This is a genomic window from Kaistia granuli DSM 23481 (assembly GCF_000380505.1).
GTDB lineage: Bacteria > Pseudomonadota > Alphaproteobacteria > Rhizobiales > Kaistiaceae > Kaistia > Kaistia granuli.
Genome location: NZ_AQYH01000006.1, coordinates 393,075 through 449,302, shown reverse-complemented (window position 1 = coordinate 449,302; position 56,228 = coordinate 393,075). Strand labels below are relative to the sequence as shown.

The 56,228-nt window shown below is 65.6% G+C and carries 56 protein-coding genes (2 of these 56 cut by a window edge); 25 read left to right on the top strand and 31 right to left on the bottom strand.

Annotated elements, in window-relative coordinates; all coding sequences use genetic code 11:
• Positions 1-672: the end of an aspartate aminotransferase family protein gene (locus G342_RS0109740; RefSeq protein WP_018182948.1), read on the top strand. It extends 720 nt beyond the left edge of the window; only the last 672 of its 1,392 coding nucleotides appear in the window; the start codon falls outside the window, past its left edge; its stop codon occupies positions 670-672.
• 84 nt (positions 673-756) lie between these two features.
• Here the strand turns inward: G342_RS0109740 and G342_RS0109735 are convergent, their stop codons facing one another.
• The 14 genes from G342_RS0109735 to G342_RS0109670 form a co-directional block, all read right to left on the bottom strand.
• A complete protein-coding gene (locus G342_RS0109735; protein ID WP_018182947.1) occupies positions 757-1,143 on the bottom strand; it encodes a DUF983 domain-containing protein in 387 nt (128 codons plus the stop codon).
• Positions 1,144-1,351: 208 nt separating this feature from the next.
• A complete protein-coding gene (locus G342_RS23750; RefSeq protein WP_018182946.1) occupies positions 1,352-3,217 on the bottom strand; it encodes an FUSC family protein in 1,866 nt (621 codons plus the stop codon).
• Between the two features lie 193 nt (positions 3,218-3,410).
• Positions 3,411-3,623: a hypothetical protein gene (locus G342_RS0109725; RefSeq protein ID WP_018182945.1), complete on the bottom strand. Its 213-nt coding sequence runs from the start codon at positions 3,621-3,623 to the stop codon at positions 3,411-3,413.
• An 88-nt stretch (positions 3,624-3,711) separates the two neighbouring features.
• Positions 3,712-3,984 (bottom strand): helix-turn-helix domain-containing protein, encoded by a 273-nt coding sequence (locus tag G342_RS23745; protein WP_018182944.1) that lies wholly within the window; start codon positions 3,982-3,984, stop codon positions 3,712-3,714.
• Between the two features lie 113 nt (positions 3,985-4,097).
• Positions 4,098-4,853, bottom strand: coding sequence for an SDR family NAD(P)-dependent oxidoreductase (locus G342_RS0109715; RefSeq protein ID WP_018182943.1), 756 nt, complete (start codon positions 4,851-4,853; stop codon positions 4,098-4,100).
• An 11-nt stretch (positions 4,854-4,864) separates the two neighbouring features.
• Positions 4,865-5,179 (bottom strand): L-rhamnose mutarotase, encoded by a 315-nt coding sequence (locus G342_RS0109710; protein WP_018182942.1) that lies wholly within the window; start codon positions 5,177-5,179, stop codon positions 4,865-4,867.
• Between the two features lie 10 nt (positions 5,180-5,189).
• Positions 5,190-5,969 carry an acetoacetate decarboxylase family protein gene (locus G342_RS0109705; RefSeq protein ID WP_018182941.1) on the bottom strand — a complete coding sequence of 260 codons (780 nt, stop codon included), beginning with the start codon at positions 5,967-5,969 and terminating at the stop codon, positions 5,190-5,192.
• The gene (locus tag G342_RS23740) at positions 5,966-6,772 is read right to left on the bottom strand and encodes an SDR family NAD(P)-dependent oxidoreductase (protein WP_018182940.1); all 807 of its coding nucleotides are present in this window, start codon (positions 6,770-6,772) and stop codon (positions 5,966-5,968) included. Before G342_RS23740 ends, G342_RS0109705 begins: the two co-directional genes overlap by 4 nt.
• Positions 6,769-7,581, bottom strand: coding sequence for a sugar phosphate isomerase/epimerase family protein (locus G342_RS0109695; protein WP_018182939.1), 813 nt, complete (start codon positions 7,579-7,581; stop codon positions 6,769-6,771). The genes G342_RS23740 and G342_RS0109695 overlap by 4 nt, the downstream gene beginning before the upstream one ends.
• A 5-nt stretch (positions 7,582-7,586) precedes the next feature.
• Positions 7,587-8,630, bottom strand: a complete 1,044-nt coding sequence (locus G342_RS0109690; RefSeq protein ID WP_018182938.1) for a Gfo/Idh/MocA family protein — start codon at positions 8,628-8,630, stop codon at positions 7,587-7,589.
• A gap of 13 nt (positions 8,631-8,643) precedes the next feature.
• On the bottom strand, positions 8,644-9,366 hold the full coding sequence (locus G342_RS23735; RefSeq protein ID WP_018182937.1) for a FadR/GntR family transcriptional regulator: 723 nt from the start codon (positions 9,364-9,366) through the stop codon (positions 8,644-8,646).
• Between the two features lies 1 nt (position 9,367).
• Complete coding sequence (locus G342_RS0109680; protein WP_018182936.1) at positions 9,368-10,363, bottom strand: ABC transporter permease; 996 nt, start codon at positions 10,361-10,363, stop codon at positions 9,368-9,370.
• Between the two features lie 13 nt (positions 10,364-10,376).
• Entirely contained in the window at positions 10,377-11,903 is a 1,527-nt protein-coding gene (locus G342_RS0109675; protein WP_018182935.1) for a sugar ABC transporter ATP-binding protein, read from the bottom strand.
• 106 nt (positions 11,904-12,009) lie between these two features.
• On the bottom strand, positions 12,010-13,209 hold the full coding sequence (locus G342_RS0109670; protein WP_018182934.1) for a sugar ABC transporter substrate-binding protein: 1,200 nt from the start codon (positions 13,207-13,209) through the stop codon (positions 12,010-12,012).
• A gap of 229 nt (positions 13,210-13,438) precedes the next feature.
• Here G342_RS0109670 and G342_RS0109665 point away from each other — a divergent pair, with 229 nt between their 5' ends.
• The 3 genes from G342_RS0109665 to G342_RS0109655 are packed head-to-tail and all read left to right on the top strand — an operon-like array spanning position 13,439 to position 16,628.
• Positions 13,439-14,533 carry a mandelate racemase/muconate lactonizing enzyme family protein gene (locus tag G342_RS0109665; RefSeq protein ID WP_018182933.1) on the top strand — a complete coding sequence of 365 codons (1,095 nt, stop codon included), beginning with the start codon at positions 13,439-13,441 and terminating at the stop codon, positions 14,531-14,533.
• Between the two features lie 10 nt (positions 14,534-14,543).
• Complete coding sequence (locus G342_RS0109660) at positions 14,544-15,188, top strand: SGNH/GDSL hydrolase family protein (protein ID WP_018182932.1); 645 nt, start codon at positions 14,544-14,546, stop codon at positions 15,186-15,188.
• Positions 15,189-15,197: 9 nt separating this feature from the next.
• Positions 15,198-16,628 carry an arabinose isomerase gene (locus tag G342_RS0109655; RefSeq protein ID WP_018182931.1) on the top strand — a complete coding sequence of 477 codons (1,431 nt, stop codon included), beginning with the start codon at positions 15,198-15,200 and terminating at the stop codon, positions 16,626-16,628.
• Between the two features lie 61 nt (positions 16,629-16,689).
• Here G342_RS0109655 and G342_RS0109650 read toward each other — a convergent pair whose 3' ends face one another.
• The 7 genes from G342_RS0109650 to G342_RS0109620 all read right to left on the bottom strand — a co-directional run bounded on the left by G342_RS0109650 (position 16,690) and on the right by G342_RS0109620 (position 23,957).
• Positions 16,690-17,763: an NAD(P)-dependent alcohol dehydrogenase gene (locus G342_RS0109650; protein ID WP_026304293.1), complete on the bottom strand. Its 1,074-nt coding sequence runs from the start codon at positions 17,761-17,763 to the stop codon at positions 16,690-16,692.
• A 139-nt stretch (positions 17,764-17,902) separates the two neighbouring features.
• Positions 17,903-18,289, bottom strand: coding sequence for a monovalent cation/H(+) antiporter subunit G (gene mnhG / locus G342_RS0109645; protein WP_018182929.1), 387 nt, complete (start codon positions 18,287-18,289; stop codon positions 17,903-17,905).
• Complete coding sequence (locus G342_RS0109640; RefSeq protein ID WP_018182928.1) at positions 18,286-18,567, bottom strand: K+/H+ antiporter subunit F; 282 nt, start codon at positions 18,565-18,567, stop codon at positions 18,286-18,288. The genes mnhG and G342_RS0109640 overlap by 4 nt, the downstream gene beginning before the upstream one ends.
• Positions 18,564-19,049, bottom strand: coding sequence for a Na+/H+ antiporter subunit E (locus tag G342_RS0109635; protein ID WP_018182927.1), 486 nt, complete (start codon positions 19,047-19,049; stop codon positions 18,564-18,566). Before G342_RS0109635 ends, G342_RS0109640 begins: the two co-directional genes overlap by 4 nt.
• Positions 19,046-20,695, bottom strand: coding sequence for a monovalent cation/H+ antiporter subunit D (locus tag G342_RS23730; RefSeq protein ID WP_018182926.1), 1,650 nt, complete (start codon positions 20,693-20,695; stop codon positions 19,046-19,048). Before G342_RS23730 ends, G342_RS0109635 begins: the two co-directional genes overlap by 4 nt.
• Complete coding sequence (locus tag G342_RS0109625; RefSeq protein WP_018182925.1) at positions 20,695-21,036, bottom strand: Na+/H+ antiporter subunit C; 342 nt, start codon at positions 21,034-21,036, stop codon at positions 20,695-20,697. The genes G342_RS23730 and G342_RS0109625 overlap by 1 nt, the downstream gene beginning before the upstream one ends.
• Positions 21,036-23,957: a monovalent cation/H+ antiporter subunit A gene (locus tag G342_RS0109620; RefSeq protein ID WP_425402213.1), complete on the bottom strand. Its 2,922-nt coding sequence runs from the start codon at positions 23,955-23,957 to the stop codon at positions 21,036-21,038. Before G342_RS0109620 ends, G342_RS0109625 begins: the two co-directional genes overlap by 1 nt.
• 88 nt (positions 23,958-24,045) lie before the next feature.
• Here G342_RS0109620 and G342_RS0109615 point away from each other — a divergent pair, with 88 nt between their 5' ends.
• A complete protein-coding gene (locus tag G342_RS0109615) occupies positions 24,046-24,309 on the top strand; it encodes a helix-turn-helix transcriptional regulator (RefSeq protein ID WP_018182923.1) in 264 nt (87 codons plus the stop codon).
• A gap of 138 nt (positions 24,310-24,447) precedes the next feature.
• Here the strand turns inward: G342_RS0109615 and G342_RS0109610 are convergent, their stop codons facing one another.
• From G342_RS0109610 to G342_RS0109595, 4 genes are read right to left on the bottom strand one after another with little or no spacing between them, the layout of a single operon-like run.
• Positions 24,448-25,242, bottom strand: coding sequence for a transporter substrate-binding domain-containing protein (locus G342_RS0109610; RefSeq protein ID WP_018182922.1), 795 nt, complete (start codon positions 25,240-25,242; stop codon positions 24,448-24,450).
• Positions 25,243-25,264: 22 nt separating this feature from the next.
• Entirely contained in the window at positions 25,265-26,053 is a 789-nt protein-coding gene (locus G342_RS0109605; RefSeq protein ID WP_083931174.1) for an amino acid ABC transporter ATP-binding protein, read from the bottom strand.
• Positions 26,040-26,687 (bottom strand): amino acid ABC transporter permease, encoded by a 648-nt coding sequence (locus G342_RS0109600; protein WP_018182920.1) that lies wholly within the window; start codon positions 26,685-26,687, stop codon positions 26,040-26,042. Before G342_RS0109600 ends, G342_RS0109605 begins: the two co-directional genes overlap by 14 nt.
• Positions 26,688-26,701: 14 nt before the next feature.
• Positions 26,702-27,382 carry an amino acid ABC transporter permease gene (locus tag G342_RS0109595; RefSeq protein WP_018182919.1) on the bottom strand — a complete coding sequence of 227 codons (681 nt, stop codon included), beginning with the start codon at positions 27,380-27,382 and terminating at the stop codon, positions 26,702-26,704.
• Between the two features lie 693 nt (positions 27,383-28,075).
• On the opposite strand from G342_RS0109595, the gene G342_RS0109590 reads away from it, so the two are divergent.
• Positions 28,076-28,825, top strand: a complete 750-nt coding sequence (locus tag G342_RS0109590) for a GntR family transcriptional regulator (RefSeq protein ID WP_018182918.1) — start codon at positions 28,076-28,078, stop codon at positions 28,823-28,825.
• A gap of 82 nt (positions 28,826-28,907) precedes the next feature.
• On the opposite strand, the gene G342_RS0109585 is transcribed toward G342_RS0109590, so the two are convergent.
• From G342_RS0109585 to G342_RS0109565, 5 genes are all read right to left on the bottom strand, one after another.
• A complete protein-coding gene (locus tag G342_RS0109585; protein WP_018182917.1) occupies positions 28,908-29,708 on the bottom strand; it encodes a shikimate dehydrogenase family protein in 801 nt (266 codons plus the stop codon).
• Positions 29,709-29,836: 128 nt separating this feature from the next.
• The gene (locus tag G342_RS0109580; protein WP_018182916.1) at positions 29,837-30,634 is read right to left on the bottom strand and encodes a transporter substrate-binding domain-containing protein; all 798 of its coding nucleotides are present in this window, start codon (positions 30,632-30,634) and stop codon (positions 29,837-29,839) included.
• A gap of 49 nt (positions 30,635-30,683) precedes the next feature.
• Entirely contained in the window at positions 30,684-31,424 is a 741-nt protein-coding gene (locus G342_RS0109575; protein ID WP_026304291.1) for an amino acid ABC transporter ATP-binding protein, read from the bottom strand.
• 64 nt (positions 31,425-31,488) lie between these two features.
• Entirely contained in the window at positions 31,489-32,133 is a 645-nt protein-coding gene (locus G342_RS0109570; RefSeq protein WP_018182914.1) for an amino acid ABC transporter permease, read from the bottom strand.
• Positions 32,134-32,183: 50 nt separating this feature from the next.
• Positions 32,184-32,867 (bottom strand): amino acid ABC transporter permease, encoded by a 684-nt coding sequence (locus tag G342_RS0109565; protein WP_018182913.1) that lies wholly within the window; start codon positions 32,865-32,867, stop codon positions 32,184-32,186.
• 230 nt (positions 32,868-33,097) lie between these two features.
• Here G342_RS0109565 and G342_RS0109560 point away from each other — a divergent pair, with 230 nt between their 5' ends.
• From G342_RS0109560 to G342_RS0109530, 6 genes are all read left to right on the top strand, one after another.
• The gene (locus G342_RS0109560; protein WP_040878509.1) at positions 33,098-34,642 is read left to right on the top strand and encodes a UxaA family hydrolase; all 1,545 of its coding nucleotides are present in this window, start codon (positions 33,098-33,100) and stop codon (positions 34,640-34,642) included.
• A complete protein-coding gene (locus G342_RS0109555) occupies positions 34,618-35,658 on the top strand; it encodes a GntR family transcriptional regulator (RefSeq protein WP_018182911.1) in 1,041 nt (346 codons plus the stop codon). Before G342_RS0109560 ends, G342_RS0109555 begins: the two co-directional genes overlap by 25 nt.
• A gap of 541 nt (positions 35,659-36,199) precedes the next feature.
• Positions 36,200-37,453, top strand: a complete 1,254-nt coding sequence (locus G342_RS23725) for an aromatic ring-hydroxylating oxygenase subunit alpha (protein ID WP_198010766.1) — start codon at positions 36,200-36,202, stop codon at positions 37,451-37,453.
• A gap of 65 nt (positions 37,454-37,518) precedes the next feature.
• Positions 37,519-37,716: a ferredoxin gene (locus G342_RS0109540; protein WP_018182908.1), complete on the top strand. Its 198-nt coding sequence runs from the start codon at positions 37,519-37,521 to the stop codon at positions 37,714-37,716.
• A 181-nt stretch (positions 37,717-37,897) separates the two neighbouring features.
• Positions 37,898-39,118: an NAD(P)/FAD-dependent oxidoreductase gene (locus tag G342_RS23720; RefSeq protein WP_018182907.1), complete on the top strand. Its 1,221-nt coding sequence runs from the start codon at positions 37,898-37,900 to the stop codon at positions 39,116-39,118.
• Positions 39,119-39,190: 72 nt separating this feature from the next.
• Positions 39,191-39,646, top strand: coding sequence for a hypothetical protein (locus tag G342_RS0109530; protein WP_018182906.1), 456 nt, complete (start codon positions 39,191-39,193; stop codon positions 39,644-39,646).
• Positions 39,647-39,733: 87 nt separating this feature from the next.
• Here the strand turns inward: G342_RS0109530 and G342_RS0109525 are convergent, their stop codons facing one another.
• The gene (locus G342_RS0109525; protein ID WP_083931173.1) at positions 39,734-40,681 is read right to left on the bottom strand and encodes a LysR family transcriptional regulator; all 948 of its coding nucleotides are present in this window, start codon (positions 40,679-40,681) and stop codon (positions 39,734-39,736) included.
• A 353-nt stretch (positions 40,682-41,034) separates the two neighbouring features.
• Between G342_RS0109525 and G342_RS0109520 the strand changes: the two genes are divergently transcribed.
• From G342_RS0109520 to G342_RS0109455, 13 genes are all read left to right on the top strand, one after another.
• A complete protein-coding gene (locus G342_RS0109520) occupies positions 41,035-42,609 on the top strand; it encodes an ABC transporter ATP-binding protein (RefSeq protein WP_051094163.1) in 1,575 nt (524 codons plus the stop codon).
• Positions 42,606-43,703 carry an ABC transporter permease gene (locus G342_RS0109515; protein ID WP_018182903.1) on the top strand — a complete coding sequence of 366 codons (1,098 nt, stop codon included), beginning with the start codon at positions 42,606-42,608 and terminating at the stop codon, positions 43,701-43,703. The genes G342_RS0109520 and G342_RS0109515 overlap by 4 nt, the downstream gene beginning before the upstream one ends.
• Complete coding sequence (locus G342_RS0109510; RefSeq protein WP_018182902.1) at positions 43,703-44,623, top strand: ABC transporter permease; 921 nt, start codon at positions 43,703-43,705, stop codon at positions 44,621-44,623. Before G342_RS0109515 ends, G342_RS0109510 begins: the two co-directional genes overlap by 1 nt.
• Before the next feature lie 42 nt (positions 44,624-44,665).
• Complete coding sequence (locus G342_RS0109505; RefSeq protein WP_245557246.1) at positions 44,666-45,745, top strand: BMP family ABC transporter substrate-binding protein; 1,080 nt, start codon at positions 44,666-44,668, stop codon at positions 45,743-45,745.
• Positions 45,746-45,918: 173 nt separating this feature from the next.
• Positions 45,919-47,193: a YlbE family protein gene (locus G342_RS23715; protein ID WP_018182900.1), complete on the top strand. Its 1,275-nt coding sequence runs from the start codon at positions 45,919-45,921 to the stop codon at positions 47,191-47,193.
• Positions 47,190-48,770, top strand: a complete 1,581-nt coding sequence (locus tag G342_RS0109495; RefSeq protein ID WP_018182899.1) for an amidase family protein — start codon at positions 47,190-47,192, stop codon at positions 48,768-48,770. The genes G342_RS23715 and G342_RS0109495 overlap by 4 nt, the downstream gene beginning before the upstream one ends.
• The gene (locus tag G342_RS0109490; RefSeq protein WP_018182898.1) at positions 48,763-49,140 is read left to right on the top strand and encodes a DUF2237 family protein; all 378 of its coding nucleotides are present in this window, start codon (positions 48,763-48,765) and stop codon (positions 49,138-49,140) included. Before G342_RS0109495 ends, G342_RS0109490 begins: the two co-directional genes overlap by 8 nt.
• Positions 49,141-49,184: 44 nt before the next feature.
• Positions 49,185-49,943, top strand: a complete 759-nt coding sequence (locus G342_RS0109485) for an enoyl-CoA hydratase-related protein (RefSeq protein WP_018182897.1) — start codon at positions 49,185-49,187, stop codon at positions 49,941-49,943.
• 52 nt (positions 49,944-49,995) lie between these two features.
• Positions 49,996-50,730: a maleate cis-trans isomerase family protein gene (locus G342_RS0109480; protein WP_018182896.1), complete on the top strand. Its 735-nt coding sequence runs from the start codon at positions 49,996-49,998 to the stop codon at positions 50,728-50,730.
• A 21-nt stretch (positions 50,731-50,751) separates the two neighbouring features.
• Positions 50,752-52,176 (top strand): dihydropyrimidinase, encoded by a 1,425-nt coding sequence (hydA, locus tag G342_RS0109475; RefSeq protein WP_018182895.1) that lies wholly within the window; start codon positions 50,752-50,754, stop codon positions 52,174-52,176.
• Between the two features lie 316 nt (positions 52,177-52,492).
• Complete coding sequence (locus G342_RS0109465) at positions 52,493-53,629, top strand: amidohydrolase/deacetylase family metallohydrolase (protein WP_018182894.1); 1,137 nt, start codon at positions 52,493-52,495, stop codon at positions 53,627-53,629.
• A 638-nt stretch (positions 53,630-54,267) separates the two neighbouring features.
• Positions 54,268-55,506, top strand: coding sequence for an ABC transporter substrate-binding protein (locus G342_RS0109460; protein WP_026304289.1), 1,239 nt, complete (start codon positions 54,268-54,270; stop codon positions 55,504-55,506).
• Between the two features lie 70 nt (positions 55,507-55,576).
• On the top strand, positions 55,577-56,228 hold the 5' portion of the coding sequence (locus tag G342_RS0109455) for a carbohydrate ABC transporter permease (protein ID WP_026304288.1). 224 nt of this gene lie beyond the right edge of the window; only the first 652 of its 876 coding nucleotides appear in the window; it begins with the start codon at positions 55,577-55,579; the stop codon falls past the right edge of the window.

Below are 56,228 nucleotides of genomic sequence, written 5' to 3'. Positions count from 1 at the left end.
CCGCCGCCGGCCGGCTACTGGCCGAAGATCCAGGCGGTTCTCGACAAATACGACATCATCCTGATCGCCGACGAGGTGGTGACGGCGTTCGGGCGGCTCGGCGCGATGTTCGGCTCCGATCATTATGGCATGAAGCCGGACCTGATCACCATCGCCAAGGGCCTGACCTCTGCCTATGCGCCGCTCTCCGGCGTCATCGTCTCGGAGAAGCTCTGGCGCATTCTGGAGCAGGGCTCCGATAATTTCGGCCCGATCGGCCATGGCTGGACCTATTCCTCGCATCCGCTCTGCACGGCCGCGGGCGTCGCCAATCTCGAAGTCGTCGACGAGCTGGACCTCGTCAACAACGCGCGCGACGTCGGCGCCTATTTCCGCGGCCGCCTCGCCGACGCGGTGGCGGACAAACGCATTGTCGGCGACGTGCGCGGCGAGGGGATGCTGGCGGCGGTGGAGTTCGTCCGGGATCGCGACGACCGCGCCTTCTTCGAGGCGTCGGAGAAGGTGGGGCCGCGCATCGCGGCGGCGCTGCTCGGGCAGGGTGTCATCGGCCGCGCCATGCCGCAGGGCGACATCCTCGGCTTCGCGCCGCCGCTCTGTCTGTCCCGCGAGGAGGCGGACATCGTCGTCGCGGCGACGGCGAAGGCGATCGATGAGATTGCCGCCACGCTCTGACAGGTCGATACGGTCCAGAAAAGAGGCCCGGTCATCCTCGATGGCCGGGCCTCTTTTCTATTTCTCAATCGACGTTGGAACCGGCTACTGGTCGATCCGGTTCAACTCCTTGCCGCCTTCGGCGCGATGCAGATATTGCGAGCAGACCAGCCAGCCCTTGATGGGCCGTAGCAACAGCAGGGTCGGTATCAGCAGGATCGGCAGGGTCGTGAACAGGTGAACCCAGAGTGGGACCTCGTATTTGAACTGGATCCAGAGCGCGAAGATCACCGCCGGGATCGCGCCGATCAGCTGGGCGAAGAAGGCAGGGCCGTCGGCCGGGTCGGCGAACGCAAAATCGAGGCCGCACACTTCGCAGGCAGGCGCCATCTTCAGCCAGCCACTGAAAATGTGACCGGACTGGCAACGCGGACAACGCCCGGCAATGCCAAGGCGGAAGGCAAGGCGATATGGGGTTTCGGTTTCGCTCATGGCGATCCTTTGGGAGTTTCAGACAGGCCTGACCTGCCGGACGGAATGGCTCGCTGGCTTCGGGACGACCCTGGCGATTTCAGCCGGAGGCGGGCAACTCTGCTGGTCGCGCCTGCCTTTTGATCTCCGATGCTGAAAATATAGTCGCTTTCGACAGGCGATGCGAGGCGACGAAATGTAGCCGCGACAGACCTGCGTCTTGACGAGACTAACGGCCGCCGACGACCAGTGAATCGCGCAGGTTCTGGATCTCGGCGGCGAGGAAGGGCGGCAGGGCATCCGGCAGGTCCGGCCTGCCGCGATTGCCGACGGCGGAGCGCAATGTCTGCAGCGCCTGCCGCGTCATCGCCTCGCCACCGTCGCCAAACAGCGTCTGGCCCATGTCGGGCGCCGCCTGGGCGCCGCTATCCTCGATCGCCCAGCAGGTCGACAGGACCCGATAGGCGAGGCGCTGCGTGGTGACAACGGCCGGCCACATCTGCTCGGCCCCGGAACCGTTGACGGGCGAACCGCCGGCGCTCCGGTCATAGGCCTGCAGCAAGGCGATCGTGCGATGCTCGAGATCGCGACGCAGGCGGCGCGCCATGGGGGTCGTGACCTTGCCCGCCGCCATCGGACCGATCACCGCCTCGATGGCCGAGAGCGTCAGCACCAGCTCGGCGCGGACGCGCGACGTCGTCTGCCGGGGCAGCGAGAGGCCGAACACGGCGAGACCGACCAGGCAGCCGATCACGGTATCGCTGCCGCGCACCCAGAGCAGATGCGGAACATCGGCGACCGGGTGACCGCCGGACGCGATGGTCAGTGCGGCGGCGGTGATGAAGATCACCGCCAGCGCATAGTTGCGGACGACGGTCATCTCGATGATGAACTGCAGGATCATCATCGTTGCCGCCAGCCAGAGACCCTCCGGATGAACGGCGAGGATGACGCCCGCCAGCAGCAGGCCGACCAATGTGCCGCCCATGCGCTCGACGCCGCGCTGCAGCGTGCGGGCCCAGTCGAGGCCCTGATGCAGGATCAGCATGGCGGCGGCGATGCACCAATAGGCGCGCTCCAGCCCCAGCATTCCGCCGATGGCGCCGGCGATCAGCGTCGCAACGCCGACCCGCGCCGTCACGACCAGGGCCGGGGACCATGGCCGAAACGCCTCGCGGAAGGAATCGAGCACGCCCTGATGGCCGAGCGGCACATGACCGGGGTCCGTCCGCTCCGTGCCGGGGCGCGGATTGAGCGCCTCGCGGGCCAGTCCGCGCGCCCGTTCGGCGACCGAGGGCTGGAGCGGCGCGCTGGCACTCATTGCGTCGGCGTACATCAGGTTCAGCTCGCGGCCGATGGCGCGAAGCCGGCTGAGTGTGCCGTCCGGCCGCGGGCGGGCCGGCTGGTGCGATACCAGCGTCGTCCAGGAATCCTGCATGGCGAGCGCCGCGCTGTGGCGCGCCACGTCCTGCGCCGGTGTGCCAACCGCCTCGATGAAGCGGGCCACGGCGTCGCCGGATTTGGCCACGGCCTGACGCTCGGGCCCGCGCGGCGACACCAGCGCGCCGGCCATGTGGGCGAGCCATGCCAAGGCGCCGCCGGAGAAGACGAGGGCGGCGGTGTGGAAGATCGTCAGATGCGGCGCGTGGATTGCCGTGCCGGCGGCGCAGGCGAGGGTGAACATGTAGGCGCCGGGTGGCCCGACCCGGAGCGCGTTGCAGATGAAGGTGGCGACGACGGCGATCAGGACGATCGCCGGAACGACCAGCCAGGGGATCTGGGCCGCGAAGACACCGAGGCCGACGGCGAGCGCGAAGGAAAGCGCGATGACGGCGAGATAGAGGGCGCGGTTGAGATAGGGCCGATCGCTGCCGAACAGCGCGGTGAAGGCGCCGGTCGTCGCCATCAGTCCGGCTGGCGTGTCGCCCAGCGCCCAGCCGATGATCACCGGCGCGCCCATGCAGAGCGCCGCGCGCGTGGCAAAAGGCCAGCGGCCCTTGGCTTCGCGCAGTTGAAACATCATGCCGAGGGTAATGGTGCTGCGCGGCGGCGGCGGCGGAATGGGCAGGGCCGGTGAGGAGTAGTCGGGTGTCATGCGAGCGGCGCGCCAGTCATCGACGGTCGGGGGAGCGGGCAGTCGGAAACCACGGTCATGATCGCATGATATCGGTTCGGGGAACGACAGTTCTTTCCGGGATCCAGTCGGGATGACGCCGAAACCTCAGGGCCGCGACGAGCGACCTCGGCCATCATCGCGAGGGAACGTCGCAAAGTTGCCGCATGGCCTGTCAGGAATCCCGGTCGCCCTCGATCCCGTCCTCGTCGTCTTCTGCTTCTTCCTCTTCCGGCATGTCGATCGCATCGCGCATGGGGCGGCCGTCGGTATCGATCAGGGCGTCGAGAAAGGCCTGATTGGCGCGATCGTCGATCTCGGGCACAGCGTGCTCCGGTGCATCCCGGCTCGGCGGCAGCGGATCGGGAATCGGCTTCTTCGGGTCCATCCAAGTCTTCCTTTGCTGAAATCAGGGCGAGCGCCATGGCTCGGCGGCGCGAAACGCGTCGCCGTGGTTAGTCCGAACGTCCCGTCGTCTAGCCCGTGAGCAGGTCGTCCTTGACCCGCAGCCCCCTCGCCAACAGGCGCAGGGCTTCCTTGGATATCATCCAGCCGGACTCACAGCGGGTGATCTGGGTCAAAGCGACCCCGGTGCGGTCGGCCAGATCCGTTTGGCTGATGCAGCGCCACTCTCGGATTGCCTTCAGCGGATGTTCGCCTGCAGCGATCTTTTCCATGACATGGCTCGGGAGCGCGGCCGTATCGCGCGGTCCCACATTGGGCTGCTGCAGGAAATGACGAAGCTCCATCTTTCCCTCCCAACCGGCGACACTCCCCTGTCGCCATGGATAAGGAACGCACAAACCGCCGATCCGTTCCAGCGTTTCGTGCGTCGGAGGCTTCAACTTTTCGGAGGCGGCGGTCAGCCCGTCGGCAGACCGACGCGAGCGCGGAAATTGGTGTCGCGAATGTCGATTTCGCGGCCGGCGAGATCGTCCGCCGAGGCCGTGCCGAGATAGACGATGGCACGGGCGGGATCGCCGGTGCCGGCCAGATTCTCGCGCGGCAGCTTGCTGACCGGGTTGATGCCGGAGGCGCGGATTTCACCCTGCATGTCGGTGTCGACGACTCCGGGAGAGAAGCCGAAGACGCGGATGCCGCGTGCGCCATATTCGAGCGCGACCGACTGGGTCACCATGGCGAGGCCGGCCTTGCCGGCGCAATAGGCGCTCCAGCCCTCCAGCGGCCGATGCGCCGCGCCGGAGGAGAGGTTGACGATCGTGCCACGCCCGCGCGCCAGCATCGCCGGCAGGACCGCGCGGATCACATCCACCGCGCCGACGAGGTTGGCGTTGACGCTGGAGGCCCAGGCGGCGGGGTCCGTTTCGTGCAGGAGGCCGATCGGCTGCACCGTGCCGGCATTGTTGACGAGGAGGGTCGGCGCGCCGATCCGGGCGGTCGCTTCCTTGACCGCCGCCTCGACGGATGCCGCGTCGGAGACGTCGCAGGCCACCGCGATGGCGCGGCCTTGGGCGCAGCGCGCGGTGGTCAGCTCGGCGTCGGCCAGCTTGCGTGCTGTTACGACAACCGTGGCGCCGGCTTCCGCCAGCGCGATTGCCGTCGCGGCGCCGATGCCGCCCTTGGCGCCCGTGACGAGCGCGATTTCACCCTCGAGCATCTCTTGCTCTCCTAGTCCATGTGCCATTGCAGCGGCAGCATATAGGCGAAGCCGGTGCGCGGGTCGCCTTCGAGCTTCATGATCGGCGCCATCGCCTCGCCCCAGCGCTTGTTGACCGGATCGTCCTTCAGATAGGCGATGGTCTTCTGGAGGTCGTCGGTCTCGAAATAGCCGATCAGCTTCAGGCCGAGGCGGAAGATCGAGTAGTTGCGGATGCCGGCCGCCTTCAGCGTCTCCAGCATCTCCGGCCAGATCTCGTCATGCGCCTTCTTGTATTCCTCCTCGCAGCCGGGACGGACTTCGAGAACCCAGGCGTGATGTCCCATTTTCTTCCTCTCAGGCGAGATAATCGTGAACGATGCGGCCGGGCACGAGCGTGAAATCGGCCTTCCAGTGCAGGCCGTCCAGCATGTGGACGACCGGCAGGCGGTGGATCGGCGCCTGCGCGTTCGGCCGGAGCTCGACCGTGCAGGGCCCGCCCCAGCATTCGTGCACGACGACGTTGGCGAGCCGCCGCGCCGTCAGCTGCCGGATCGCCGGGCGCTGGTCGATGTGGTCGATGACCTTCAGGTTGATGTTCTCGGCGAAGTCGAAATGCCGATTGAGGCTGGCGAGTGAGTCGGTGCGCTGCTTGTAGGGGAGCGTGCCGGTCAGGACGTCGATGCCGTTCCGCGCCACCGTGCCGACGACGAGGTCGCCGCGCAGCTCCAGCTTCGGCTCTCCCAGCTTCTTCGGCTGGCCGTGCAGTTCGCGGCCATGCGCGACGCCGGCATCGGAGGAAAGGAACAGGTAGGGCGAATAGGAGCCCTCGGCGATTCCGGGCAGGCGGCAGCCGAGCGAGACGTTGCTCTCGCCATAGGGGCCGAGCCATTCGGTGTCGTTCATGCGGTAGATATGCGCCATGACGATGTCGCTGGTCGGCTGCAGCGGCGGCGGCAGCAGCCGGGCGACGGCGGCTTCCGTCGTCCGCCAGACCAGCGTCAGCACGTCGACATTGCGGAAGGTGAACGGATAGGGCGGCACCATCGGCGCGTCCCAGGGCGTCGAGAAGCCCGGCTTCAGGATGTCCTCGACGGTCAGGCGATCGAGGCCGCCATTGCGCAGGTCCTTGCTCATTCCGTTGCATCCTGTGCGAAGCGCGCTTCCTTGGGCGGCGCGATGCCGTAGCCGACGAAGCCGCCCGTGACGTTGATCAGTTCGCCGGTGACGAAGGAGGCCTCTGGCGAGACGACATAGGAGACGGCGGCGGCGACGTCGGCCGGCCGGCACCAGCGGCCGACGGGGATGGTCTTCAGCACCTGCGCCTCGAAGGCTTCCCAGGAGAGGCCGAGCTTCTCCGCCTTCTCGCGGAACTGCTTCTCCATGCCGGTGCCGGGGCCGACATGGCCGGGCGCGACGCCGTTCACCGTGATGCCATAGGCGGCGAGCTCGACCGCCAGGCACTGGGTCAGGCCCCAGAGCGCGTTCTTCGACGAGATGTAGGCGCTGGAATACGGATTGCCGAAATTGAGGCGGGTGATGATGTTGACGATGCGGCCGCGCTCCGCCCGCATCATCGCCCGCGCCGCCGCGCGGCAGGTCAGGAACGGCCCGCGCGCATTGACGCTCTGGATCCGGTCCCATTCCTCCGGCGTCGTGTCGACGACGAGCTTCTGCAGATGGATGCCGGCGGCGTTGACGAGGATGTCGAGGCGGCCATGCTGGTCGAGCACCGTCTCGAACGCCTGGTCGACGGAGTTGGCGTCGGCGATGTCGATGCCGACGGCGCTGCCGCCGATGGTTGCTGCTACCTCGGCCGCTTGGCGTTCATTGTGATCCGCCGCGACGACGTGATAGCCGTCTGCCGCCAGTTTCCGGACAATCTCCGCGCCGATGCCGCCGGCGCCGCCGGTCACGAGCGCAATGCCTTTTGCCGTCACGCCAGCCACTCCCTCACGCAGTCGCGCATGTCGACGGTCTCGGTGAGCACGTCGTCATGCAGTCCGTCCATGTAGTCCTGATGCACATATTCGATGGCCAGATAGCCGTCATAGCCGGCGGCGCGGAGCGTGCCGAGCATGGCGCCGAAATTGATCGTGCCGAGCGAGCGCTTGCATTGCAGCACGCCCATCCGCGCCTGGCGCAGATGCACGTGGCCGGCATGCGGCGCCAGCACGTCGATCTCCTCCTGCCGGTAGCCGAGGCAGACGAAATGCGCGTAGTCGAGCGCCAGCTTCAGCCCCGGCACCCGGTCGAGCAGGTCGAGCGTCAGCGTCGGGCTTTCGAGATAGGAATGGACATGCGGCTCGATGGTGAGCTGGATGCCTTCCGGCGCCGCGATCGCCACCAGCCGACGCAGGCTTTCCGCCGATTCCGCCAGCGCGCTCGCCCGGTCCTGGCCGGGATTGACGACGCCCGGCAGCACGAAGACGCTGCCGAGGCCGGCGCGTTTCGCGAAGCGCACGACTTGACGGAAATCCGCCTCGTTGCGCTCGCGGTGGCGGTGATCGGCGAGGTTGCGATCCGACAGCGAGTTGCCGAACAGGTGGTAGAGATTGGGCAGCGCGACGCCGAGCTTGAGCACGCGCTCGGCTATCCCGTCCGGGTCGGCGATCAGCGCCGCCTTGTCGAGGCCGGGCTTGTAGAAATAGCCGAGGTCGAGGGCGCCGATGCCGAGGATGAGGGAGAGCCCCGCCGCCTCGTCCAACGTCAGGCTCGGTAGCGACCAGGTGGTGAGCGACAGCTTCATGCGCGTCAGACCTTCTCGACGCGGCCGCTCTCGGCCGAACGGTAGAGTGCGTCCAGCACCTCGACGGCGCGCATGCCGACGATGCCGGGCGACTCGTTCACCGGATGCAGGCCGCGGCAGATGTCGACCAGGAGGTTGACCGGCTCGATGCAGCTATAGGCGCCGGCGCCGGGCTCGATCGGCACGATCTCGTCTGTGCCGTCGCGGCGGCTGACCTCCAGCCGCTCGCGCTCGATGTCGAGAAGCAGCATGCCCTCCGAGCCGAAGATGCGCAGGTCGATCTGGAAGCCGCGATGCTTCGGAACGGTCGACGAGCCGGACAGCGAGCCGGTGGCGCCATTGGCGAAGCGGACGACGGCCGCGTCGTAATAGTCGACGCCGGCCGGCGACCGCCCGACCATGGCGAAGACTTCCTCAGGCGCGATGTCGGCGATCTTGAACAGCAGGCCGAGCGCATGCACCAGCTGGCCCCAGCCATAGCCGCCGGCCCGCTTCGGATCGGCCCAGGTGGACGCCGGCGGGCGGAACATCGCGCCCTCGGTCTCCTTCATCGGCTCGCCGGCCATCAGGTCGCCGAGCGCCGATGCCATCTGCAGCACGACGTGCTCGACCTTGCCGATCTTGCCCGAGGCTACCAGCTCGGCGGCGCTGGCGCTGAAATGCTTGAAGTTCCAGCCATAGGGCACGACGATCTCGCGGCCGCGCTCTGAAGCGGCGGCGACGATCTCGCGCGCGTCCGCCGCCGTCGTCGCGAGCGGCTTTTCGACCAGGACGTGGCAGCCGGCGCGAAGCGCGGCGAGCGCGTGCTCGTGGTGCAGCACATGCGGCGAGGCGATGACGACGCCGTCGAGCGGCACCTCGCGCAGCATCTCGGCATAGTCCTCGTAGCCGTGCTCGATGCCGAAGCGGTCCTGGATCTGCGAGAGCTCCGCCTTGCCGAGCCGGTTGACGGCGACCAGCTCGCAATGCGGGTTGTCCTTGAGCGCCGGGATGTGGTTCTCGACCGCCCACCATCCCGCGCCGATGATGCCGATCCGCGCGCGTTTCATCACTTCCACCCCATCACGTCTTGATATCCATGGCGTCGACTGTCGACTGGTGCACATTGGTCATGTGCCGGACCATTGCCGCCTCGGCGGCATCCGCGTCGCGCGCTTCCAGCGCGGCGAGTATCTGCTCGTGATCCCGAAAGGACTGGCCGAGCACGCCCGGCGTCTCGGCGGCGATGCGCCGGTATTCCATGCCGAGGATGTAGAGAGAGGTCGAAACCCGCACGAGGAACGGGTTCTCGGTCGCCTCCGCGATGCGGCGATGGAACTCGACATCGGAAACACGGAAGCCGATCGGGTCGTCGAGCAGGCCGCGTTGCAGCACGAGCAGGTTCTTCAGCCGCGCCAGCTCTTCCGCCGTGATCCGCTCGGCCGCCATCCGGCCGATGCCGCCATCGATCAGTTTTCGCGATTCATAGAGGGCGTTGACGTTGTCCTCGTTCAGCGTGATCAGCAGCTGCAGCGGACCGAGCAGGTCGGAGGCCTCGAGCGACGACACGAAGATGCCGCCGCCCTGGCGCACCTTGAGCACGCCGAGGATCTGCAATCCCCGCAGCGCCTCGCGCACGCTCGGCCGGCTGACCTGCATCGCCGCCGCCAGCTCGCGCTCCGGCGGCAGCTGGTCGCCCGGCTTCAGGTTCTTGGTTCGCACCAGGTCGAGCAGCTTCTTGGCGACCTGCTCGGCCACCGAGCTGCGCTCGATCGGTTCGAAATCGCCCGCGCCCATCTCCGCCATGTCATTCGCCCAGCGCGCGGGTTCGGATCTGATCCAGGCTGACCGCCAGCATCAGCACGACGCCGCGCGTCACATCCTGCCAGAAGCTGGAAACGTCGAGCAATGTCAGGCCGTTGTTGAGCGTGCCGAGGATCAGCACGGCCAGCAGCGTGCCCCAGACACTGCCGCGGCCGCCATTCAGGCTGGTGCCGCCGAGGATGATCGCGGCGATGACGGTGAGGAGCTGGGAGCCGGCCGCCGTCGGGCCCGCGGCACCGAGCATGGCGCCGAGGATGGTGCCGGCGACGGCGCCCGAAATGGCCGAGATGACGTAGAGGATGATGACGGTCTTCTCGAGCGGGATGCCGATCAGGCGCGACGCCTCGGCATTGCCGCCGGCGGCGTAGATGTAGCGGCCGAAGCGCATGCGGGTCATCACGACCCAGAGCACGACGAAAGTCACCATCATCAGGATGAACGGGATCGGGATGCCGACGACGCGGCCGGAGCCGACCCAGTTGAAGCCCGGCACCATCAGCGGCCGGGTCAGGCCGCCGGTCAGCACCAGCGCGATGCCGGAGATGATGCTCATCATGCCGAGCGTCACGATCAGCGGGTTGAGGCGGAGCCGGGTCGTGAACAGGCCGTTGACGACGCCGATCGCCGCCGCGACGACGATGGCGAGCGCGACCGCGAGCCAGATCGGCACGCCCATGCCGAACAGCATGGAGATGACGACGCCGGTCAGGCCGGCGATCGCCGCGACCGAGAGGTCGAGGCCGCCGGCGATGATCAGCGGCGTGCCGGCCGCCGCCATCAGGCCGATATAGGCGACGTTGCCGCCGATCTGCAGCATGTTGCGGAGCGTCAGGAAGAAGGGCGACAGGACCGAGAACACCGCGATCAGGATCAGGTAGAAGATCGCGAGCATCGCGACGCCGGACCAGGGCTGGCCGAGCAGGGCGGACATCCGCTCCCTGGCGCCGCCGGTGGCATGGGTTTCGACAGAATGGGCCATGGAATGAAGTCCTTCAGGCTGCCGAAAAGGCAGGATCGTTGCCGGTTGCGGCCATGAGTTCGGCAGGCTTGGCGCCGCGTTCGAATTCGCCGACGAGGCGGCCGCGATCGAGCACCAGCGAACGGTCGCTGATGCCGGCGACTTCCTCGACGTCGGAGGAGAGGATCAGCACCGCGTAACCGCGGTTCGCGAGTTCGCGCAGCTTGCCGTAGATCTCACGCCGCGCGCCGACGTCGACGCCGCGGGTCGGTTCTTCGAGGATCAGCAGGCGTACGCCTTCGACGAGCCAGCGCGCGATGCAAACCTTCTGCTGATTGCCGCCGGAAAGGGTGCGGATCTTCTGCTCGGGGCCGCGCGTGCGGATGCCGAGATCCTCGATCCAGCGGATCGCGTGGCGCGATTCCTCGTCCTTCGAGACAAAGAGGCCGCGTTCAAAACGCTCCTCGAAGGGAAGGGCGATGTTCTCGCGTACCGTCAGGTCGGCGACGATGCCTTCCTTCTTGCGCTCGGCGGCGACGAAACCGATGCCCGCGAGTTTTCCGGCGCGGGCGCTTTGCGGGCGGTAGCTCTGGCCGGCGAGGCGGACATCGGCTGATTTCAGCGGACCGAGCGCGCCATAGAGCGCGCGGCCGAGCACCTCGACGCCGGAGCCGACGAGGCCGAAAATGCCGAGGATCTCGTTCTGCCGGAGCGCGAACGAGACTCCCTCCAGTTTGCGCGGGATGCTGAGGTTCTCGACGTTGAGGATCTCGGCGCCGGGCAAACCGGGCGTGCCGACGTCATAGAGGTCGTCGACCGTGTTGCCGAGCATGGCGGCGAGCACTTCGGCGCGCTTGGTGTCGGCCGTGTTGAAGGTGCCGGCGTTGCGACCGTCGCGCAGCACGGCAATGCGGTCGGAAATCTCGAACACCTCGGAGAGGTAGTGCGAGATGTAGATGACGGAGACCTTGTTCTCCTTCAGGCGCCGGATGATGCGGAAGATCATCTTGGCTTCCTGCTCGGTCAGCGCTGCCGTCGGCTCGTCCATGACGAGGATGCGCGCCTTGCCGGCGAGCGCCCGGGCGATCTCGACGATGCGCTGCTCGGCGACCGAAAGCCGCTTCACCAGCGTGTCGGGATGGATGGTGGCGAAGCCGAGCTGGTCGAGCAGTTCGCGCGAGCGCGACCGCATCGTCGCCTTGTCGACCTGCATCAGGCCGAGGCTGCGCTTCAACGGCAGGTCGCCCAGGAAGATGTTCTCGGCCACCGTCATGTCCGGCATGACGGAGATTTCCTGCGGCAGCAGCTTGACGCCGGCGGCGACCGCGGCGGCGGGGTCCTTGAAGTCGACTTCCTCGCCGTCGATGCGGATCGTGCCACCGTCGCGGCTGTAGAGGCCGGTCAGGATCTTCATCAGGGTCGACTTGCCGGCGCCATTGGAGCCGAGCAGGGCGACGACCTCGCCGGGCTCGACGCTGAAATCGACATGGGTGAGCACGGGCACGCGTCCGAAGGACTTGCCGATGCCGTGCATGCCGAGGCGGGGAACATTGGTCGCCATGCGGCCCTTCCTGGAGAATGTGCAGAAAAGGGCGGGCGCACGGGGCGCCCGCAAAATAACTTGTCAAGAATCGGCGGACGCCAGAAGCGTCCGCCTGTCGATCCGATCAGTTGGTCGGGATCAGGTTCTGGTAGTCGGCGAGATCGGGCAGGGTCCGGATCTCGGCGAGGTGCTTCTCGAAGGCGGCTTGGGGGAACTCGAACTTGATCGGGTCCTTGCCTTCGGTGCAGGCGAACTTGTCGTAGAAGGTGCAGACATTGTCCTTGGTCACCATCACGTGGTTGACCAGGACCGTGTCCGGCACTTCCTTGCCGGCGAGCTGCATCAGCGCCAGCGGGATCAAATAGTTGCCGTAGCGCTCGGGGAAGTAGCCGACCGAGGAGACGAAGCTCGGCTCGTCGATCATGTTCTGGATCTCGTCGGCGCCCATGCCGACGACGATCAGGTCCGCCTCGCGGCCGGCCTGCTTGACGGCGCGCAGCATGCCGGTCGCCGCCTGGTCGTTGATCGCCGTCACCATGATGGGCGCGCCTTCGGGGATGCGCCCGATGACGTTGTTCATCTGGGTGAAGCTCTCTTCGAGCGTGTTCTTGGTGTCGATCTTGATGATGTGATCGTCCGCGAAGCCGTCGACGGCGGCCTTGAAGCCGGCGACCTGGCCGCCGGTGCGCATGGCGGGAATGGCGCCCGACTGCGGCAGCTCGCCGACGACGAAGAAGCCTTCCTTGACCTTGTCGGCGCCGAACTTGGCGATTGCCGCCTGGCCGAGATAGGCGCCGCCCATGAAGCCGGAGCGGGGATTGTTGGCGCCGAAGAAGGTGGCGCCCGGCATCGGGATGTCGATCGCCACCACCTTGGTGTTGGCGTCGTTCATCTGCTGCATGATGGTGGCGCCGAAATTGGCGTCGGTCTGGAATTCGGTGACGTGGTCGACCTGGCGCTGCAGGAAGCTCTGCGCGTTGGCGAGCGCGGTGGCGCCGTCGAGGCGGTTGTCCGCGACCTGCAGCTCGATGCCGGCCGCCTTGGCGTTGTCGAGCATGCCATTCTCGACCTTCAGGCAGAACGACACGTCGCGCTGCAGGTTGGCGAAGCCGAGGACGAGGTTCTTGCCGTTGTTGGGCTTATGAGCGGCGGTGGCGTCGGCCACCATGGCCTTGAGCTGGTCGGCGCTGAGCATGGCGCCGTCGAACTTCGCCGGGTCGAAGCCGTGGAAATCCTCGGCATAGGCGGCGCTGCCGAGCAGCAATGTCATGACAGCCGCGCCGGCGACGCGGCGCATGACATGGAACGGAATCCGAGCGTGCATTGGAACAGTCTCCTCCCTCAAAGAGCATTCAGAATTGGTAAGGCCAATTTCTTGTTGCAATAAAACAAGCACGACATCGCACCTCACGCAAGCGTCACTTTCAATAAATTGGCCTGACCAATTAGATTGACGTCTTGCCGGTTTTGATTTTAGCCTTGGCCCAATCGATCGCGCGGCAAGCGCGACCTTGGGAGGAAATCGCATGCGTCTCGGCGGGGCTGAGTGCTTTATGCTGCGTTGGCCGGAGCCGAATGATTTTGGTCACGACCGGATGACGCTTCTGGTCCGGATCGACACCAAATCCGGCCTATCCGGCTGGGGCGAGGCGATCGCCATGTGGCCGGAGGCGCTGCGGGCGACCGAGCTGGTGATCCGAGACGGCCTGTTGCCGCTGCTCGCCGAGCGCGACCTTTCCGACGTCGAAGACTGCTGGCAGGCGATGAAGGACCATTGCTGGTGGTATGGCGAGGGCGGCCTCGCCTCGATGGCCATCTCCGCGATCGACATGGCGCTCTGGGACCTGAAGGCGAAGGAAGCCGGCAAGCCGCTGGTCGATCTCTTCGGCCGCCATCATCAGTCCCTGCCGGTCTGTGCCAGCCTGCACGTCAACCAGGCGACGATCGAGGACAGCGTGCGCGACATCGCCGGCCACATCGCCAACGGCTTCCGCTCGACCAAGCTCGGCCTCGGCAAGCGGGGCCTGTCGCGCGCCGGCCGCGATCCCGACTACGACGTGGCGTTGGTCGCAGCGCTGCGCGCGGCGATCGGGCCGGAGGCCGGCATCATGGTCGACGCCGGCAACGGCACGAAATGGGATCTCGACACGGCGATCCGCACGGTGAAGCGGATGGAGGAATCCGCCATCGCCTGGATCGAGGAGCCGTTCCTGCCGAGCCGGGTCGAGGACCACATCGAGCTGAAGGCCGCCGTCGCGACGCCGGTCGCCGTCGGCGAGCGCGAATTCACGGTCGCCGGCTACCAGCGCTGGCTCGATACGGGTGCTGCCGACGTGCTCGGCCTCGATCCCGCCCGCATCGAGGGCGTCACCGGCTTCCGCAAGGCCGCCGCCGTCATCGAGGCGGCGGGCAAGACCGTCAACGCCCATGCCTGGAGCACCGCGGTCCTGACCGGCGCCAGCCTGCATCTGTCGCTCGCCTCGCCTGCGGCGGAACTGTTCGAGCTGAAGCCGCTGCCGGGGCCGATGCAGTTCGACCTGGTCGACGAGCCGTTCTGGCACGAAGCCGGGATGATTTCCGCGCCGAACCGCCCCGGCCATGGCGCCGAGCCGCGCGCCGACGCACTCGCCCGCTACCGCGTGAACTGAGGAAATCCCGATGAAAACCGTGATGGTCTATGGCGATTCCAACAGCTGGGGCGCCGAGCCGCAGCCCGAGCGCGGCGTCGGCGGCCGTTTCGCGCCGGATGTTCGCTGGCCGGGCGTGCTGCAGAAGGCGCTGGGCGACGGCGTGCAGGTGATTGCCGAGGGCCTGAACGGCCGCACCACCTGCGTCGACGATCCCGTCGAGGGACACCACAAGAACGGCGCGCGCTTCCTGCAGGTGGCGATCGAGACGCACATGCCGCTCGACCTCGTCATCATCAAGCTCGGCACTAACGATCTGAAGGCGCGGCTTTCGATGCAGGCCGGCGACATCGCCGATGGCGCGGTTAGGCTCGCCGACATTGTGCTTGGCTCGGCCACGGGGCCGGAGGGCAGGGCGCCCAAGGTGCTGCTGGTCGTGCCGGCACCAATTACGAAGCTCGGCTGGCTCACGGAGATGTTCGAGGGCGGCACGGAAAAGTCGAGGAAGCTCGGCAAGGAGTTCGCCCGCGCCGCCGCGCCGCGCGGCATTCCGGTGTTCGACGCCGGCTCCGTCGTCGCGTCGAGCGACGTCGACGGAATCCATCTCGACGCGGACGCGCATCGCGTGCTGGGCGAGGCGCTCGCCGGCCGCGTGCGCGATCTCCTGGCGGATTGAGGAAGAACCATGGCGCACAACACGTTGAAGGTCGGCCTGTTCGGCATCGGACTGAACGCCTACTGGCCGCAATTCGCCGGCCTCGAACCGCGGCTGCGCGGCTATATCGAGACGGTGGCGGCCAAACTGGCGCGGCCGGGCGTCGAGATCGTCAATCTCGGCCTGATCGACGATCCCGAGAAGGCGATGGATGCCGGGCACCAGTTCCGCGCCGCCGACGTCGACCTGATCTTCCTTCATGTCACCACCTATGCCGTGTCCTCGACGGTGCTTCCCGTCGTGCAGCGCGCCAAGGTACCGGTGGTGATCCTGAACTTGCAGCCAGCCGCCGCGATCGACTATGCGACGTTCAACGCGCTCGACGACCGCACGGCGATGACCGGCGAATGGCTCGCCTTCTGCGCCGCCTGCCCGGTGCCGGAGATCGCCAACGTCTTCCGCCGCGCCAACATCGATTTCCACCAGGTGACGGGCGTGCTCGAGGGCGACGACCATGTCGACCGCGAGATCGAGGCCTGGATCGAGGCGGCGCGCGTCGCCTATGTCATGTCACACAACCGCCTGGGCCTGATGGGGCGCTACTACAACGGCATGCTCGACATCTATTCCGACACGACGGCGCAGGTCGCGACCTTCGGCGGCCATCTGGAGATCGTCGAGATCGACGAACTGGCCGAACTGAGAAAATCGGTGACCGAGTTGGAAGCGGCGGCACGCGTCGATGGCTTCCGAGGCGAGTTCGACATCCAGGCGGATTGCGATCCGGCCGAGCTTCTGCGCGCGGCGCGCACCTCGATCGCGCTCGACCGACTGGTGGCGAAGCACAAGCTCGGCTCGCTCGCCTACTACTACGAATCGGTGCCCGGCCATGACCACGAGGACGTCATCTCGTCGGTGATCCTCGGTTGTTCGTACCTGACGGCGCGCGGCGTGCCGGTCGCCGGCGAATACGAGGTGAAGAACGCGCAGGCGATGAAGATCCTCGATACGCTCGGCGTCGGCGGGTCCTTCACCGAGTATTACGGCATCGATTTCAACGACGACGTCGTGCTGATGGGCCATGACGGCCCCGGCCATACCAGGATTGCCGAGGGCAAGACCAAGGTCCGGCCCCTGAAGGTCTATCACGGCAAGGTCGGTTCCGGCGTCAGCGTCGAGATGTCGGTCAAGCACGGCCCGGTGACGCTGCTGTCCGTCGCCGAGGACGGCGCCGGCAAATTGAAGCTGGTGGTGGCGGAGGCCGAATCCGTGCCCGGCCCGATCCTCGAGATCGGCAACACCAACAGCCGCTACCGCTTCTCCATCGGCGCGCGGAAATTCGTAGAAACGTGGAACGCCGAATGCCCGGCCCATCACTGCGCGGTCGGAATCGGCCATGTCGCCGACAAGATCGAGAAGCTCGGTCAGTTGGTCGGTATCCAGACCGTGAAGGTGTGCTGAAAGGACGAGGGCGTCCCGATGCGGAGATCGGGACGCCCTCGGATTTGGTCCATGAACGGTCTCAGGGCGTGATCGCGACCTTCAGCACGCCGTCGCGCTGGTGGCCGAACAGGTCGTAGGCCGCCTCGATGTCGTCGAGCTTGAAGCGGTGCGTGACCAGCGCCTTGAGGTCGACGCGGCCCGAAGCGACGACGTTCAGCAGCCGCCGCATCCGCTCCTTGCCGCCGGGGCAGAGCGAGGTGATGATCTTGTTGTCGCCGAGCCCGGCGGAGAAGGCGCTCAGCGGGATTTTCAGATCGTTCGAATAGACGCCGAGGCTGGAAAGCGTGCCGCCCGGACGCAGCACGCGCAGCGCCGATTCGAACGTGCCCTGTGTTCCCAGCGCCTCGATCGCGACGTCGACGCCGCGGCCGTCCGTCAACTCCATGATCTGCTCGACCGGGTCGCCCTTCTTGAAATCGACGACGATGTCGGCGCCGAGCTTCTTCGCTACGGCGAGCCGCTCCGGCACGGTATCGACGCCGATGATCGTGGTGGCGCCCATCAGCTTCGCGCCGGCGACGGCGCAAAGGCCGATGGGACCGAGCGCGAACACGACCACCGTGTCACCGATCTTCACGCCGCCGCTCTCGGCGCCGGCGAAGCCCGTCGACATGATGTCGGGGCACATCAGGATTTCTTCGTCACCGAGGTTGTCGGCGACAGGGCTGAGATTGGCGGCGGCGTCCGGCACCAGGACGTATTCCGCCTGGCAGCCATCGATGGTGTTGCCGAACTTCCAGCCACCCATCGCCTTGAAGCCGTGCTTGGTGCCGGGGCCGTCCTGCGAGCCGCAGCCGCAGAGACAGGCATAGCTGTGGCCGCTGGGCGTGATGGCGCCGGCGATGACGCGCTGGCCTTCCTGATAGCCCTCGACCGCCGAGCCGAGTTTCTCGATCACGCCGACCGGCTCGTGACCGATCGTCAGACCCTTGGCGACGGGATACTCGCCCTTGAGGATGTGGATGTCGGTGCCGCAGATCGTCGTCGTGGTGATGCGCATCAGCGCGTCGCGCGGCCCGACATCGGGGATCGGCTTCTCGTCGAGAACGATACGGCCGGGCTCAACGAAAATGGCAGCCTTCATACGCGGCATCGAAACCTCCTTCTACCGGTGGGCAGTGAGGTGCCACGAGCGCAGGGTAGTGTGACACCTGAACGAAGGTAGATGGTATCCGGAGGCGCGCTGGCGAGGTTTGATACGGATCAATCGGTACTGAGGCGACAGGTCGGCCCTATTCGCGGCCGGTATGTTCGCCGTCGTTGACGCCCTCGTCGCCGGGAAGGCCCGAGGCGCCGCCGGTGCCCTCGGTGCGGTCCCGATAAATCGCGGCGCGCGCCAGCAGCATCAAGGTCACCGGCGTCGTCACCACGACGAAGACGGTGATCAACACCTCGTGCAGCACCGGGCGGGACTGCAGCACCGAGAAGAACAGCATCGAGGCGATCAGGATGGCGCCGGCGCCGCCGGTCGTGCCGAGGGTGGGCGCATGCACGCGCTCGTAGAATGTCTTGAAGCGGGCGAGACCGATGGTGCCGAGCAGCGTCAGGCCGGAACCGAGCAGCAGCAGGAAGGCGACCAGCAGCGCCGCCCAGGCGGGGAGATCCTCGAGGCCGTTCATTCGATCACCTCGCCGCGCATCAGGAACTTCGCCAGCGCCGCCGTCGAGACGAAACCGAGCAGGGCGATGATCAGCGCCGCCTCGAAATAGATCGTGCTGCCCGAGCGGATGCCGAAGGTGAGCAGCAGCAGCATGCCGCAGACATAGAGGGCATCGACACCGAGCACGCGATCCTGGGCGCGCGGGCCGGTCAGGATGCGGTAGGCGGAGCAGGCCATCGCCGCCACCAGCATCAGCTGGGAGGCCATCAGCGACCAGATGAGGATGGTCGTGCTCATTCGAAAATCTCCCTCAGCAGGCGCTCGTAACGCGTTTGGATCAGCTCGATCCAGGCGTCGCGGTCGACCAGATCCAGGACGTGAATCAGCAACCGGCCATTGTCGGCGTGATACTCGACCCAGGCCGTTCCGGGCGTCGCCGTGATGATGCAGGCGAGGATGGCGAGGGCGGTGCGATCGCGGAGCGTGAGCGGAATGACGACGAAGCCCGGCGTTCGCCGGGCGCGGTCGCCCTTCAGGATCAGGCCGGACACGGCGACGTTCGAGCGAAAGATGTCGACGAGCACCTTGCCGATCAGCACCGGGATCAGGTGCCAATTGCGGATGCGCGGCTTGTCCGGCTGCAGCGCTGCCATGGCCCAGGACGCAGCGATGGCGATGATCGAGCCGAGCAGGATGTGGCCGAGCGACACCGAGTTCAGAAGCAGCCACATCACGAGGAGCGATGCGGTCAGCAGCGGATAGGGGAGAAACCGGCTCATGGCGTCACCTTCGGCGCCGCCGGGGCGGTGGCCTCGACCCGCGGCGCGGTCATGACATCGCGAATATAGGTCTGCGGCACATGCAGCGACTGGGCGGTCTGGTCCATGTAGCGCATGACCGGGCCGCCGAAGATCGTCAGGCCGACGCAGAGCGACAGAAGGAAGGCGATCGGCGCGATTTCCATCAGGAGGACGCGCGGCACGATGCCTTCGATCGGCGCCCAGAAGGCCTGGATGCCGGCGCGCGTCAGCGAGATCATCGCCGCCAGGCCGGAAAGCACGAGCAGGGTGACGAAGGCCCAGGTTGCCGGCGAGAGGCTGCCGCCCTCGGTGAGCCCTTCCGGGTTGAGCAGCGCGGTCAGGATCGCGAACTTGCCGATGAAACCGGAGAGCGGCGGCAGTCCCGCCAGCAGCAGCCCGCAGGCTGCGAAGCTGACGCCGAGAATGGCGAGCGTGGCGGGAATGGCGACACCGATTTCCTCCTCGGCCTCTTCCTCTTCGATGTCCTCGCCATAGGCGTCGAGGGTGATGGCGAGCACGCCGGCGGAGGGATCCTGGACGCGATCGATCAGCTCGATCAGCAGGAAGAAGGCGCTGATCGCGAGCGTCGAGCTGACCATGTAGTAGAGCGCGCCGGCGGTGGCCGAGACATTGGCGATGCCGATCGAGGCGAGCATCGTGCCGGACGAGATCAGGATGTAGTAGCCGGCGAGCCGGCCCTTGGCCTGCGACGCCAGCACGCCGATGGCGCCGAAGGCGATGGTCGCCATGCCGCCGACGAGAAGCCAGGAATCGCCGAAGCCGCTCGAGGCTCCGGCCTCGACACCGAAGAGCAGGGGCGACAGCCTCAGCAACACATAGACGCCGACCTTGGAGAGGATGGCGAAGATGGCGGCAACCGGAGCGGCGGCGGCGTTGTAGGCGGTCGGCAGCCAGAAGCCGAGCGGCCACATGCCGGCCTTCACCAGGAAGGCGATGCCGAGAATGCCGGCGCCGGCGTCGAGCAACATCCGGTCGGAAGCCGGCACGGCGCCGATCCGGAGCGCCAGATCGGCCATGTTGAGCGTGCCGGTGACGCCATAGATCATGGCGACGCCGATCAGGAACAGCGACGAGGCGGCGAGGTTGACGACGATGTAGTGCAGGCCGGCCTTGACGCGGGCCTGGCCGGAGCCATGCAGCATCAGCCCGTAGGACGAGGCCAGCATCACCTCAAAGAAGACGAACAGGTTGAACAGGTCGCCGGTGAGGAAGGCGCCGTTGACGCCCATCAGCAGCAGCTGGAACAACGTGTGGAAATGCGGGCCGCTCCGGTGCCAGCGTGCCAGCGAATAGACGATCGCCGCCACCGCCAGCATCGACGTCAGGACCAGCATCAGGGCCGCGAGCCGGTCGAGCACCAGCACGATGCCGAACGGCGCCGGCCAGTTGCCGAGCAGGTAGACGCTCGTCGCGGCCGTGTTGCTCGCCGTCGGAGTATTGGCGAAATCGAGCAGCACGATCGCGACCAGCATCAGCGCGATCGTCGAGGCGACGTTGAGGCCCGCCTTCAGCACATGCCGGCGTTCATCGATCAGGAGCAGGGCGGCGCCGGTGAGCAGCGGCAGCAGAATCGGGGCGATGACGAGATGAGCGGCCCAATCCATCAGCTGGGCTCCCGGCCGTCGACATGGTCGCTGCCCGTCAGGCCGCGCGAGACCAGGAGCACGACGAGGAAGAGAGCCGTGGTGGCGAAGCCGATCACGATCGCCGTCAGCACCAGCGCCTGCGGGATCGGATCGGCATAGTCGGCCGGGTTGACGGCGGCGCTTGATGTCAGCACCGGCGGCGCTGCCACCTTCAGCCGTCCCATCGAGAAGATGAACAGATTGACGCCATAGGCGATGAGCGACAGCCCGATGATGAGCTGGTAGGTGCGCGGCCGGAACAGCAGCCAGACACCCGAGCCGATCAGGACGCCGATGCCGATGGAGAGGACGAGTTCCATCAGGCGGTCTCCTCCTCGGCGGTCGCGGCGGCACGCGTCGTGCGGAGGCGGCGGATCGATTGGTGCGCGAGGGCGATCAACATCAGGCTGGTAGCGCCAAGAACGAGGGAGAAGACACCGAAGTCGAACAGGGTCGCGCTGGCCGCCGGCACGGCGCCGATCAGCGGTAGCTCGACATATTGTGAATGCGAGGTCAGGAACGGATAGCCGAAGACCCAGGATCCGGCGCCGACCAAGGCGGCCAGCAGCAGGCCGAGGCCGATCCAGCGCACGGGCAGCACGCGCAGCCTGTCCTCGACCCAGATCGTGCCGGCGGCCATGTATTGCAGGATGAAGGCGGCCGCCATGGCGATGCCGGCGGCGAAGCCGCCGCCCGGCAGGTCGTGGCCCCGCACGAAGAGATAGGCCGCGAACACGATGATGACGGGGAACAGCCACTGCATGATCAGCGCCGGCACCAGCAGATAGTCGCTGATCGTGTCGCCGACCTTGCGATCGGGCTGCGCGTCGTCATGCGCGTTCTGGATCCGCTGCTGCTCGGGGGATTCGACGCTGTCGGGCGCCGGGCGGAACCGGCGCAGCAGCGCGAACACGGTGAGGGCGACGACGCCCAGCACGGTGATCTCGCCGAAGGTGTCGAAGGCGCGGAAATCGACCAGGATAACGTTGACGACGTTCTTGCCGCCGCCTTCCGAATAGGCCTTGTCGAGGAAATAGTCGCCGATAGTCGCCGGCTGGGTGCGGGTCATGATCGCATAGGCGACCAGCGTGGATCCCGCGCCGACCGCGATCGCCAGGGCAAGGTCGCGGTAGCGGCGGAGCTTGGCCACCAGCGGGATCGAATCCGGCGCGATCTCCGGCGAGCGCTTCGGCAGCCAGCGCAGGCCGAGCAGGATCAGCACGGTGGTCACCACCTCGACGAGGAGCTGCGTCACGGCGAGATCCGGCGCCGACAGCCAGAGGAAGGTGATGCAGGTGACGAGGCCCGAGACGCCGAGCAGCATCAGCGCCACCAGCCGGTGGAACTTGGCCTGCCAGGCGGCGCTGACGGCGCAGACGATGGCGATTACCCAGAGGGCGACGAAGACCGGATCGGCGCCGGCGAGCGTCGGCGGCCGCCAATCGAGTCCCTGCGCCCAGATCGGCCAGGTCGCGGCGATCAGCGCCACCACGACCAGCAGTCGCAGCTGCGGCTGCAGCCGGCGGGTGCCCAGATTGGCTTCCAGGAAGCGGGCCCAGCGCCACGAGATCGACGCCATGACGCGCTCGAAGATGCGCTGGCCCTGCAGGCGGCGGAAATAGGGTGGTCCTTCCTCGGACGTGGCGAGGTAGGTCTTGAGGCAATAGAAGAAGATGACGCCGCAGACGAGCGCGCCGAGGCTCATGATCAGCGGCAGGTTGAAGCCGTGCCAGATGGCGAGGCTGTATTCCGGCGTTGCCGCGCCCAGCACCGAGACCACGGCCGTGTGCAGATACGGGCCGATCGTGTAGCCCGGCAGGATGCCGACGACGAGGCAGGTCAGCACCAGCAGCAGGATCGGGAAGCGCATCCAGAACGGCGGCTCGTGCGGCTCGTGCGGCAGGTCGGTCGGTGGTGGTCCGAAGAAGGTGCTGTGGATGAAGCGCAGCGAATAGGCGACCGCGAAGGCGCTGCCGAGGAAGGCGGCATAAGGCGCGGCCGTGTCGAGGATCGAGTTGACATGCGTCTCGATCGTCTCGGCGAAGAACATCTCCTTCGATAGGAAGCCGTTCAGGAGCGGCACGCCGGCCATCGCCGCGCTCGCCACCATGGCCAGAGTCGCGGTGAACGGCATGAAGCGGAACAATCCGCTCAGCTTCCGCATGTCGCGCGTGCCGGTCTCGTGGTCGATGATGCCGGCCGCCATGAACAGCGACGCCTTGAAGGTGGCGTGGTTCATCATGTGGAAGATGGCGGCGACGGCGCCGAGCGAACTGCCGAGGCTCAGCAGCATGGTGATCAGGCCGAGATGACTGATCGTCGAATAGGCCAGCAGGCCTTTGATGTCCTGCTGGAAGATGGCGAAATAGGAGCCGAGCAGGAACGAGCTCATGCCGGCGAGGCCGACGATCCAGAACCATTCCTCTGTGCCGGCGAGAACCGGCCAGAACCGGGCCATGAGGAAGACGCCCGCCTTCACCATCGTGGCCGAATGCAGGAAGGCCGAGACGGGGGTCGGCGCCGCCATGGCGTTGGGCAGCCAGAAATGGAACGGGAACTGCGCGCTCTTGGTCAGCGCGCCGAGCAGCACCAGGCAGAGCGTCGGCACGTAGAGCGGATGCGAGCGGATCAGCTCGCCCGAAGACAGCACCCGATCGAGGTCGTAGCTGCCGACGATATGACCCATCAGCAGCACGCCGACCAGGAGGCCGAGCCCGCCGATGCCGGTGATCGTCAGCGCCATGCGGGCGCCGTCGCGCGCCCCGGCATTATGGTGCCAATAGCCGATCAGCAGGAACGAGAAGATGCTCGTCATTTCCCAGAACACGACGAGCAGGATCAGGTTGCCCGAGAGCACGATACCGAGCATCGAGCCCATGAAGGCCAGGAAGAACGAGAAGAACCGTGGCACCGGGTCTTCCGGCGACATGTAGTAGCGCGCGTAGAGGACGACGAGCAGGGCGATCGAACTCACCAGCATGGCGAACAGCCAGGCGAAACCATCCATCCGCAGCGTGAAATTCAGGCCGAGAGACGGGATCCACTCGATATTGCTGGTCACCGCGCCATGATGGGCGACGGTTGGATAGAGGAAGGCCGCGATCGCGATGCAGATCAGCGCGACGGCGCCGGCGAGGCCGGCGGCGGCGTTGCGGGCATGGGTGGGAAGAATTGCAGCAAGGACGCTTCCGGCGAACGGCAGGCCGACCATCAGAATCAGCGATGTGTCGTCCGTCATTATTTGCAATGGCCCGCTGTCAGTCAGGCACCCATTGCCTGATCTCACCCATTATGGTTGACTTGGCAGAGGTTAGGCAAGGCATGAAACGATGAATTTGCTTCCGGAGCAATGTCGGGCTGCGCGGGGTCTGCTCAACTGGACGCAGGAGCACCTCGCGACGATCGCGGGCGTGTCGCGCAGCACGATCAAGGACTTCGAGTGCAATCGCCATGCGATTCACCGCGCCACGGAAACCCTGCTGATTCGGGCTTTCGAGGATGGCGGGGTCCGCTTGATTCCCGCCGAAGCGGAGGGGCCGGGTGTCCGGCTCGCCTGCCGCTGCGCCGTCGCCCAGCCGGGCATGGCCAACTGAGCCGATAGGGCCCGTGGCGAAGCGCTTCTTCAAGCCACCGACCATTCGATCGCGCTGGCCCGGTTCCGTACCTCAATCAAAAAGGGCTGCCGCACCGAGATGCGACAGCCCCATTTCAGATCGCAGATGGCGCGATGCTTACTTCGCTTCGGCCAGGAACGGTGCCAGGTCGAGCTTGGCGCCCATGTACTTCTCGAAGATCGTGGAGAGCGAGCCGTCGGCGGCGCCCTTCTTGACCCAATCCTGGAGCCAGGCCTTCATTTCCGGCTCGTTCTGGCGCAGGCCGATACCGAGCGGCTGCTGGACGACCTCGGCCTTGGGCTCGAGTTCCTTGGCCGGGTAGCGCTCTGCCAGCGTCAGGTACATGCCGTAGGGCGCGCACATGGCGTCGACCTGACCGGACATCAGGGCGGTGATGGTGGTCGCGTCGTCATCGAAGCGGACGAGCTTGGTGTCGGCCGGAGCCTTCTTCGTCAGCTCGGTGTCCTGCAGGTTGCCGCGAACGACGCCGACGCGCTTGCCGGCGAGGTCCTCGAGCGACTTGATCTCGACGCCCTTCGGTCCGAACACGATCAGGCGGTTGACCGAGTAGGGGACGAAGTCGACGACCTTGGCGCGCTCGGGCGTGATCGCGAAGGACGAGATGACGATGTCGGTCTTGTTCGTCAGCAGGAAGGGCACGCGGTTCGGACCGGTCACCTCGACGAGCTTCATCTTGACGCCGAGATCGGCCGCCAGCTTGTTGGCGACGTCAACGTCGGCACCGGCCGGCTTCAGGTTGGCATCGGTCATGCCCCATGGCGGCGCGCCGAGGTCGATCGCGATCGCGATCTCGCCCTTGGCCTTGATGTCGGCAAGAACGTCGGCCTTGGCGACGCCGGCGGCGCCGAGAGCGATGGTCGCGGCGAGCGCCATCTTGGTCAGAAACTTCATTACGATACCTCCAGTTAGAACGTCAGAGACCGCTGCTCAGAAACTGCCGCAGTTCCGGGGTTTTCGGATCTGCGAAGAGCTCCGCGGGCGGGCCCGCCTCCCAGACCTTGCCCTGATGCATGAAGACGACGATGTCGGCGACACGGCGGGCAAAGGCCATTTCATGCGTGACGAGGACCATGGTCATGCCGTCACGTGCGAGATCTTCCATGACCTTCAGCACTTCGCCGGTCAGTTCCGGATCGAGCGCCGAGGTCACTTCATCGAACAGCAGCACCTTGGGGGACAGGGCGAGCGAGCGGGCGATGGCCACGCGCTGCGCCTGACCGCCCGAAAGCTGCTCCGGAAAGGCCTCGGCCTTGTCCGCCAGTCCCACCAGGCCGAGCACCTTGTGCGCGATCGCATCGGCGTCGGCGCGGGACTTCTTCTGCACCGCGGTCAGCGCCAGCGTGATGTTGCGCAGGACGTTCAGGTGCGGGAACAGGTTGTAGCTCTGGAACACCATGCCGACTTCGGAGCGCAGGCGCTTGACCGACGCGCGATCCGACATGCTGACCATGTGGCCGCAGACCTTGATCGTGCCGCCGTTGATCTCCTCGAGCGCATTGATGCAGCGCAGCAAGGTGCTCTTGCCGGATCCGCTGCGCCCGACGATCGCGACCATGGTGCCGCGCTCGATCTCGAGCGAGACGCCGTGCAGGACCTGGAGGGGGCCGAAACTCTTCGAAACGCTGTCGACGACGATGATGGGTTCGGCGCCCGGCACGGCTTCGTTCCGAGGTCTCGTGCCGGCTGCTTCATTTACCGACATTGAGCTTCCTTTCGAAATGTCTGCTGGCGAGAGAGAGGGGGTAGCACATCGCGAAATAGATGATGGCCACGAAGACAAAGGTGATGAACGGCTGGAACGTCGAGTTGTTGACGATCTGGCCGGCGCGCGCGAGCTCGACGAAACCGATGATCGAGGTGATCGACGTGTTCTTGATGATCTGCACCATGAAGCCGACCGTCGGCGGGATGGCGATGCGGGCGGCCTGTGGCAGGATCACGTAGCGATACTGCTGGGCGCGGGAGAGGCCGATGCAGTTCGACGCCTCCCACTGGGTCTTCGGCACCGAGAGGATGCAGCCGCGCCAGATCTCGCCGAGAAAGGCGGAGGTGTAGAGCGTCAGCGACAGGCCGGCGGCGGCGATCGGCGGGATGTCGAGGCCGAGGATCGACAGGCCGAAATAGGAAAGGAACAGCACCACCAGCAGCGGTGTGCCCTGGATGATCTGGATATAGGCGGCCGACAGCCAGCGCAGGGGCTTGTGCTCGGAAACGCGGCCGAGCGCCAGCACCAGGCCGAGTATGCCGCCGCCTATGAAGGCGAGCACCGACAGAAGCAGCGTCCAGCGGGCGGCTTCGATCAGATAGATGAGATGGGTGGAGGAAAACGTGATCATGATGTCATCTCACCTCAGGTGCGCAGCTTGCGGCGGCGGACAAAGGCGACTTCGCCGATGGCCCACAGGACGACGCGGAAGAGGACGGAGAGGGCCAGATAGATGGCCGCGACGATCAGGTAGACCTCGAACGAGCGGAAGGTCTCGGACTGGATCAGGTTCGCCTCGGCGGTCAGTTCCTGCGCGGAAATCTGCGAAGTGATCGACGACGACAGCATCAACAGCACGAACTGGCTCGACAGCGCCGGATAGACGCGCTCGACCGCCGGAATCAGGATGATGTGCCAGTAGACCTGGAACTTGTTGAGGCCGAGGCATTCCGCGGCTTCGAGCTGGCCCTTGGCGATCGACTCGATGCCGGCGCGGATGATCTCGCTGCCATAGGCGCCGGTATTGATCACCAGGGCGATGACGGCCGCGGTCTCGGCTGACATCCTCAGGCCGATGCTCGGCAGGCCGAAATAGACGATGAAGATCTGGACCAGCAGCGGCGTGTTGCGGATCACCTCGACATAGACGCCGACCAGCCCGGAGGCGAGCTTGTTCTTGCCAGAACGGATGATGGCGCAGATGAGGGCGACGAAGAAGCCGATGGCGATCGACGTTCCTGCGAGCAAGATCGTCTGCCAGGCGCCGCGCATAAACGCGGGCCAGGTCGTCAGAAGAAAAGAGAAATCAAACGAGTATGAGAGCATCCCGTCGCCTGCGCTGTTGGTGGCTCGGTAAGGATTGGGGCGAGATCGCGTGCGGCGCGGCTAGCGGCTGCCGGTCACGGATCGTTCCGATGGCGCGCTGCGCCTTGGAAATCCGCTGGCCGTATCGATGGGCGGCGGCATAGTCTCCGTCGACTGGGACCGCAAGACCTGGGCCCTGTGGCAATCCGACATAGCTAACCGGCGGAGATGCCGGCGCCGTGCGGCAGGCCTGCCCCTGCCGGGAACGACCGGCCGGCTCGACTCGACGGCGCCATGAACCCGATGCGAGATCGGTGTTCCGGTCGTCCAAGTCCTGAGGTCTGTGGTGTTCATTCCATTGCCTTGGTCGATCGCCCCCTCCCGGAGGCATGAGTAGCGTTTCGCCGGCAATGAACCGGCGCGCGCGGGCCTTGCTCAGGAATGCTGGACAAATGCGCGGGCCGTTGCCGCGCAGCCTGACCGTTTCCCATGGCGGGCTGTCCGGCCGAGGCCTGACTTCCAACCGGGCACCTGTTGCCTCTTTTTGCGTCCCGGCACTAGTATTCTAGTCCACTGTGAATGACAATATGCGTTAACAAGCCGCCCTAACGGAAGGCCGAATTCGCGCAAATGCTTGGTTTTTCACCCGGTTCGGGCGAAAACCGATGAAACGGCACATAAGCGCCAAACAAAAAAAAGCATGGGACGGAACCGATGACGGAGCCAGTCGGCCAATCGCTGGGTGCCATTCTGGATGACGCCAATCTGAGCCGGGAGCAGCGGGCTTCGCTGCAGGTCTACAGCCTGTTGCGCCGGGCGATCATCTCGCTGCAACTGGAGCCCAACCGGCCGATCTCCGAGCAGGACGTGGCGACGCGCCTGTCGGTCAGCCGCACCCCGGTCCGCGAGGCCTTCATCCGCCTGGCGGAAGAGGGGCTTCTGATCAGCTATCCGCAGCTGACGACGGTGATCGCGCCCATCCGCATGGAAGCGCTGCTGGAGGCGCAGTTCCTGCGCGAGGCGATCGAATGCGCCACGGCCGAGCGCGCCGCGCGCATCATCGACGAGGACGGCATCATCCGGCTGCGCGCCGTGCTGGCGCGCCACGCGGCGGCGCTGCAGGCCGAGAGGTGGCCGGAGTTCCATCTGCTCGACGAGGAGACGCATCGTCTCATCTGCGAGGTTGCCGGGCTGCGCGGTCTCGGCCGTCCGGTCGAGCAGGCGCGCGGCCATCTCGACCGGGTGCGCTATCTGACGCTGCCCGAAATCGATACCTCGCAACGCGTCGTCGCCCAGCATACCACGGTCGTCGAGGCAATCTGCGAGCACCGACCCGAGGACGCGCGCGAGGCGATGCGCGTCCATGTCCGCGACCTGCTGCCCCGCCTGCCGAGCCTGCGCGAGCAATATCCGGACTTCTTCGAGGAGAAGCCGCAATTCGCCCGCCGGGCGCCGACCCGCTAGGCGGACAGCCCGTTCTATCGGTGCTGCCCTATTAAGCAGGGCGTGCGGCCGTCGCCAGAGCGAGTAGCCGCGATGGGACGAACTACAGCCCGAAGAAGTCGGCCATCAGCTCAAGCTGCTGATCCAGCATCGGTTTCCCGAGATGAATGCGGCAGCCCCTATCCTGGGCGGCCTGCAGCAGCGGCGTCATCTCCGGCACCATGATCACCTCGGCGACGATCATGTCGGGCGTCAGGCGCGTGGTGTCGAGCGGCGAGGCGTCGTCCGGACGCATGCCGAGCGACGTGCCGTTGACGATAAGGTCATGGCCGCTCGGATCGCCATCGCCGACCGCGATGATCGCGCCGGGATGCAAGGCCAGGATGCGGTCGCGCAGGGCTTCGGCCTTGGCGCGAGTGCGGTTGGCGATCGTCAGCTTCGATACGCCGCCGCTGACCAGCGCGAAGGCAATGGCGTTCGCCGCCCCGCCGGCGCCGGCGAGATAGGCGCTGCGACCGGCAATCGCGATACCAGCGACCGCCAGGCCGGCGACGAAGCCGGTACCGTCGAGGGCGTCGCCGATCAGGCGGCCGTCGGGATCGCGGCGGATGACGTTGATGGCGCCGACGGCGCGCGCGTGCTCGCTCACCTCGTCGCAATGCTGGGCCATTGGCCCCTTGTGCGGCACTGTGATGATGGCGCCGTCGAAGCTCTTCAAGTTGCGCAGGGAATCGGCGAACTGGGCGAGGTGCTCGGGAGCGACCTGGAAGGGGACCATGACGGCGTCGCGGCCGCGCTGGCGGGCGATGCGGTTGATGCCGGGAGGCGCCTTCACATGGGCGATCGGGTCGGCGAGGATGCCGAGCACACGGGTCCGGCCGGTGATCTCTCCGGTCTCATTCATTGCGGTTCGCCTTGTCTGTGCTGAAATGCGCGGCCGGAAGGATAGCGAGATCGGCCGGTCTCCGGAGGCGGCGGTTCGCCCGCGCGCGATGGTGGCGCGGGGGAGGTCACCCCCGCGCCGTCCTCCGACTACTCGGGGATGTTGTCCGGCAGCTGCTGGTTGAAATACTTGACGTAGATGTCGTTCAGCTTGCCGTTCTTCAAATTGGTGACGACCCATTCGTCGACCCAGGTCTTCAGCTCGGGATCGTTCTTGCGCAGGCCGATCGCCATCGGATAGGCGGCGAGCGTAAGCTTGACCTCGAGGCCCTTCGGGGCGTTCTGCTCGGCGACCGAGTTGGCGGTCGAGAGCGCTGCCGCGAACACGTCTTGCTGGCCGGTGGCGACGGCGGTGTTGGTGGTCGCCTCGTCCTCGTAGCGCACGATGTTGGCCGCGGCGCCGGCTTCCTTGATGGCGCGGGTCAGCTCGATATCGGCGGTGGTGCCGCGGGCAACGGCGATATCCTTGCCGGCGAGTTCGGCCGTCGAGGTCAGTGCGATCGCCTTCGGTGCCGAGACGACGACCGGGATGACGCCGTAGGGCTTCGAGTAGTTGACGACCTTCTTGCGCTCTTCCGTGACGGAGAACGAGGCGATGACGACGTCGGCCTTGTTGGCGAGCAGGAAGGGAACGCGGTTGGCGCCGGAGACCGGAACGACTTCCAGCTTCACGCCGAGATCGTCGGCGAGCAGCTGCGCCGTCTCGATGTCCGAGCCGGTGGCCTTGGCCTGGGCGTCGAGCATGCCGTAGGGCGGATGGCCGATATCGACGGCGACGCGCAGCGTGCCGCGCTCCTTGATGGCTTCCGGGGTATCGGCCTGAGCCGAGACCGCGCCGGCGCACAGGGCGAGCGACAGCGCGACGCCGCCGAGAAGACGCTTCATCATATTGCTATTCCTCCGCTTGGTAGATGTGTGTTGGCGCGCAAGGCGCCGTTCAAAGGCCGTTGCCGACGAATTGGCGCAGTTCCGGCGTCTGAGGCTTGTCGAGCATGTCGCCCTTGCCGCTCTCCCAGATCCGGCCCTGGTGCATGAACACCACCTGGTCGGCGACGGAGCGGGCGAATGCCATCTCGTGCGTGACGAGCATCATGGTCATGCCCCCCGCGGCGAGCTTCTCGATGACGCGCAGCACCTCGCCGGTCAGTTCCGGGTCGAGGGCCGAGGTCACTTCGTCGAAGAGGATGAGTTTCGGGCGCATGGCGAGCGAGCGGGCGATGGCGACGCGCTGCTGCTGGCCGCCGGAGAGCTGCTCGGGATAGTTCTTGGCCTTGTCCGACAGCCCGACCTGCGCCAGCACCGTATCGGCGAGGTCGCGCGCCTCGGCGGCGCCGATCTTGTGCACCTTGCGCGGCGCCAAAGTCACATTCTGCTCGACCGTCAGATGCGGGAACAGGTTGTAGCTCTGGAAGACGATGCCGACGTCCTGGCGAAGGTCGCGCAGATCGACCTTGCCGCTGTGCAGTTCGCGGCCGCAGACGGTGAGCGCGCCGGCGTTGATCCGTTCGAGGCCGTTGACGCAGCGCAGCGCCGTGCTCTTGCCCGAGCCCGAGCGGCCGATCAGCGCCACGACTTCGCCGGAGACGACTTCCAGGTCGATGCCCTTCAGGACTTCGAGTTCGCCAAAGCTCTTGCGTACACCCTGGAAGCGCACGAGGGGGGTATCGGATCGGGTCATGATCTGGGTCTCTGTCGCGCTTGCGGTGGCAGTGGAGATCTTCGTTGCCGCGTTCATGGTGCCCTCAGCTCCGGTTCAGCCGGCGCTCGAAACGGCGCGCCATGACCGACATCGGGAAGCAGATCGCGAAATAGATCAGCGCCGCGATGGTGAAGACGGTGAACGGCATGAAGGTCGAGTTATTGATGACCTTGGCCGAGTAGGTGAGGTCGAAGAAGCCGATCACCACCGCATAGGAAGTGTTCTTCACGATCTGCACGAGGAAGCCGACCGTCGGTGGCACGGCGATGCGGAGCGCCTGCGGCAGGATCACGTAGACGAAGCGCTGGAAATTGGTCAGCGCCAGGCATTCGCCGGCCTCCCACTGCGTCTTCGGCACCGCCTGGATGCAGCCGCGCCAGATCTCGCCGAGATAGGCGCTGGAATAGAGCGTCATGGCGATGCCGGCGGCGACCAGCGCCGGCACGTCATAGCCGCCGATCGAGATGCCGAAATAGACGACAAACATGATGACGGGCAGCGGGATGCCCTGGACGAGCTGGACGAACAGGCCGGAAACCAGGTTCAGGCCCCGGTTGTGCGAGGCGCGCGCCAGCGCCACCGGCAATCCGAAGATGGTGCCGCCGACAAATCCGAGCAGCGACAGGACGATGGTCCAGCCGGCGCCGCGAAAGATGAAGGCGATCTGCTCGATGGTCAGTCCGAACATGGGCGGGATCCGTGCGTCGAGGGGAGGCTGGCTTGGGGAGGCGTCATCGCTCAGAGCGGCGTGCCGAGGCGGCGCTTGCGCGGGAAGGAGACTTGCGCGACGCCGAGCAGGGTCAGCCGGAGCAGGCAGGCCATGACGAAGTAGATGACGGCGATGACGAGATAGACCTCGAAGCCGCGGAAGGTGAAGGACTGGATCATGTAGGCGACGCCGGTGAGTTCCTCGGCCGAGATCTGCGACATGATCGAGGTCGCCAGCATCATCAGCACGAACTGGCTGACGAGCGCCGGATAGACCCGCTCGACCGCCTGCGGCAGCTGTACCGACCAAAGGCTCTGGCTCGGCTTCAGCGCCAGGCAGGCGGCGGCCTCGAGCTGGCCCTTCGGAATGCTCATGAAGCCGGCCCGCATGATCTCCGCCGTATAGGCGCCGACATTGATGACGAGCGCGATGACGGCGGCCGGAAACGGCCCGACCCGCACCTGCAGCACCGCCAGCCCGAAGAACAGCCAGAACACCTGGATGATCAGCGGCGTGTTGCGGATGCCCTCGACATAGATGGTGACGATGCGCTGCACCCAGGGCGGGCCATAGAGGCGGCCGATGGCGCAACCGGTGCCGAGCGCGAAGCCCGGAACGATCGAGACGAAGGTCATCCCGATCGTCAGCCAGATTCCATGCCAAAGCTCTGGCAGATACTCATTCAGAAACGAGAAATCGAATTCGTACGACAAGGCACAATCCCACGCATTCCGTAACGATTAAAATCGAAACAGGCTTGTATTGATTGATTGTAAGTTTGGAGCGTGGCGATCGATTTGAAAAATATACGATATATGTCGATCGTATATTGAAAATGTTCTCGCCGGTCGCGCCGATTTCCCGTGGGTTATTGTTATTAATCTGTTGACTAGAAGACATCTAACATGATTGATTGGTGCACGCAATAACCATTTTAGCGGAAATGAACATGTCCATGCCAGCTCCGTCGTCCCCCGTGATCCTGCTCAATCCGAAAGACAATGTGAGCGTGGCCCGCGCGGTCATTCCCGCCGGAACCGTCCTGCCGGGCAGCAATGTCGTGGCGCGCGACGAGATTCCGAGCGGCCACAAGATCTCGACCCAGCCGATCGAGGCGGGCGAGCCCGTGCTGAAATATGGTCAGGTGATCGGCACGGCGAGCGCGTCGATCCAGCCGGGCGAGCACGTGCATCTGCACAATCTCGCCATGCAGGACAGCGACGTGACGCATGAGTTCGCGGTCGACGGCCGGCCGACGCCGTTGCTGCCGGAAGCCGAGCGCCGCACCTTCGAGGGCTATGTCCGCCCGAATGGCGACGTCGGCACCCGCAACTTTATCGGCATCATCACCTCGGTGAATTGCTCGGCCACCGTCTCGCGCGCCATCGCCGACGGCTTCAATCGCGGCGGCGGCCTCGCCGGCTTCGACAATGTCGACGGCGTCGTCGCGCTGACGCACGGCACCGGCTGCGCCATCTCGACCAAGGCCGAGGGCTACGAATATCTGATCCGCACCCTGAGCGGCTATGCGAAGAACCCGAACTTCGCCGGCATCCTGATGATCGGCCTCGGCTGCGAGACCAACCAGATCGAGCCCATCCTGGAGAAGTTCGGCCTTGCCGAAGGGCCGATGCTGCGCACCATGACGATCCAGCGCCTCGGCGGCGCCCGCAAGACGGTCGAGATCGCCTCCGAGATCATCCGCGAGATGCTGCCGGTGGCGAATGCGATGCAGCGCACCACAGCACCACTTTCGGGCATCAAGCTGGCGCTGCAGTGCGGCGGCTCGGACGGCTATTCCGGCATCTCCGCCAATCCGGCGCTCGGCTACGCGGCCGATCTTCTCGTCCAGCATGGCGGCACCGCGGTCCTGAGCGAGACGCCGGAAATCTATGGCGCCGAGCATCTGTTGACCCGCCGCGCCCAGACGCCGGAAGTGGCGCAGAAGTTGATGGACCGGATCGACTGGTGGCGAGACTACACCGTCAAGAACGGTGCCGAACTGAACAACAATCCCTCGCATGGCAACAAGGCCGGCGGGCTCACCACCATCCTGGAAAAATCGCTCGGCGCCGTCGCCAAGGGCGGCACGATGCCGCTCGCCGCCGTCTATGAATATGCCGAGCTGATCGACCAGAGCGGGTTTGTCTTTATGGATACACCCGGCTACGATCCCGTAGCGGTAACGGGGCAGGTCGCGGGGGGCTGCAACGTCATCGTCTTCACGACGGGGCGAGGCTCGGTCTCCGGTTTCAAGCCTGCGCCGTGCATCAAGGTCGCCACCAATAGCGAGATGTACGAGCACATGCAGGACGACATGGACGTCAACTGCGGCGGCATCGTCACGGGCGACGACACGATCGAGGCGGCCGGCCAGCGGATCTTCGAGGCGGTGATTGCCATCGCTTCCGGTCAGCACACCCTCAGCGAAGATTTCGGGTTTGGCGACAATGAGTTCGTACCATGGCAGATCGGCGCGGTGACCTGACGGTCGCAAAAGGCGGACGCGGCGCCGGCGGGCAGGGGGCTGGCGGCGGCGTCGATCGCACGCCCGCCTACGCCTCCATCACCGAGCGGCTGCGCCGTGGCATAGAGACCGGCGGTCTGCCGGAAGGCACGGTGCTGCTCGAGGGACCGCTTGCCTCGATCTTCGGATCGAGCCGCTCGCCGGTGAAGCAGGCGCTCGCCCGGCTGGAAGAGGAGGGCCTGCTCAGCCGTTTCGACGGCCGCGGGCTCCTCGTCGGCAAGGCCGGCGAGCCGAAGCGCCTGAAGATTACGGCCGACATGCTGGACATGGATGCGGAGGCGGCCCTGCCGCCGAAGCATTTCGCCTGGCAGTCGCTCTATTACGATTTCGAGCGCGAGGTGATTCTGCGCTCGGTCTTCGGCCGTTTCCGCGTCAACGAACTGGCGCTGGCGCGTCATTTCGACGTTGGCCGCACCGTGGCGCGCGATCTGCTGATCCACGCCCAGCAGGTCGGCATCGTCACCAAGGGCGAGAAATCGCATTGGTGGATCATCCCGCTCGACGAGGCGCGGTTCCAGGATCTCTACGAATTGCGCATGCTGCTCGAACCGGCGGCGCTCGAGACCGCCATCGGCGCCATTCCGCCGAAGGTCCTGGCCGGCATGGCGGCCCGCCTGCAGGACGGCATCAACCGTTCGGACGATGCCGGCATCGCCGAGCTCGACGTGCTGGAGGGGGAATTGCACATCGATTGCCTTGCCTATGGCGGCAATCCAGAAATCGTCGAGGCGCTGAAGCGCACGCGCTGCATCCTCGTCTCCGGCAAGCACTTCCAGGTCGCCCTGCAACGCCAGCCCTTCTTCGATTCGTTCATGGAAGAACATCTCGAGATCATGCAGGCGATGGCGCGCCAGGATGTCGGCTCCGCCAAGCATCTCCTGAAGGCGCATCTGCAGGCATCGAGCGAGAAAGCGGCCGAGCGCCTGGCCGCCTTCCGCGCCACCCACGCCGTTTCGCCGACCTCCTACTTCGTCTGAGCGAGGCCTCGCCGCGTCCGTATCGGGCGCGACTCCGGGGCTGGCACGAGCCACATCGATCGTTCGGTAATCTGGACGACACGTCCAAATCGAAGGTCTATTCCGAACAGCCTGAGCTTCCTATCGTCCTGCTACCCACACGGCCAGCCACGCATCGTCGTCCCTCGCGACGCGGTGTTCCAGGTGACCTGATCTGCCGTCCAGGAGCGATGATGAAGATGCACAGGACGATTGCCGACAATCGGCCCTCGGATCCGCAGACGGTATTCCCCGTCGACCGGATCCGCAGCCCCCTGACCAATCATTCCGTGAGCCTTGTCTCGACCGACCTGGATCGGGAGCCGGATCCCGCGCGCGTCCGCGGCGTCGGTCTGCGTTCGCTCGGATCACCCCCATCGGATTTCGCCTTCCCGTCGAATTGATTCCCCAGGCGGCGATGCCGGTCAGGGCGGGCCTTCCATGGCCGCGCCTGCCGCCGGCGCGCATCCATCGCTCGGGCGCCAACAACAAGAAACACGCCATTTTGATACCGGAGGAACAAGTGTCTCAGTGTCCGTCTAGCTCGAACAACAAGAAGGACCGCAAGGTCGTTTCGGATCGCATCCTCGAAGTCGTCAAGACGATCGAGGACGGCTGCAAGAACATGGAGACCGGCTTCAACCTGCCGCGCGAATGCTACGTCGATCCGGAATTCTATGAATTCGAGCAGGAAGCGGTGTTCATGCGCAGCTGGCTCTGCCTCGGCCGCACCGACGAGATCGCCAAGCCGGGTGATTTTGTCCGTGTCGACATGGGCGACGAGCCGCTGGTCATGGTTCGCGACGCGAACATGGAAATCCGCGTCTTCACGCCGATCTGCGCCCATCGCGGCCATATCCTGTGCGAGGGATCGGGCAATGCGGGCCGCCTGTTCCGCTGCCCGTTCCATGCCTGGGCTTATGGCCTCGACGGCCATCTGATCGCCGCGCCGTCGATGAACGACACGATCGGCCTGAAGGAACTCAAGACCGAGGCGCATCTGCCCTCGCACAAGGTCGAGATCTGGAACGGCTTCGTGTTTACGAACCTGGATCCGAACGCCAAGCCGCTGACCCCGACGCTGCACAAGCTGGAGAAGGCGCTCGCGCCGTACAACATCGCCGAGATGGTCTCGATGCCTGTCGCCGAGATCAAGGGCTGCGAGTGGAACTGGAAGCCGCAGCTCGAGAATGGCATCGAGCCGTATCACAGCGCCTATCTGCACGGCATGCTGCATGACTTCGCCCACGTCCGGCTGACCAGCTTCGTCGAATTCGACGAGGATGACGGCGCCGTTTATCACCCGACTGGCTTCTATTATCCGGACGCCGGCTTCAACCCGACCGGCAAGGCGCTGCTGCCGATCATCGAGACGCTGGGCGAGAAGGAACGCAACGAGGTCATCTTCGCGTCGATCCCGCCGAATCTCGGCTTCGGCGCCGTGCCCGAGGGCCTGTTCTACTACCTCGTCCTGCCGGCTGGCCCCGGCAAGCTCAACCTGCGCATCGGCCATCTCTATCCGGAGGCGAGCACCAAGCATCCGCTGTTCGAGCATCTCTACAAGATCGCCCAGGACGGCCTGGTGCTGTTCCACAACCAGGATGCGAGCTCGACGGAATCGGTGCAACGCGGCAACCGCTCGCGGTTCCGCAAGCCGGGTCGCTACTCGTTCCAGGAGGAATCGCTGCTGCAGTTCTACCAGTGGCTGTCGAAGCGTTACCGCGACTACGCCAACGAGGTGCGCAGCGAACAGGTCCAGCAGGAAGCGGCCGAGTAGCGCCAGGAGTGATCGCCCCGCGCTGGGTCCGTATCCGAACATTCAAGAAAATTGCGGAGGAAAATATGAAGATCATCGTCAATCGGCAGAGCTGCGACGGGAATGGCGTCTGCATGGGCATCGCGCCGGAAGTGTTTGACGTCGATGACGATCTCTATCTGCACGTCGCCGAGCCGATCCCGGAGAATTCCGAGCTCCGCGCGCGGGTGCGGCAGGCGGTGACGTCCTGCCCCATCCTGGCTCTGAAGCTGGTCGAGGGCTAGGCGCCGGGATCCGGGCTGGCGCCTTGAGGAACGAAGCACGGCTGTCGCTTTGCTTCGCTCCTCAAGGCCTGGCCCGGTGTGGCTTGCCACCCGCCGATCACGCGACGAGTCCGGTGTGTCTTCGTTCCGGCTCGTCGCGTCGATCGCGGCACGAAAAGATCTCTAACCTGCGTTGGGCGCCATGGCATTCGAGGCTATTCGACGGATCGTTGTCGCCGGGGGCTCGCTTGCCGGCTATTCCGCAGTGTCGGAATTGCTGGCGGCTGACTATGCCGGCGAAATTCTCTGGGTCACCGGAGAGAAGGAGGGCTCCTACAGCAAGCCCGCCCTTTCCAAGGAGTTCATCCAGGGCAAGTCGGACTATTCCGAGCTGTTTCTCCCCGAGATCGCGGACAGTCGCGGCAATCTCCGGATACTCCGCGACATCCAGTTGCGGTCGCTGGATGCGGCGGCGCGCACCGCGAAGCTGGAGGACGGCCGTTCCATCGACTTCGACGGTCTCGTCGTCTGCACCGGAGCGGTTGCCCGCATGCCCGCGATCACCCGTGGCATGGCCGGCGTGCTCGGGCTGCGCACGCTCGAGGATGCGCTGGCGATCAAGGCGGAATTGGCGGGCAAGCCCAGGATCGCCATTCTGGGCGGCGGCCTGATCGGCTGCGAACTGGCGGCGTCGATGCGCAGTTTTGGCCTGGAGATCACCCTTATCGAGGGCGCTCCCACCTTGCTCGGCCGCACCTTCGGCGCCGTGCTCGGCGAATATGTTCTCGACATGCACCAGCGCAACGGCGTCGACGTCATGACCGGCGTCACGATCGAGGAACTGATTGCGCGCGACGGGCGGGTCGCCGCGGCGCGGTTGTCGGATGGCTCGGTCATCGAAACCGATCTCGTGCTGGTCGGCGCCGGCTCGATCCCGGCGACGGAGTGGCTCGAGGGCTCGGGGCTGAAGCTCGCGGATGGCGTCGTCTGCGACGCGACGCTGGCGAGCTCACATCCCGGCATCTACGCCGCCGGCGATGTCGCCCGCTGGCACAATCCCTTCTACGACACAGTGATGCGCGTCGAGCACTGGACCAGCGCCTCGGCGCAGGGAAGGGCGGCGGCACGGAACCTCCTGCACAGCTTGCCGGGCTCCGGCGAGGAGCCGGTACCCTTCGCCGACGTCCCGTATTTCTGGTCGGATCAGTATGGCCTCAAGCTGCAGATGGTCGGCCGGCACGACGGTCACGATCATGTCGAAAGGCAAGAGACGGCGGATCGCACACATCCCTTGCTGACGTTTCACAGGGAGGGCCAGCTCGTCGCCGCCGCCGGCGTCAACGCCTCGCGGGCCGTGATGCGCTACCGCAAGCAGATCGAGGACGACGCGAGGTCGCGTCAGCGCGTCGCCGAACCCTGCTGAAACACCCCCGGCGCGTCAATCTGGTCGACGCGCCGTCTTCCTTAGCGCAATGCAGTGATGAGAAACCGAGCCATGGAAAACGTCGACGCATTTGACCAAGCCGTCCGAACCGACATCTCCACGATCCTCACCCGGAAATACCGCACGGTCCGCCATGGCGGCCACGACAAGGAAGAGCATCTCCGCGAGCGGCAGTTCTGGCCGGACATGCAGTTTCATGGTGTCGAGATCTGGCAGGATACTCCGGGGCTTTCGATCACCTTCACGCCGGTCAACGAGCCGGGTCAGGTCTATGGTTACCGGATCGACATGGCGACGGCGCTGATTGCCTGGGGCAAGCGGGTCGGTATCCGAAATCCCCGCCAGCACCCCTCGATGTTCGCCGCCGAACTGGTCTGGTACATGGTCACCTATATCGGCGCGGTCGGTATCGAGGACAGTGTCGTCGCCGCTGACGGCATACGCTGGATCAACAAGGGCACGGAAGTGTTCGAGAAGCTCCCGGGCGCCGACCACCACCACCACTGACCACACATTCCCATTGGCCACGGCCGCAGCCACAGCGTTCAGGATTTCCGAACGCTGTGGTTGCGGCCGTGCTTTTTCGGAACCCGTTCAACCCTGGCCATAATCGATCCGCGTCACCGAATAGATCGGCGAACGGATGAAGTCCTCGAACCGGTTGCACATCGCGTCGACCAGCTTCATGACGCGGGGATTGCGATGCCGCTGGGCCGGATAGATGACATAGACGGGCGTGTCGTCGGACCGCCATTCGGGTAGCAGCGGCAGGAGCGCGCCCTGCTCGACCTCGTATTTCACGAAGAAGTCCGGCAGGTATCCAATTACCAGGCCCTCGACCGTGAAGTACTTCGCCAGCCAGTATTCGTTGACGTTGAATTTCGCCAGCGGCTCGAGGTGCACCAGGTTGCGCTGGTTGCGCAGCGCCCAGCGCTCGGGCATGCCGTTGCGCATGTAGACGACGCCACTCGAACGGTTGATGTCGTCCAGCGAGGCGGGCATGCCATGCGCCTCGACGAAGCGCGGGCTGGCGTAGAGACCGAAGGAAACGTCACCCATTTTGCGCCGCAACAGGCTGGAAGCCGGTGGTTCGCCGACGAAGATCATGCAGTCGAAATCGAATTGTCCGGCGATGATCTTGTCGTCCGGATACATTTGCAGATCGAAGTCGATATTGGGGTTCGAGGTCGCGAAATAGCTCGCCGCCGCGCCGATGATCGAGGTGCCGAAGGCCGTGCTGGCGACGATCCGGATGCGGCCGCTGATCGTCGAATGCGCACGCTGAGCGGCACTCGCCGCGTTCTCGCAGGAATCGAAAATCGCCGAGCAATTGTCGAGATATTCCTTGCCGGCGTCGGTCAATTCGAGGCCCTTCGCCTTGCGGACGAACAGCTCCACCTGCAGGGCGTCCTCGAGCCGCCGCAGGTGATGACTGAGGGTAGCCTTGGGTACGCTGTAAGTAGTGGCGGCTCTAGAAATGCTACCTGCGCGTGCAATCCACAAGAAGCAGCTGATGTCTTTCAGTTCATAGGGGTACGACATTGCGTCCAAGATCCCGAACGATTGGTCCATCAAAATAATCTATCTTGGAACTTAACCGCCCCTATAATCCTCCTCAATAAGAAAAGAAGGCACCTTGAAGGCACCTAGGGAGGAGAGCTCGTGGACACACGGGTTAGCGCAGACTTTTTTGCGGTCGATAAGTCTTGCTCTTCCGGGCGGACAGTATCGATTCAATGTAATCATATTATGAAAGCTGATGGCTACGCCATAAGGCAAGCGGCTATTGTCTCGGGCTATCGCTTTTGGGCGGTCTGGGTCGTACCGATCTTGCAGTTTGGTTCGAGCGGCGAGGGAAATACGCGGTCTTCGCCCAGCATCCCCGGTCTGGCTCCATGCTGATTTCCCCGGGCAGCGCCGCCGGGTCTGGCGCACAGCCCGAGAGCCTCTTGCGGCTTGAGGGGATCACCAAGAGCTACGGCTCGCTGATCGCGAACGACAAGATCGACATCCATATTCGTCCGGGCGAAATTCACGCCGTTCTGGGCGAGAACGGCGCCGGCAAGTCGACCCTGATGAAGATCATTTTCGGGGTGACCCAGCCGAATGCCGGGACGATCTACTGGAAGGGGCGGCCGACCGAAATCTCCAGCCCCGCGCGCGCCCGCGCGCTCGGCATCGGCATGGTGTTCCAGCATTTTTCCCTGTTCGAGACGATCACGGTCGCCGAGAACATCTCCTTCACGGTGCCTGGTGATATCCGCGATCTCTCGCGTCGCATCCGCGCGGCCTCGGAGACGTTCGGGCTGGCGGTCGAGCCCGATGCGCTCGTCTACAAGCTGTCCGTCGGCGAGCGGCAGCGGGTGGAGCTGGTGCGCTGCCTGTTGCAGGAGCCATCGCTGCTCATTCTCGACGAACCGACCTCCGTGCTGACGCCGCAGGCCGTCGAGAAGCTGTTTGTGACGCTGCGGATGCTCTCCGACAAGGGCATCGCCATCCTTTACATCAGCCATAAACTCGAGGAAATCCGCGCGCTCTGTCATTCGGCGACGATCCTGCGCCACGGCCAGGTGACCGGCCATGTCGATCCGCGCGAAGAAACGTCGCGTAGCCTGGCCAAGATGATGATCGGCCGCGATATTCCGCGCTCGACCCATGCCGAGGCAAAGCCCGATGCGAAGATTGCGCTGCGGGTGAGCGGCCTGTCGACGCGGGAGCGCGATCCCCATGCCGTCAATCTGAAGGGCGTCTGTCTCGAAGTCCGGCGCGGCGAGATCTTCGGCATCGCCGGCGTATCGGGCAACGGCCAGCAGGCGTTGTCACGGTTTCTGTCCGGCGAGGAGACGTTGCCTGCCGCGCGCAAGGGCGAGATCGAGATCCTCGGAGACGCCGTCGGTCATCTCGGGGCGGCCGAGCGTCGCCGGCAGGGGCTTTCCTTCATTCCCGAGGAGCGCCTGGGCCGGGGGGCGGCGCCCGGATTGTCGCTCAACGACAATATGCTCCTGACCGGCCATCGTCTCGGCATGGTCGCGCGCGGCTTCATCCGCAAGCGGGTGCGGGACGAGCACGCCGAGCGCTGCATTCGCGAGATGGACGTGCGCTGCGGCGGCTCCGGCTCCAACGCGTCGAGCCTCTCGGGCGGCAATCTGCAGAAATTCATCGTCGGTCGCGAAATGATGCTGCGGCCGAAAGTCATGGTGGTCGCCCAGCCGACCTGGGGCATCGATATCGGCGCGGCGACGATGGTGCGCCAGAAGCTGGTCGATCTGCGGGACGCGGGTGTTTCGATCCTCTTGATCTCCGAGGAACTGGAAGAACTGTTCGAGATCTCCGACCGGATGGCGGTGATGTTCGAGGGAAGGATGTCGCCGCCGGTCCATACGCGGACGACGACGCCGGAACGCATCGGTCAGATGATGGTTGGCGTTTTCGATGCCCGGGACGAGATCGCGACGGAGGCGGCTCAATGAGCTTCCTCGGCTTCACCGCTCTTCCGCGCGCGGAGACGTCACCCGTGGCGCTGCTTGCCGTACCGCTGGTGACGATCGTGCTGTCGATCGTCACCATGGTCGTCATGTTCTCGGCGCTCGGCGCCGATCCCGGCGTCGTGCTTTACAGCTTCTTCATCGAGCCGCTGTCGTCGAGCTACAATCTCGGCGAAGTGCTGATCAAGGCGAGTCCGCTGATCCTGATCGCGCAGGGCCTGGCGATTGGTTTTCGCGCGCGCGTCTGGAACATCGGCGCCGAGGGCCAGCTCATCATCGGCGCCATCTGCGCCAGCCTGCTGCCGATCTTCTGGTCCGACAGCCAGTCCGCCTGGATGCTGCCCGGCATGATCGTGATTGGCGCGCTGGCCGGCATGGCCTGGGCGGGCATCGCCGCCTATCTGAAGGCCAGCTTCAACGCCAGCGAGATCATCGTGACGCTGATGCTGACCGAGATCGCCAAGCAGGTGCTCTACTACCTGCTGACCGGCCCGCTGAAGGATCCGTCCGGCTACAATTTCCCGCAATCGGTGATGTTTCCGGACGCCGGCCTCTATCCGACTTTTGGCGGTGACGGCGTGCGCGCTAATCTCTCCGTCATCATCACGCTGGTGGTGACAATCGGCTGCTGGGTCTTCGTCACCAAGAGCTTCGCGGCCTTCCGTCTGATGGTGGGCGGCGTGGCGTCGGATGCCGCGCGCTATGCCGGGTTCTCGCAGCGCCGCGCCATCTGGATGTCGCTCCTGATCGGCGGCGCGGCGGCAGGTCTTGCCGGGGTCGGCGAGATCGCCGGGCCGATCGGCAAGCTGCAGCCGATCCTGTCGCCGGGCTATGGCTATGCGGCGATCATCGTGGCCTTCCTCGGCGGCCTGCATCCGATCGGCATCTTCTTCGCCGGCCTGTTCATGGCGCTGGTCTATGTCGGCGGCGACATCGCGCTGGTGAGCGCGGGCATTCCGGCCTCGGCGCCGGTGGTGTTCCAGGGATTGTTGCTCGTCTTCTACCTGGCCTCCTACTTCTTCGTCCGGCACGAGGTTCGCCGCGTTCCGCAAGCGGACGGCCTGCGGGGGGCAGCATGATGGACGCGCTCATCTTCGTTCTGGCGGGCGCCTTCGCCACCGCGACACCGCTGCTGTTCGCCGCCCTCGGTGAACTGGTCGTCGAGAAATCCGGTGTTCTCAATCTGAGCGTCGAGGGCATGATGGCGCTCTCCGCCGCCATCGCCTTCATGGTGACGTTGCAGTCGGGATCGCATCTCGTCGGCTTCATCGCCGGCGCGGCCAGTGGAGCGCTGCTTTCCGCCGTCTTTGCCGTGCTCGTGCTCGGCTTCATGGCCAATCAGGTGGCGGCGGGCCTTGCCGTCGGCATTCTCGGACTGGGGCTGTCGAGCCTGCTCGGCCGCTCCTTCGAGGGGGCGACGCTGCTGGGGATCGACAAGATCGCGATACCGCTTCTTTCCGAGATCCCCGTGCTCGGCAAGATCCTCTTCACGCAGGACATCGTCGTCTATGTCGGTATCGCGGCGACGGGCCTCGTCGCCTGGTTCCTCTACCGCACCAAGGCGGGCCTGACGCTTCGTGTGATCGGCGAGAACCCGAACACGGCCCATGCGCTCGGCATGCGGCCGGTCGGTGTCCGCTTTCTGGCGATCCTGTTCGGCGGTGTCATGGCGGGTTTCGCCGGCGCCTATGCCTCGACAGTCCTGACCCCGCTCTGGTCGCAGGACATGATCGCCGGGCGTGGCTGGATCGCCGTCGCGCTGGTCGTGTTCGGCACCTGGCGTCCCGGACGTGTGGCGGTCGGCGCCTATCTGTTCGGCGCGGTATCGCTGCTCGGGCTGGCACTGCAGGCGATGGGCATCGGCATTCCGGCCCAGTTCATGACCTGCCTGCCTTACGTCCTGACCATTGTCGTGCTGGTGGCCATTTCGGCCGACAAGGTTCGGGTTCGCCTGAATGCCCCGGCAGCACTCGGGGAAAGCTATCGAGCGGCGAGCTGAGGGGCCGCCGGGCGAGGAACGCATATTCTGGGAGGAATCAACATGCGTCACTGGATGAGGACAGCGCTGGCTACCGCCGCGCTGGGCATCGCGCTCACCGTTTCGGCCGAGGCCGATCCGTTCAAGATCGGCTATTTGCTGCCAAACCCGGTCGGAGAACTGGGCTGGTCCTATGAACTCGATCGCGGCGGTCGCGCCATCGCGGAGAAATTCGGCGACCAGGTCGAGGTCCAGTTCGTCAACAGCCTCGGCGAGGGGCCGGACGCGACGCGCGTCATGAACAAGATGGCTGCCGACGGCGTCGACATGCTGGTGCTCGGTTCATTCGGCTACCAGCAGGACGGCATGAAGCTGGCCAAGCGCTATCCGAAGCTCTCGGTCGTCCATATCGGCGGCTATATGAACGCGCCGAACTTCTCGACGCTGACGCCGCGCCACTACGAGGCGGCCTACCTCTGCGGCATGGCCGCCGGCATGGTGACCAAGTCCGAGACGCTCGGCGTCATCGCAGCGTTCCCGCTTCCCGAAGTGCTCAACGTCATGAACGCCTATGTGCTCGGCGCGCAGAGCGCCAACGCCAACCTGAAGCCGGTTAAGGTGATCTGGCTGAATTCCTGGTTCGATCCAGCGATGGAGAAGGCGTCGACGGAATCTCTCGCCTCGCAGGGGACCGACGTCGTCTTCTCGCTCTTCCCCGGGACCCCGGGGCCGATGGCCGCCGCCGAGCAGCTCGGCATCTACGGCACCGTCACCCATAGCGACAATTCGAAGTTCGCCCCGACCAAGCATCTCTGCGCCGGCCAGCTCAATTTCGGCCCGGTGATGATCAAGAAGGTCGAGGAGGCGATGGCCGGCAACTTCAAGGGCGACGACGTCTTCGCCGGCATCGCCGACAATGCGATCGCCGTCGCCGGCCTCAACAAGGATCTCTCGGACGAGCAGCGGGCGCAGATCCTGGCACGCCAGGATGAGATGCGCGCCGGCACTTTCAAGCCCTTCACCGGTCCGATTACCTCGAACCAGGACAAGGAAGCCGTTCCGGCCGGCACGTCGCTCGACGACGGCGCCATCAAGGGCATGAACTTCCTGGTCAAGGGCATCGATACGACGATCCCGAAATAGCCGCACCAACCATCCGCCGATCTGGAAGGACGGGCCTGCGGCGCAGGTCCGGACGGGACAGGTGCGCCGTGATGGACCTTCCGAAGGCCCTGGAGCCTTCGGAAGGCCGACAAGACCGGCCGAATGCGCGGGACGACCGTGCCGGGCCCCTCCGAGCAGCAGGAACTGAAACGATGTCCGACACGACCGAACTCACTCTTTCCGCCAGCCACGCCGCTTCCGCCGCTGCGGAGAAGTCCGTGGCAGCCCTTGATACGACGCAGGTGTACCTCGTCGGGGTTCGTGCGGCGGGTGACGTGACGAAAGAGGTCGGCCCGCGCCGCTTCCTGCATGCCGGACCGCCGATCCGCCTGGAGGATGTGCCGGGACCCATGCGCGGGGCGCTGATCGGCGGTCTGATCTTCGAGGGCGAGGCAAAAGACGTTGCCGAGGCCGAGGCGATCCTCGACGCCGGCGAACTGGAACTGCTCCCCTGCCATGACGCCGGCGCGCTCGGCGCCATGGCCGGCGTCATCACGCCGAGCATGCCGGTTGTAGTCGCGAAATCGACCCGCCATACGACGTTCTCACCGCTGAACGAGGGTACCGGCGGCGCCGTCCGCTACGGCTCCTATGATGACGAGACGCTGGCGCGACTTCGCTGGATGGCGACCGACATGGCCGGCGTTCTCGACGACGCCATCCAGGCGACCGATCCGATTGAACTTGCCGACATGGTCGCGGAGGGGCTTCGGCGCGGCGACGATTGCCACAATCGTCTGGTCGCCACCACGGCCAGCCTGATCGTCCGACTGGCGCCCGCCCTGATCGCCAGCGGCAGGAATCGCGCTGCCGTGGCGAAGACCGTCGCCATCATGGCCGGCAACGGCCATTTCGCGCTGCCCTTCGCCATCTCCGCCGCCAAGGCGCTGACGCTCGCCGCCGCCGACATCGCCGACAGCCCTGTTGTCACCACCATGTCCGGCAATGGCCGCGAATTCGGCATCCGGGTCAGCGGTCTCGGGGATCGCTGGTTCCTGTGCCCGTCGCCGATCGGCGAGCCCAAGTTGATCCCGGGCGGCAAGATGGAAGACGTCAACCCGACCATGGGCGACTCGATGATCTCCGAGACGGCCGGTTTCGGCGCCTTCGCCATGTCGGCTGCCCCCGCCATCATGTCCTTCATCGGCGGCACCGTCGAACAAGGCACGCGCATGGTCGCCGAGATGCGCCAGATCTGCTCGGGCACCAGCTCGCGCTTCCTGATCCCGGCGGAGGAACACCGCGGCAGCCCGATCGGCATCAACGTGCACCGGGTCCGCGAGACCGGCATCGCTCCGATGATCAACAACGGCCTGTCGCACCGCCTGCCGGGCCATGGCCGCATCGGCGCAGGTGTTACCCGCATCCCGGTCGAGCCGTTCATCGAGGCGAGCCGCGTGCTCGAAGCGACGGCGGCGGCCCGATGACCGTCGCCAAGCGCAACGACGCCTACGAGATTGCGAGAGTCGCCGAGCGCTTCCATCTGGGCGCCGATGACGTGGCCGGCATCGAGATGGCGGTCGGCAACACACGCCGAACCTATGGCCGCATCGAGGCTCTGGCCGAGATGGTGTTCGGGGCCGAGCCGGCCCCGGCCGTCGACTGGACCGTCGAGCGCATCGGCGGCGCCGACGAGCATCATGCCTGGATGTTTCGCAGCGAGGACCGGCGGACCTTGGCCGGGCCACTCGCCGGGGCGCGCCTTGTCGTCAAGGATTCGATCGCCGTCGCCGGCGTGCCGATGACGCTCGGCGGCGATTTCCTGCGCGATTTCGTGCCGTCGAAGAGCGCGCTCGCCGTTGAGCGGGCGCTCGACGCGGGCGCGAAGCTGGTCGGCACCGCCGTCTGCGAGGACCTCTGCTATTCCGGTTCGAGCTTCACCTCCGTCACCGGGGCGGTGCTCAATCCCTATGATAGGGCACGTTCGGCAGGCGGGTCTTCGTCCGGCTGCGGCGTGCTGCTCGCGACGGGCGAGGCGGATCTGGCGCTCGGCACCGATCTCGGTGGCTCGGTCCGCAATCCGGCCGCCTGGTCGGGCATCACCGCGTTGAAGCCGACTTTCGGTCTGGTGCCCTATACCGGCGCGGTGGCGACCGAGTTCACCATGGATCATCTCGGCCTGATGGCGCGGACGGCCGGCGACGTCGCCCGGCTACTCGACGCGGTGGCGGGCTACAGCGACAGCGATCCGCGCCAGGCCGGCGTGCCGGCGATGGAAGGGTCCGCCGCCGACACGCTGAAGGAGAGTTTGGGCGGCCTTCGGATCGCCATCGTCGATGACGGCTTCGGCTGGGCGGGATCCGATCCGCGCCTGGACGCAATGGTCCGATCGGCCGCTCTGTCGCTTACTGGTCTCGGGGCGAAGGTCAACGCGGCCTCGGTGCCGCTGCACAAGCAGGCGACGGATATCCACGCGCCGATCTCCTGCGAGGGCGGCCTCGCGACGGTGTTCGAGCAGGGCACCCAAGGCGCCAATCATCTCGGCGTTTATGACGGCGAACTCGCCCGCGCCTTCGGAGAGGCGCTCGAGACGGGCGCCGCGCGCCTGCCGCTCAATGCGAAGGCGGCCCTGATCGCCGGCACCATCCTGCGGGGCGAGAGCAAGGGCCGGGTGCTGGCGCTGGCGCAGCGGCTGCGGCGGGTCCTGCGCGCCCAGTACGACGCGGCGCTGGCGGAACATGACGTCCTCGTCATGCCGACCTGCCCGATGCTGCCGCATCTTCTGCCGACCGGACCGCTGCCGCCGGCCGAGCACCAGCGGCTCGCCTTCCAGATGCACGACAACAATTGCGCGACCAACTTGACCGGCCATCCGGCGCTCAGCCTTCCCTGCGGCCTGATCGACGGCCTGCCGGTCGGCATGTTGCTTGTCGCTCGGCCGATGCAGGACGCGTTGCTGCTCAACGTGGCGCATCAGATCCAGACCCATCTTTTCGCCTGCCCGACGCCGCCGTCCGGGCTCGCCCGGTCGCGAGGCCGGCTCATGGAGATTTCGCATGACTGAACAGCGCAACGTCCTCGGCGGTCCGCTCGACCTCTGCTCGACGGATCCCCTGACCGGCTATCTGCGCGATGGCTGCTGCACCACCGGCCCCGAGAACCCGCTTCGCCACACCGTCTGCGCGATCATGACCTCGGCCTTCATCGAGTTTCAGGCGAGCGTCGGCAACGATCTGACGACGATCCGTCCGGATCTGCGCTTTCCCGGCCTCGTCCCCGGCGACCGTTGGTGCGTGATCGCGGCCAAGTGGTTCGAGGCCTACGAGGCCGGCGTCGCCTGTCCCGTCGTGCTGTCGGCGACCAACGAGGCGACGCTGGAGATCGTCCCGCTTTCCGCCCTTCTCGAACACGCGGTCGACCGGCCGGCGGTCTGACGCCGCCGTTCGCCCCTCGTCAAAACCTATTGGAAGGAACCGTCATGTCGGTCGTTCTCCTGGAAAAGCCCGTCGCGGGCGTCGCCGTCATCCGGCTCAACCGGCCCGAAGTCCGTAACGCGCTGACCACCGAGGTCCGCCTGCTGATCGAGCAATATGTCGACGAGCTGAACACCGATCCGAGCGTTCGCGCCATCGTGCTCGCCGGCAACGACACGGTCTTCGCAGTTGGCGCTGACCTGAAGGAGCAGCTTGGCCGTACCGTCCCCGGCGCGATCCAGACCTTCACGACCCACGCGCTCTGGAAGTCGCCGAAGCCGGTGATCGCGGCCGTCAATGGCGACGCCTTTGGCGGCGGATGTGAACTGGTGCTGCAGTGCGACTTCGTCATCGCCTCGGCCAATGCCCGCTTCTGCCAGCCGGAGGTCAATCTCGGTTTCGTGCCGGGCGGCGGCGCGACGCAGCGCCTGCCGCGCGCCATCGGCCGCCAGAACGCGATGTATGCGCTCCTGACAGCGACGCCGATCCCGGCCGCCGAGGCGCGCCGCATGGGGCTGGTCAGCGAGATCGTCGAGGGCGACGCGACCTTGCGCGCGATCGAGCTCGCGGCGTTGATCGCGACGAAGCCGCCGATCACCGTGCAGCAGATCAAGGAGGTCGTCCGTCTCGGCCTCGACACGACGTCGGAGGCCGGCATCGCCATGGAGCGGAGCCGCTGGCAGCTGATGTTCGGCACGCGCGACCTGCACGAGGGCATCGGCTCCTTCCTGGAAGGAAAGCCGGCGAACTATCGCGGCGAATAGCCGGGCCGGAACCCTGATTTCCCGTTTGATCCCCTAAGGCAGGAGCCGCCTCATGGCACTCGACCGCACGCTGATCGGCATGCTGACGCCGTCGTCCAATACCGTCCTCGAGCCCTATATGGGCGCGATCCTGCACGATCTGCTGCCGGAGGTGACGGCGCATTTCCAGCGCTTCACCGTCAAGGAGATCACGCTCGGCGAGAAGGCGATGGCGCAGTTCACCAACTCGTCGCTCGTCGAGGCGGCCTGCATCCTCAACGACGCGCATATGGACGTGATCGCCTGGGCCGGCACGGCGGCTGGATGGCGCGGCTTCGAGATCGACCAGCGGCTCTGCGCCGAGATCACCGAGGCGACGGGCGCGCCGGCGACGACCAGCGTTCTCGCCCTGAACGAGATCCTCGATCGCACCGAGGTGCGCAGCCTGGGGCTGGTGACACCGTATATCAGCGAGGTGCAGCAGCAGATCATCGCGAACTATGACGCCGCCGGCCACACGGTCACGACCGAGCGCCACATGGGCGAGAAGGACAATTTCTCCTTCGCCGAATTCGACGAGGCGACGATCACCCGCCTGATCCGCGAGGTCGCCGCCGACAAGCCGGAAGCGATCATCGTGCTCTGCACCAATTTCCGCGGCGCGCCGCTGGTCGAGCAGCTCGAACGCGAGACTGGCATCCCGATCTACGATTCCGTCAGCGCGACGGTCTGGAAGGCCCTGCAGATAACCGGCATCGACACGGCGCGCATCCAGGCTTGGGGCCGTCTTTTCGGGGACCTGCGCTGAGGCGCGGGAGAGGGCGCAGTCATGAACGATATTCCCTTCGACCTCGTCATCCGCAACGGCACGGTGGTGACGGCCGCCGACACGGTGGTCTGCGACGTCGCGATCCGGGACGGGCGGATCGTGGCGCTGGGTGAGGCTCTTTCGCATGGCCACAGGGAAATCGACGCGACCGGGCAATTTGTGCTGCCCGGCGGCGTCGATGCCCATTGCCATCTCGACCAGCCGATGGGGCCGGGCCTGAGGATGGCCGACGACTTCGAGACCGGCACCCGTTCGGCCGCTTGCGGCGGCACGACGACGGTGATCCCCTTTGCCGCGCAGGTGAAGGGGGAGAGCCTGCGGGCCGCTGTCGACGACTATCACAAGCGCGCCAAGGGACGGGCCTGCGTCGACTACGCCTTCCATATGATCGTCACGGATCCCGCGAAGACGGTGATGGTCGAGGAGCTGCCCTCCCTGGTCGAGGAGGGCTACACCTCGTTCAAGATCTACATGACCTATGACGACCTCAAGCTGGACGACCGTCAAATCCTGGAGTGCCTGGCGGCGGCGCGGCGCGAGGGCGCCATGACGATGATCCATGCCGAGAATGCCGATTGCATCGCCTGGCTGACCGAGGCGCTGGAAGCGGCCGGGCATACGGCGCCGCGTTTCCATGCCGATGCGCGACCGTCGCTCGTCGAGCGCGAGGCGACGCATCGGGCGCTATCGCTGGCGGAGCTGGTCGACGTGCCGATCCTGATCGTGCACGTCTCCGGCATCGAGGCGATGGAGCAGATCCGCTGGGCGCAGGCGCGGGGTCACAAGGTCTTCGCCGAGACCTGTCCGCAATATCTGTTCCTGACCGAGAAGCATCTGCATCTCGACGGTTTCGAGGGCGCCAAGTTCGTCTGCAGCCCGCCGCCGCGCGACGAGGCCAATCACGAGGCGATCTGGAACGGGCTCGCGACCGGCGTGTTCGAGGTGTTCTCCTCCGACCACGCGCCGTTCCGCTATGACGATCCGCTCGGCAAGAAGGCGTTTGGCGAATGTGCGTCGTTCCAATGCATCCCGAACGGCATTCCAGGCCTGGAGACGCGGTTGCCGCTGCTGTTCTCGGAAGGCGTGCTCGGCGGCCGGATCGACATCAACCGCTTCGTGGCGCTGACCTCGACCAATCCAGCCAAGATCTACGGATTGTATCCGCGCAAGGGCACCATCGCCGTCGGTGTCGACGCCGATATTGCCATCTGGGACCCGAACATCTCCTGGACCATCTCCAATAGTGCGCTTCATCACAATGTAGATTATACGCCTTACGAAGGAATGGAGTTGCGCGGGAGGCCGATCACAACCATTCTGCGCGGTGATGTCGTCTGGGACGACGGCATCTTTTCGGGATCCGCTGGCGCGGGGCAGTTCCTTCGTTGCGAACGTCCGCAGCCGGCAAGGCCCGCGCGCCCCTGAAAAGGCGCGCTGTTCCGGTGTGTCGGGGGGAGACACCGGAACGAGGGCAGGGGAGAGCATCGTGTTTGGCGCTCGCCCCTCCCTCGGGCAGGGCCCGGTTCGACGGGGTCGCGGCCCGCGCTGGAGCAACCGACCGCCGTCTTCCGTTCTCGCCGCTCTTCCGCGATGCATCGGGCTGTGCGATCGTTTGGCAACGTCGGGGAAAACGATCAGGAGAATGAGTTGATCATGGCGGCCGAACATCCGTTGGCGGCGTCGCGCGCGAAGCTGTCGTCGCGCTTCTCAATGTCCATCCAGAGCGAAGAAGTTGCCCGCCATGCCGTTTGATCTGGTTCTCGCCAATGGCCGCGTCATCGATCCGTCGCAGGGCATCGACCGCGTCACCGAGGTCGCCTTCGCCGACGGCAAGGTCGCCGTGATCGGCGAGGGGCTTGCCGCCAATGCCGCGAATGTCCGCGACGTCGCCGGCAAGATCGTCACGCCGGGTCTGATCGACCTGCATACCCATGTCTATTGGGGTGGCACCTCGCTCGGCGTCGATGCCGAGGACTATGCGCGCCAGAGCGCGGTGACGACCTCGGTCGATACCGGCAGCGCCGGCCCGGGCAATTTCCCGGGCTTCCGCAAGCATGTGATCGAGCCGAGCGCGGTGCGCATCCTCGCCTATCTGCATGTCTCGTTTGCCGGCATCTATGCCTTCTCCAACCGCATCATGGTCGGCGAGAGCCATGACATGCGCCTGATGGCGGCGCAGGACGCCTTCGAGGTGGCGGACGCCAATCGCGACGTTGTCGTCGGCATCAAGGTCCGCATCGGCCGCCATGCCAGCGGCGACAGCGGCATCGCGCCGCTCGATATCGCGCTGCAGGTCTCCGACGAACTCGGCATGCCGATGATGGTGCATATCGACGAGCCGCCGCCGTCCTACGAGGCGGTCGTCGACCGGCTGCGTCCCGGCGACGTACTGACGCATTGCTTCCGTCCCTTCCCCAACGCGCCGATCGACGGCCGGGGCCGGATCAAACCGGAAGTGCTGGCGGCGCGCCAGCGCGGCGTCATCTTCGACATCGGCCACGGCATGGGTTCGTTCGCCTGGAAAACGGGGCGGGCGATGCTGGAGCAGGGTTTCGCGCCCGACACCATCTCGTCCGACGTGCACGCGCTCTGCATCAACGGTCCGGCTTTCGACCAGGTCACGACGATGTCGAAATTCCTGGAGCTCGGTATGTCGCTCCGCGACGTGATCGCCGCCTCGACGGTCAACGCCGCCGCGGCGCTGGGCCGGCCCGAGCTCGGCACGCTGAAGCCGGGCAGTCCCGGCGACGCCAGCATCCTGTCGATCCGGCAAGGCAGCTTCCCGCTCGAGGATTCACGCGGGAACATCGTGATGGCCGACGAACGCATCTTCGCAGATGGCGTCGTCGTCGCCGGTGCGTGGTGGCATCCGCGCTGACACGCTTCTGATCCCCGTCCGACTGGCCGGACGGTCGGCATGCCGGCAGGGATCGCCTTTTCGGAGGCCATCAACAACGGCTGCCTGAAAGTGGCGCGGGATCGGCTCACCTTGCTGATTTCCCAACGGAATCGGCATCCTGCCGAGCATCCTGAAATGACTATATCGGCGCCATGCTGTGCCGATATTTGTGCGTCTGCGAACAAGTACTGTGCAGTGCCCGCGTTCGATTCACAGGCACATGCTGTATAATTCCAAACGTTCGAAAAAGAGCTTGGCAGACGCCGCCCCGCCGACACATGATCCCGTCTCGGGACGTTGCCCGTCGGGCTGTCCCGGATGGCTTCGGTGCCGGAACGGAGCCTTCGCGAGGATGGCGCAGGAGCGCCGGTTCGCGTGGGCGGAGGGGATGGGAGGACTTCGTTAGCCCGGGCCGGGCGGATCTCGAGGGCCAGCCGCCGCCGATCGACGAGCCCCGAGGCCGGTGTCGTCGGCGCGCCAACGCAAGTTGCTTCGTTCGTATCCGCCAGGGGAACTCAATCAAGAATTGGCGGTCCCGACGCGAAGAACTTTAGGATACATCGGCATCTATCTCGTTCGTTAGACATTCACGCAATGAATACGACAGGATCAGCTCAATGTACCAAAATAGAAAACGCAGGGTTGTAAGTCTACTCGCTGGTGCGGCCGCGATTCTCAGTGTGTCGTCGGCAGCGCAGGCGGAAACGATCCGCGTCGTGCTCGGCTATTACAGCGCCGCGACGCAGGGCCTGTTCGAGGGCATGGCCAAGGATTTCATGGAGAAGCACCCCGGCGACGAGGTGAAGATCGAAGTCATCCAGTGGGATAATTTGCAGCAGCGCCTGACCACCGATATCGCCGGGGGCACCGCTCCCGATATCGCCATGATCGGCACGCGCTGGCTGGTCGACTACGTCAAGAACGACATTGCCGAGCCGCTCGACGCCTATATGACGCCCGAGTTCAAGGCCGGCTTCATCGAGTCCTTCCTCTCGCCCTCGACCTTTGACGGCAAGATGTACGGCCTCCCGGTCGCCGCTTCGGCCCGCGCCATGTATTACAACAAGGATCTTCTCGCCAAGGCCGGCGTCAACGAGCCGCCGACCAATTGGGACGGCGTCGTCGACACCGCCAAGAAGATCAAGGCGCTGGGCACCGACGCCTATGGCTTCGCCCTGCAAGGCAAGGAAATCGAGACCGACGCCTATTGGTACTATTCGCTCTGGACCCATGGCGGCGAGATCCTCAAGGACGGCAAGTCCGGCGTCGCCAGCCCCGAGGCGATCAAGGCGTTGACGCTCTACAAGTCGATGATCGACGAAGGCCTGACCGAACCCGATCCGACCGGCCTGAACCGCCAGGACATCGAGCGCCTGTTCAAGCAGGGCCGCATCGGCATGATCCTGTCCGGCCCGTGGCTGCGCGGCCAGATCAAGGCCGATGCCCCGACGCTGAACTATGGGTTGTCGGCGATCCCGGAAGGCACGGCCAAGGCGACCTATGGCGTGACCGATACGCTGATGGTCTTCAATTCGAGCCCCAACAAGGAGCTCGCGATGAAGTTCCTGACCGAGACGGCGTTCAGCCCGAAATGGCGCATCGAGTTCTCGACCAAGGAAGGCTTCCTGCCGGTCATGAAGGAAGAGGCCGCAGCGCCCGTCTTCGCCGACGACCCGCAGCTCAAGGCCTTCACCGACATGCTGCCCTACGCCCGCTTCGCCCCGCCCGTGGCGAACTGGGAGCAGATGGTCGATGCGGTGATCGCCGCTGTGCAGAAGGTCTATATCGGTCAGGCGCAGCCTGAAGCCGCCCTGACGGAAGCCGCGACGACGATCGATGGCCTCATCCAGCAGTAAGGCCGATCCGGCACCGGAGGCGGGCGTCGGACGCACGGTAAACCGTGCCAAGACGCCCTCCATCGGCAAGATAGGGCGCGCCAGCGCGCCCTATCTTCTCATCCTCCCCTCCATCCTGTTCGCCTTCTGGATCATCGGCTATCCGATCTACGACATGGCCAACATGTCGGTGCATGCGGTGAACCGCTTCGGCAAGACGGCGGCCTTCAACGATTTCGCCAATTACCAGCGGCTGTTCTCGCATCAGCTCTTCATCGGCTGCCTGATCCGCACGCTGGTCTGGACAGTCTTCGTCGTCGGCGGCACCGTGCTGTTGTCGGTTCCGATCGCGCTGATCCTGAACGAGCGCTTCTACGGTCGCACACTGGCGCGCATCATCATCATGCTGCCCTGGGCGGTTTCGCTGACCATGACCGGCATCGTCTGGCGCTGGTCGCTGAACGGCCAGTTCGGCATGGTCAATGCGACGCTCAGCAGTTTCGGTCTGCAGGATACGCCGGTGGAATGGCTGGCGACCTCGACGACCGCCTTTCCGATCCTGATCGCGATCGGCATTCTGGTGTCGATCCCGTTCACGGTGACGGTGATCCTCGGCGGACTGTCGTCACTGCAGGCCGACATCTTCGAGGCGGCCACGATCGACGGCGCCACTGGTTGGCAGCGCTTCCGCTACTTGACGCTGCCGCTTATCCGGCCCTTCCTCAACATCGTGCTGGTGCTGA

Bases quoted from the DNA above. Each gene is read 5' to 3' on its own strand.
- G342_RS0109735 (WP_018182947.1), bottom strand. From the start codon at position 1,143: ATGAGCGAAACCGAAACCCCATATCGCCTTGCCTTCCGCCTTGGCATT.
- G342_RS23750 (WP_018182946.1), bottom strand. From the start codon at position 3,217: ATGACACCCGACTACTCCTCACCGGCCCTGCCCATTCCGCCGCCGCCG.
- G342_RS0109725 (WP_018182945.1), bottom strand. From the start codon at position 3,623: ATGGACCCGAAGAAGCCGATTCCCGATCCGCTGCCGCCGAGCCGGGAT.
- G342_RS23745 (WP_018182944.1), bottom strand. From the start codon at position 3,984: ATGGAGCTTCGTCATTTCCTGCAGCAGCCCAATGTGGGACCGCGCGAT.
- G342_RS0109715 (WP_018182943.1), bottom strand. From the start codon at position 4,853: ATGCTCGAGGGTGAAATCGCGCTCGTCACGGGCGCCAAGGGCGGCATC.
- G342_RS0109710 (WP_018182942.1), bottom strand. From the start codon at position 5,179: ATGGGACATCACGCCTGGGTTCTCGAAGTCCGTCCCGGCTGCGAGGAG.
- G342_RS0109705 (WP_018182941.1), bottom strand. From the start codon at position 5,969: ATGAGCAAGGACCTGCGCAATGGCGGCCTCGATCGCCTGACCGTCGAG.
- G342_RS0109695 (WP_018182939.1), bottom strand. From the start codon at position 7,581: ATGAAGCTGTCGCTCACCACCTGGTCGCTACCGAGCCTGACGTTGGAC.
- G342_RS0109690 (WP_018182938.1), bottom strand. From the start codon at position 8,630: ATGAAACGCGCGCGGATCGGCATCATCGGCGCGGGATGGTGGGCGGTC.
- G342_RS23735 (WP_018182937.1), bottom strand. From the start codon at position 9,366: ATGGCGGAGATGGGCGCGGGCGATTTCGAACCGATCGAGCGCAGCTCG.
- G342_RS0109680 (WP_018182936.1), bottom strand. From the start codon at position 10,363: ATGGCCCATTCTGTCGAAACCCATGCCACCGGCGGCGCCAGGGAGCGG.
- G342_RS0109675 (WP_018182935.1), bottom strand. From the start codon at position 11,903: ATGGCGACCAATGTTCCCCGCCTCGGCATGCACGGCATCGGCAAGTCC.
- G342_RS0109670 (WP_018182934.1), bottom strand. From the start codon at position 13,209: ATGCACGCTCGGATTCCGTTCCATGTCATGCGCCGCGTCGCCGGCGCG.
- G342_RS0109665 (WP_018182933.1), top strand. From the start codon at position 13,439: ATGCTGCGTTGGCCGGAGCCGAATGATTTTGGTCACGACCGGATGACG.
- G342_RS0109660 (WP_018182932.1), top strand. From the start codon at position 14,544: ATGAAAACCGTGATGGTCTATGGCGATTCCAACAGCTGGGGCGCCGAG.
- G342_RS0109655 (WP_018182931.1), top strand. From the start codon at position 15,198: ATGGCGCACAACACGTTGAAGGTCGGCCTGTTCGGCATCGGACTGAAC.
- G342_RS0109650 (WP_026304293.1), bottom strand. From the start codon at position 17,763: ATGCCGCGTATGAAGGCTGCCATTTTCGTTGAGCCCGGCCGTATCGTT.
- mnhG (WP_018182929.1), bottom strand. From the start codon at position 18,289: ATGAACGGCCTCGAGGATCTCCCCGCCTGGGCGGCGCTGCTGGTCGCC.
- G342_RS0109640 (WP_018182928.1), bottom strand. From the start codon at position 18,567: ATGAGCACGACCATCCTCATCTGGTCGCTGATGGCCTCCCAGCTGATG.
- G342_RS0109635 (WP_018182927.1), bottom strand. From the start codon at position 19,049: ATGAGCCGGTTTCTCCCCTATCCGCTGCTGACCGCATCGCTCCTCGTG.
- G342_RS23730 (WP_018182926.1), bottom strand. From the start codon at position 20,695: ATGGATTGGGCCGCTCATCTCGTCATCGCCCCGATTCTGCTGCCGCTG.
- G342_RS0109625 (WP_018182925.1), bottom strand. From the start codon at position 21,036: ATGGAACTCGTCCTCTCCATCGGCATCGGCGTCCTGATCGGCTCGGGT.
- G342_RS0109615 (WP_018182923.1), top strand. From the start codon at position 24,046: ATGAATTTGCTTCCGGAGCAATGTCGGGCTGCGCGGGGTCTGCTCAAC.
- G342_RS0109610 (WP_018182922.1), bottom strand. From the start codon at position 25,242: ATGAAGTTTCTGACCAAGATGGCGCTCGCCGCGACCATCGCTCTCGGC.
- G342_RS0109605 (WP_083931174.1), bottom strand. From the start codon at position 26,053: ATGTCGGTAAATGAAGCAGCCGGCACGAGACCTCGGAACGAAGCCGTG.
- G342_RS0109600 (WP_018182920.1), bottom strand. From the start codon at position 26,687: ATGATCACGTTTTCCTCCACCCATCTCATCTATCTGATCGAAGCCGCC.
- G342_RS0109595 (WP_018182919.1), bottom strand. From the start codon at position 27,382: ATGCTCTCATACTCGTTTGATTTCTCTTTTCTTCTGACGACCTGGCCC.
- G342_RS0109590 (WP_018182918.1), top strand. From the start codon at position 28,076: ATGACGGAGCCAGTCGGCCAATCGCTGGGTGCCATTCTGGATGACGCC.
- G342_RS0109585 (WP_018182917.1), bottom strand. From the start codon at position 29,708: ATGAATGAGACCGGAGAGATCACCGGCCGGACCCGTGTGCTCGGCATC.
- G342_RS0109580 (WP_018182916.1), bottom strand. From the start codon at position 30,634: ATGATGAAGCGTCTTCTCGGCGGCGTCGCGCTGTCGCTCGCCCTGTGC.
- G342_RS0109575 (WP_026304291.1), bottom strand. From the start codon at position 31,424: ATGACCCGATCCGATACCCCCCTCGTGCGCTTCCAGGGTGTACGCAAG.
- G342_RS0109570 (WP_018182914.1), bottom strand. From the start codon at position 32,133: ATGTTCGGACTGACCATCGAGCAGATCGCCTTCATCTTTCGCGGCGCC.
- G342_RS0109560 (WP_040878509.1), top strand. From the start codon at position 33,098: ATGAACATGTCCATGCCAGCTCCGTCGTCCCCCGTGATCCTGCTCAAT.
- G342_RS0109555 (WP_018182911.1), top strand. From the start codon at position 34,618: ATGGCAGATCGGCGCGGTGACCTGACGGTCGCAAAAGGCGGACGCGGC.
- G342_RS0109540 (WP_018182908.1), top strand. From the start codon at position 37,519: ATGAAGATCATCGTCAATCGGCAGAGCTGCGACGGGAATGGCGTCTGC.
- G342_RS23720 (WP_018182907.1), top strand. From the start codon at position 37,898: ATGGCATTCGAGGCTATTCGACGGATCGTTGTCGCCGGGGGCTCGCTT.
- G342_RS0109530 (WP_018182906.1), top strand. From the start codon at position 39,191: ATGGAAAACGTCGACGCATTTGACCAAGCCGTCCGAACCGACATCTCC.
- G342_RS0109525 (WP_083931173.1), bottom strand. From the start codon at position 40,681: ATGTCGTACCCCTATGAACTGAAAGACATCAGCTGCTTCTTGTGGATT.
- G342_RS0109520 (WP_051094163.1), top strand. From the start codon at position 41,035: ATGCTGATTTCCCCGGGCAGCGCCGCCGGGTCTGGCGCACAGCCCGAG.
- G342_RS0109515 (WP_018182903.1), top strand. From the start codon at position 42,606: ATGAGCTTCCTCGGCTTCACCGCTCTTCCGCGCGCGGAGACGTCACCC.
- G342_RS0109510 (WP_018182902.1), top strand. From the start codon at position 43,703: ATGGACGCGCTCATCTTCGTTCTGGCGGGCGCCTTCGCCACCGCGACA.
- G342_RS0109505 (WP_245557246.1), top strand. From the start codon at position 44,666: ATGCGTCACTGGATGAGGACAGCGCTGGCTACCGCCGCGCTGGGCATC.
- G342_RS23715 (WP_018182900.1), top strand. From the start codon at position 45,919: ATGTCCGACACGACCGAACTCACTCTTTCCGCCAGCCACGCCGCTTCC.
- G342_RS0109495 (WP_018182899.1), top strand. From the start codon at position 47,190: ATGACCGTCGCCAAGCGCAACGACGCCTACGAGATTGCGAGAGTCGCC.
- G342_RS0109490 (WP_018182898.1), top strand. From the start codon at position 48,763: ATGACTGAACAGCGCAACGTCCTCGGCGGTCCGCTCGACCTCTGCTCG.
- G342_RS0109485 (WP_018182897.1), top strand. From the start codon at position 49,185: ATGTCGGTCGTTCTCCTGGAAAAGCCCGTCGCGGGCGTCGCCGTCATC.
- G342_RS0109480 (WP_018182896.1), top strand. From the start codon at position 49,996: ATGGCACTCGACCGCACGCTGATCGGCATGCTGACGCCGTCGTCCAAT.
- hydA (WP_018182895.1), top strand. From the start codon at position 50,752: ATGAACGATATTCCCTTCGACCTCGTCATCCGCAACGGCACGGTGGTG.
- G342_RS0109465 (WP_018182894.1), top strand. From the start codon at position 52,493: ATGCCGTTTGATCTGGTTCTCGCCAATGGCCGCGTCATCGATCCGTCG.
- G342_RS0109460 (WP_026304289.1), top strand. From the start codon at position 54,268: ATGTACCAAAATAGAAAACGCAGGGTTGTAAGTCTACTCGCTGGTGCG.